Origin of the sequence: Variovorax sp. 350MFTsu5.1 (assembly GCF_048302515.1) — a bacterium.
GTDB lineage: Bacteria > Pseudomonadota > Gammaproteobacteria > Burkholderiales > Burkholderiaceae_C > Variovorax > Variovorax guangxiensis.
In genome coordinates, this window is sequence record NZ_CP157620.1 from 4060930 (window position 1) to 4116599 (window position 55670).

Here is a 55670-nt window from a genome sequence, read left to right on the forward strand (position 1 = left end):
AGCATCTGCGGCTCGCGCGCATGTTCTCGCCGCTGGCCGTCCTGATCCAGGCGCCGCAGTCGTTGGGCGCCGCTTTCACGCCGATATGTCCCACGGTGTGCTGCGAGTGCGGCGAGATCGGCAACGCGCAAGGCGTGGCGCAGGCTGCGAAGCTGATCGAGCGCTGTCTCGCGGATGATTTCGGCGAGGGCACGGCGCACGACGACGCCAAGGCGCTCGACATCTTCCAGGCCTTCGCGATGCTCAAGGTCGCCGAGGGCCTCACGCTGAGCTGCGACGGCGAGGCCGCCGACCTGCAGCTGCCGCCCGAGATCGAGTCCTTCAATTTCCAGGCGCTCGAGCCCGGGCACGTGATCGCCACCACGCTCTCGCACCCCGACGTCGAGCCGCTGCGCGCCTACCGGCTCGACGGCGAGGCGATGGCGGGCATGCTGGTGCGCAAGGGCGCCGACGTCTGTCTCTCGACCCAGGCCGTCGCCGCAATGTTCACCCGCGACCTGCGCGCCATCCGCCAGGACTGCCTCGGCTACCTGATGCAGCGCGTGCCCGCGCACGCGCTGTAGGCCGTGCGCGCATCCATCAGCACGGGACCATCATGCTGGCTTATGTGATCCGCCGCCTGGCGCAGAGCGTCGGCGTACTTCTGGCGATGTCGATGCTGGTGTTCGCCAGCGTCTACCTGATCGGCAATCCGGCCGACATCCTGATCAGCATGGACGCCGATCAGGCCGAGCGCGCGCGGCTGGTGCAGGCCATGGGCCTGGACCAGGCCCTGCCGCTGCAGTACTGGAACTTCCTGCGGCACGCGCTGCACGGGGACCTGGGCAACTCCTTCGTCCACGGCGTGCCCGCGATCGCGCTGGTGTTCGAACGGCTGCCCGCCACGCTGGAGCTCGCCTGTGTCGCGATGCTGATCGCGATCGCGCTCGGCGTGCCGCTGGGCCTCTGGGCGGGGCTTCGGCCTCAGTCGTGGATCGGCAGGAGCATCATGACCGGCTCGATCCTGGGCTTCTCGCTGCCGACTTTCTGGGTCGGGCTGATGCTCGTCGTCGTGTTCGCGGTGCAACTGGCCTGGCTGCCCGCGGGCGGACGCGGACCGACGCGCGAAGTGCTTGGTCTTTCGCTGTCGGTCTTCAGCCTGGAGGGCTGGAAGCACCTGCTTCTGCCTGCCGTGAACCTCGCGCTCTTCAAGCTCGCGCTGGTCACGCGGCTGACCCGGGCCAGCACGCACGAGGCACTGACGCAGGACTACGTCAAGTTCGCACGTGCCAAGGGCCTCGCTCCGGCGCGCGTGGTGGGCGTGCATGTGCTCAAGAACATCCTCGTGCCGATCGTGACGGTGGTGGCGCTGGAGTTCGGCGCGCTGGTGGCGTTCGCCGCGGTGACCGAAACCATCTTCGTCTGGCCTGGCGCGGGCAAGCTGATCATCGAATCGATCTCCTCGCTCGACCGCCCGGTGATCGTCGCCTACCTGCTGGTGGTGGTGTCGATGTTCACCCTGCTCAACCTGCTCGTGGACATCGCGTACTCGAGCCTCGACCCGCGCGTTCGCCTCGACGAACAAGGCGCATGAAGAAAACGACCATGACCGAAGACGACGAATCCCCGCTGCGCCGGCTGCTGCGCCAGTACGCCCACTCCAAGCTCGCAGTGCTCGGCGCAGCCGTGCTGCTCGCGCTGCTGCTCGCCGCCCTGCTCGCGCCCTTGCTCGCGCCGCAGAACCCGTACGACCTGGCCCAGCTCAACATCCTCGACTCGCGCCTGCCGCCCGGCTCGCACGGTGCCGACCATGCGTCCGGCCCCGGCAAGCTCTACCTGCTGGGCACCGACGACCAGGGCCGCGACATGCTCTCGGGCATGCTCTACGGGCTGCGCATCTCGCTGGGCATCGGCGTGGTGGCCACGATCGCGGCGCTGTCGCTCGGCACCGTGCTGGGCCTGCTCGCGGCCTACACCGGCGGGCGGCTCGATGCGCTGCTCATGCGCATCGTCGACATCCAGCTGTCGTTTCCCGCGATCCTGGTCGCGCTGGTGCTGATCACGCTGCTCAAGCCCGGCGTAGGCAACGTCGCGATCGCGCTGGTGGCGGTGCAATGGGCCTACTACGCGCGTACCGTTCGCGCCGCCGCGCTGGTCGAGCGCAGGAAGGAATACATCGAGGCGGCGCAGGGCCTGGCACTGGGCGACGCACGCATCGTGCTGCGGCACCTGCTGCCCAACTGCCTGCCGCCGGTGATCGTGGTGGCCGCGCTGCAGGTGGCCAACGCGATCTCGCTGGAGGCCACGCTGTCCTTCCTCGGCCTGGGCGTGCCGATCACCGAGCCCTCGCTAGGGCTGCTGATCGCCAACGGCCAGCAATACCTGCTCGCGGGCAAGTACTGGATGTCGCTCTATCCCGGCATCCTGCTGCTGCTCACGATCCTGGCGATCAACCTCGTGGCCGACCAGCTGCGGGACGTGTCGAACCCACGGCTGCAGAAGCAATGACGAACGCCTCCCAACCCGTCCTGCTCGTCGAGGGCCTGAAGACGCAGTTCGCCACGCGCGCGGGCATCGTGAAGGCCGTGGACGACGTGTCCTTTTCCATCGAACGCGGGCAGATCATGGGCCTGGTCGGCGAATCGGGTTCCGGCAAGTCGATGACGGGCTACTCGCTGATCGGCCTGATCGACCCGCCGGGCCGCGTGGTGGCGGGCCGCCTGCGCCTGGCGCTGCGCACCGGCGAGGTGCTCGACCTGCGGAGCCTGTCGCCGCGCGCGCTGCAGGGCGTGCGCGGCAACCGCGTCGCGATGATCTTCCAGGATCCGATGATGACGCTGAACCCGGTGCTTCGCATCGACACGCAGATGATCGAGGCGGTGCGCGCGCATCACAAGGTCAGCGAGCGCGTGGCGCGCGAACGCGCGGCCGCCGCGCTCGCGAAAGTCGGCATCGCGTCGCCGCACGAGCGTCTGCTGGCCTACCCGCACCAGTTCTCGGGCGGCATGCGCCAGCGCGTGGCGATTGCCATCGCGCTGCTCAACGAGCCCGACGTGATCATCGCGGACGAGCCAACCACCGCGCTCGATGTCACGGTGCAAGGCCAGATCCTCGCGGAGATGCAGGCCCTGTGCCGGGCGTCGGGCACCGCGCTGATCTGGATCTCGCACGACCTGTCGGTGGTGGCGGGCCTGGCCGACACGGTCAGCGTGATGTATGCCGGGCGCATCGTCGAACAGGGCCCCGTGGCCGAGGTGCTCGACCGGCCGCGCCACCCGTACACGCGAGGGCTGATCGCCAGCGCCCCGTCGCGCAACCCGCGCGGACGTCCGCTGCAGCAGATTCCCGGCATGACGCCTTCGCTGCTCGCGCTGCCCGAGGGCTGCGCATTCCAGGCGCGCTGCGCCAACGCCGATGTCGTCTGCCGCAACGAGCCGCCCTTAGTGGCGCTCGACGGCCGCCGGCTGCGCTGCTTCCATCCGACTCCCCTGCCCTCCTCCTCCGCCGCGATCGCGAACTGACACCATGGAATCCGTCACCCCGTTGCTCGAGCTGCGCGCCAGCTCCAAGCGTTTCGTCCGCAAGCCCGATGCCGCGGCGAAGATCGCGCGCCTCTTCGGCGCCCAGGCGCCCGCGCGCACCGTCCATGCCGTCGACGGCGTTTCGCTCGCGGTGCGTCCCGGCGAAGTCGTCGGGCTGGTGGGCGAGTCGGGCTGCGGCAAGTCCACGCTCGGACGCATGGCCGCGGGCCTGCAGGCGCTGAGCGAAGGCGAGCGCTGGTGGCTGGGAGAGGACGCCGAGCTGCGCAGGCGGCGGCTCTCGGCTGCCGAGCACCGGCGCGACATGCTCGGCGTGCAGATGATCTTCCAGGACCCCTATGCGAGCCTGAACCCGCGCATGCGCGTGCGCCAGATCATCGGCGAGGCACCCGTGGCGCACGGGCTGATCGACGCGAAGGATCAGGAAGAACTCGTGGCGGCGCTGATGCGCAAGGTCGGGCTCGACGCCGGCTTCATGCGGCGCTTCCCGCACCAGTTCTCGGGCGGCCAGCGCGCGCGCATCGGCATCGCCCGGGCGCTGGCCGTGCAGCCCCGGCTGCTGATCTGCGACGAGGCGGTGGCGGCGCTCGACGTTTCCATCCAGGCCCAGGTGATCAACCTGTTCATGGCGCTGCGCGAGGAACTCGCCCTCACCTACCTGTTCATCAGCCACGACCTCGGCGTGGTGCGGCACATCAGCGACCGGGTGGTCGTGATGTACCTCGGGCGGGTGGTCGAATCGGCCGGCGCGGACGCGCTGTTCGAGCAGCCGCTGCACCCCTACACCGAAGGCCTGCTGTCCGAGGCGCCGAAGCTGGAGGTGCGCAAGAAGACGTTCGTGGCGATCCGGGGAGAGATTCCCTCTCCCCTGAATCCGCCGCGCGGCTGCCATTTCCACCCGCGCTGCCCGCGCTCCACGCGCCGCTGCGCCGAGGAGGTGCCCGCGCTCGCGCGAGTCGCCGGCGACCGCTGGGTCGCGTGCCACCTGGTCGACCGGGCGGGTGGCGCATGAAGATCGTCGTCATGTGCTGGCTCGCGCGGGCATCGGCCGATGTCTTCGTGGCGCGCAACATCGTGCTGAGGCCCGACCTCGCGGCCAAGGCGCCGCACCAGGTCGCCGCGGAGCTCGCCGCACTCGCGCCCGACGTGGTGATCGCGCGCGAGGCGCAGTACGAGGCGGTCTCGGCCATCGCGGCCGGGCTCCCCGGCTGCCGCTTCATCTTCTGCGGCCTCTCGGCCTCGCGGGTCGCCATCGATCCGTCGACGCTCCAAGGGCGCTGCGCCTTCGTGACCGGATCGAACTGGGAGCGCGCCGAGTACGAAGCCTTCGTGCTTGCGGAATCCATGTGCCGGCCGAGGCATGGGCCGTCCGCCGAGGCGGTGGCCGGTGCGCCGGGCGAGGTGATGCTGGTCGGCGCGGGCGTCGTCAACCTGGTCACTGCGCTGACGCTGTGCCGGCGCGGCCATCGCGTGTCGGTGTACGACCGCATGGCCGATCCGCGCCGGGGCGACACGCCGCACGCCGAGCGCGCCGGCGCGACCTTCGGCGGCAGGGACGCGCGCATCTTCTCGTACAACGAGTCGCGCCATCACCTGGCCTGTTCGCCGCTCTACACGCCGCGGGACACGCCGCGCTTCCGCCTTGGAATTTCGCGGGACGGCTGGCTGTCGCGCGACTACCAGACGATGTCGGACGCCGACCGCCGCTGGATCGACCAGCTCGAACAGGTGCCGCCCTGGGCGGCGCTGCTCTATGGCAACGACATCGTCGGCTTCAACCGGCAGAGCCACCGGCTGTGGCGCGAGCTCTTCAGCCTCTATCCGGAGCTGCTGCGCGAGACGCACCACGTCGGCCGGCTGCTGCGCATCTACCCGAGCGAAGCGTCCCTGCGCGCGGCGCAGACGGCCGAGGCCGAGATCGGTGCGCTGATCGGCGCGGTCCCGCTCACGCGGTTGCGCGAGCGCGAGCCCGCGCTGGGCAGCGCGATCGACGAGGGAGCGATCGCGGGAGCGCTCGATGTGCAAGGGTTCTCGCTCAACATCGTCTCGTTCTGCCGCAACCTGATCGGGCTGCTCGAGCGCCTCGGCGCGCGCTTCCACTGGCAGCATGAGGCCAGCGAGGTGCGGCATGCCGGTTCGGGCGCGGTGACAGGCATCGTCGTCAACGATGCCTTGCGGCGGGCCGACCACTATGTACTCTCCCCCGGCGCGCAGGCGCACACCCTTGCCGCGAGGACGGCGGGGCTGCCCGCCATCGGCGCGATGGTCGGCATGTGGGTCACGCTGCCTAACGATGGCACGCCGCTGCAGACGCCGCTCAAGGTGCGCCGGCGCGCCTTCGGCAGCAGCGAGGCGGCCCAGGGCGCCAACGTCGTGCCCGGGCGCGATGCCGCCGGCCGGCCTGTGCTGCACTGCAGTTCGGGGCACGGCTTCGTCGGCGCCTCGGCCGAGGACGTGCGCCTGGCCGACCTGCCAGAACTCGCGCGCTGCGTGATGGAAACGGCGGAGGAACTCTTCGGCGACAAGTTCAGGCGTGCCAGGGAGTCCGGCATGCTCGGCGAGCGTCCGGGCTTCTGCGTGCGGCCCTGGACGCCCTCGGGCCTGGGAGTGCTCGAAGTTCAGGAAGCGGACGCAGGCGGCAAGATGGTGCTCAGCGGCGGCCACAACACCGGCGGCTTCGCGCAGTCGCCGGCCGTCGCGGAGGCCGTGGCCTGCGCGCTGGAGGCACGCCCCCATGCGATGCACACGCTCTACCACCCACGCCGCTTTGCCGACGTGTTCGAGGTGACACTGTGAACGCGCCGCAACCATCGCTCACCGCGCTGCTGCGCGACGGCCTGCGCACCGGTGCGGCGACGCTCTGGATCGACGACGAAGGCGCCATGAGGCGCGACGACTTCGCGGCGCTCGTGGTCGCGCAGGTGTCGCTGCTGCGCCGGCAAGGCGTGGAGGCTGGCGAGCGCGTGGTGCTGCATGGCATGGCTTCGCGCGGACTGGCGGCGATGCTCGTGGGCTGCCTGCTCGAGGGCGTGGTCGCCGTGCCGGTCGACGCGGCGCTGCCGCCGGCGCGCAAGCAGGCGATGCTGGACGCGGCGGCCGCCACGCTGGCCATCGAGTTCGCGATGCAGTCGCCGCTCGGGGCTGACGGCATCCGGCGCGTCGCGGGCGCCGCATCGCCGCAGGCCGGGTGGACGCTCGACGACCTGGGCCTGCCGGAGATCGCGCCCGATGCGGGCTGCTACATCTTCTTCACCTCCGGCACGACCGGGCGGCCCAAGGGCATCCTCGGGCGGCGCGGCGGCCTTGCGCATTTCCTGGCCTGGGAAGCCGGCATGCTCGGCCTCCAGCCCGGCGACCGCGTGGGTGTGCTCACCCGCCTGTCGTTCGACGTGGTGCTGCGCGACCTGCTGCTGCCGGTTGTCGCGGGCGTGACCGGCTGCCTGCCACCGGCAGACGCCCCGCCGACACCGGCTGAAGTGCCGGACTGGCTCGCCAGGATGGGCGTCAGCGTGCTCCACACGGTGCCGTCGCTGGCGCAGGCCTGCCTGGCGGCGCTGCCCGCGGGCGCGCGCAATGCCACGCTGCGCCACACGCTGTTCGCGGGCGAACCGCTGGGCAGTGCGCTGGTCGGGCGCTGGCGCGCGGCGTTTCCTTCGAGCGCGGTCTACAACCTGTATGGGCCGACCGAAACCACGCTCGCCAAGTTCTGCGCCCGCGTGCCCGACCCGGCGCCCGAGGGCATCCAGTGCTGCGGCCTGCCGCTGCCCGGGGTCGACGTGCGCATCCTCGACGAGGCGCTGCAGCCGTCAGGCCCGGGCGAGCCCGGCGAGGTCGCGATCCGCACGGTGCACCGCTCGCTGGGCTACCTGGACCCGGAGGAGCCCTCGGCCGCGCGCTTCATCGTGCTCGACGGGCAGCCGGCCTACCTGAGCGGCGACCTCGGCTTTCTTGACGCGCAGGGTGCGCTGCACCTGCGCGGACGCAAGGACCACCAGGTGAAGATCCTCGGCACCCGCATCGAGCCCACGGGCGTCGCGGCGGTGCTGCAGTCGCACGAATCGGTGACCGACGCGGCCGTGGTGTGCGTGACGAACGAGGAAGGCGGCGCGCAGCTCGTGGGCTACTTCAGCACGCAGGCCGATGCACAGGCCGTGCGCCGGAGCCTGCGCCCTTTCCTCGCGGAGCGGTTGCCTGCGGCGGCCATTCCGAGCCACCTGATCGCGCTCGATGCGCTGCCGCTCATGCCCAACGGCAAGCTGGATCGCGCACGCCTGCCCGCGCCTGCGCCGCGCGCGGACGCCGCCGCCGCCGCCTCCGACACGGATGCCGACGAGCTCGCGCTCGGCGTGGCCGACGCGATTGCACGGGTGCTGCGGCAGGCGCATGTCGGCGTCGACGAGGACTTCTTCGCGCTCGGCGGCGATTCGCTCGCGGCGATGCGGCTGTGCGCCGAGCTCGAAGCACGGCTCGGCGTGCATGCGCAGCCGCTGCTGCTGATGCACGCGCCCACCGCGCGCGAGCTGGCGCGGCAGCTGCAGGAGGCCGGTTCGGCCGCGCCGGCGCCGATCCCGCCCGCCCCGCGCACCCGCTGGTTCGCGCTGAGCCCGCAGCAGCGGCGCTACTTCCGCACCTTCTGCGCGGGCGGCAACCGCAACTGGTGCAACATGGTCGCGCTGTTCGAGCTGCCCGACGGCGTCGATGCCTACTCGGTGGGCCGCGCGCTGACCGAGATCGCGCTGCGCCACGACAGCCTGTGCCTGCGCTTCGGCCATGACGAAGAAGGCGCCGTGCGCCAGTCGATCGTGCCGACGGAAGACGTTCCTGTGGCTCTGTGCGACCTGAGCGCTCTCGACGCGGAAGCACTGGCGCGCCGCATCGACGCGCTGCGCGTGGCCGAAGGCGAGGCGGAGATCGCGCTGTTCTCCGACGCGCCGCTGTTCCGCGCGACCCTGCTCGTCCTGCCCGGCAGGCGGCGCCGGCTGCTGTGGACCGTCCACCACCTGGTCAGCGACGGCACGAGCCAGGGCCTGCTCGGGCGCGAGCTGGCCGCCCGGCTCGCGGGCCGACCCTGGACGACGCATGCCCCGCCGTCGATGCGCGACATCGCGGCCTGGGCCGGCGCGCGCAACGCCTCGGCACAGGCCGCGCGCTCGCATTTCCGCGAGCTGCTCGCCGCGCCCTACCGCCACCGCTACCTGCCCGACAGGCTGCGCTGCGACGATCCGCAACGCTGCCATGCCATCGAGGCCGCCGTGCGCGGCACGCTGCGCGATGCGGTCGTGGCGGCGGCGCGGCGCCTGAAGTGCACGCCCTATGTGCTGTACGTGGGCGCGTATTTCCGCTGGCTCGCGGCGCTGACCGAATGCGACGACCTCGTGGTCGTGACGCCGCTGGCCGGCCGTGCCCACCCGCAGGTCGCGCAGGCCATCGGCGATTTCATCAACCTGGTGCCGCTGCGCGTCACGGGGCTGGGTGCGCTGTCGCCGGGGCAGCTCGTCGAGCGCGTGCGCGACGGCATCGCGCGGGCCGCGCGCCACCAGGACTTCCAGTTCGACCAGGTGCTCGACGAACTCGGCCTGTCCCCCGGCGCGGACCGCAACCCTCTGACCGGCTTCTCGCTCAACTTCATGCCTCAGGCCGATGGCGACGCGCCCGGACTTGCGACGCCGCGGCACGCCGATCGCGGCTACCGGCTGAAGTACGACCTGCTCATGCTGATCCGCGGATGGCACGACGCGACGCACGTCGAGTTCCAGTACCGCGCCGGCCTGCTTTCGCCCTCGGAGATCGAGGAGTGCTTCACCGACTATTGCTCACACCTGGAGGCGCTGAGCCATGCCTGAGAAACAAGGGACAAGGGCGCCGGCGCCGCCGGGCGAATACATGCTGCTGGTGCTGCTCGCGATCCTCTGGGGCGGCTCCTTCACGCTGATCAAGGTGGCGGTGGCCGACTATCCGCCGGCCACGCTGGCTGCGGCGCGCATCCTGCTCGGCGGCGCGCTGTTGACGGCGCTGGCCCTGGCGAAGGGCTTCGCGCTCCCGACGCGCCCCGGCCGCTGGGGGGCGCTCTGGGTGCAGGGGCTGCTGCAGGGCGCGCTGCCGTTCACGCTGATCGGCTGGGGCGAGCAGCACATCGCAAGCGGGCTCGCGGGCGTGCTCAACGCCACGGTGCCGCTGTTCGCCTTCATGCTGTCGGTGTTCGTCGTCGGCTCGGCGCCGTTCGTGTTCACGAAGTTCGTGGGCGTGCTGCTCGGCCTTGCGGGCGTCGCCGGGATCGCCGGCCTCGGTTCCCACGCTGCGCTGGGCGGCAGCGACTTTCTCGCGGTCATGGCGGTCCTGGGGGCGAGCGCGTCGTATGCGTGCGGGGCTGTGTTCGGCCATCGCTTCGGCGACCAGCCCGCCGTGGTCACCGCGGCCGGCTCGCTGCTGTGCGGCGGGCTCACCATGCTGCCTTTCAGCCTGGCCATGGACCGGCCCTGGACGCTCACACCAAGCCTCGAGGCCACGCTGGCACTGCTGGCCCTCGCGGTGCTGTCGACCGCGCTGGCCAGTGTGATCTTCTTCAGGCTGATTCGCACGCTGGGCCCGGTCACCACCACCAGCAACGCATATCTGCGGGCACTGGTGAGCGTGGCGTTCGGCGTGGTCTTTCTCGCCGAGCCCCTGAGCTGGAGCCTGCTGGCCGCGAGCGCGCTGATCGTCGCCGGGGTGATGCTGGTCACGCTGCCGGGCAGGCCCGACAGGGAGCTGCGCCGTGCGGGTTGAGATCGCGATCGTCGGCGCCGGCCCCTGGGGCCTGGCGGTACTCGACCGGCTGGTCACCGCCTCGCGCCAGCAGCCACGGCTCGCGCTCACCGTGCACGTGATCGACCCCGACGAGCCGGGCCCAGGCCTGCACAAGCCGCAGCAGGAAGACTTCCTGCTGCTCAACACCGTCACCGGTCAGCTCGACAGCTTCAGCGCATGCCATTTCGGCGAAGCGCCGCTCACCGGCGCGATGTCGTTCATCGACTGGCTGCGCGAAGAGCGCGACATCGCAGCCGACCCCAACGGCTTCCTGCCGCGCGCGCTCTTCGGCGCCTACCTGCGGCACGTGTACGCGGTGCTGTGCGACAACGCGCCTTCGCATCTTCGAATCTCGGAGGTGCGCCATCGCGCGCTCGATGTCTCGCTCGTGGCCAACGAGCGGGTGCACGTGCGTCTGGGCGACGGTTCGGCACTCACGGTGGATCACGTCTTCCTCTGCACCGGCCATGGTCTGGCACGTTCCGGCGGCGAACGGCCGGCATCGCCTGCAAGGCCGATGGCCCCCTACCCGCCGGCACCGCTGCAGGCGCGCATCGAGGCCGGGTCTGCGGTGGGCATCTCGGGCACCGGTCTGGTGGCGGTGGACGTGGTGGCGGCGCTCACCACGGGCCGTGGCGGCCGCTTCGTGCGCGAGGACGACGGCGTGCTGCAGTACTTGCCGAGCGGCCGTGAGCCCGTCATGTTCGTGCACTCCCGCAGCGGCATGCCGTTCGCGTGCCGGCCGGCGCAATCGCTCGACCTGTCGGGCAGCTTCGCGCCGATCTTCTGCACCGATGCCTACCTGGCCTTGCGGCGCGCGGCGCGCGGGCCCGAAGGCTTGCTGCTCGAGGAAGACCTGTTGACCGTGCTCTCGGCCGAGATGCGCGCGGCCTACCTGATGCGAGCGATGGCGCTGTCGCAAGGCGCGGACGCGGCGGCGGCTTGCCGGGGCGTGCTCGGACTGCTAGCGCCTGCCGAAGTGAAGGCCTTGTGCGAGAAGACCCTGCCATCGATGGCCGGGTTCTCGCCTGAAACGCTTCTCGCATCGGAATCCGTCCCCAGGCCCGCGCCTTCGCCGCGCAGCGGCGCGGAATTCAGCGCAGCCTTTGCAGCGCGCCTGCGCTTCGACGTGGACGAGGCGCGCAAGGGCGAGGCGCACAGCCCGTACAAGTACGCGGTGGAAATGCTGCGCGTGCTGCGCGGCTTCATCCGCCAGGCGGTGGAGTTCGACACACTCGCGCCGGCGTCTCGCCGCCGTTTCTTCGACGTGGTGGCGCCGCGGATCTCGCAGCTGGTCGTGGGGCCGCCGATCTCGCGCGGGCTCGAATGGCTGGCGCTGATGCGTGCCGGCCTGCTGCGCGTCGACCTCGGCCCGGCCCCCGCGCTCGAGCGCGACGCCGCGCTCGGCGTCTGGCGGGCGCGATCGAGCGCCTTCGAGACGCCCTTCGTCGCTTGCCTCGACCATCTGGTGCACGGACGCGCGGGGTACGGCGCGATCGACACCACGGACGATTCACTGCTCGCCGCGCTGTGCCGCTCGGGCCTGTGCGCCGGCTCGTCGCCGACGCCTCCGGCGGACGAACGAATGACGGTTCCGCTCATCGACGCCCTCGGGCATCCGGTCGACGCGACAGGCCTGCCGGTGCGCCAGCTCACGCTGCTGGGCGTGCCGACCGAGGGCCGGCGCTACTTCAACCACTACCTGCCTTCGCCCAGGAGCCGGTCGCGGGCCTTCGACAGCATCCAGTCGGCGCTCGACGCGCTGTGGGAGCGGCCAGCACCCCAGATCGTGATGCGACAAGTGATCAATCCCGTGTGAGTTCACCTTTCCGGTACCGCTCACGCACCGTGATTGCCGTCTCGAAGCGTCGCGTGCGGATGCATCGGATGCGCCAGCGTGTCGGCGATCAGCCGCAGCGCCTGGTCGCACTGCTCGCGCGACATCGGCCCGCCCAGGCAGATGCGCACCGCGTCGGGCGGATCGCCGTCGGTGGAGAAAGCCGCGCTCGCCACCACGCCCACGTTCTGCGTGCGCAGGTACGAGGCGAACTCCACCGGACTCCAGCCTGGCGTGAGCGGCAGCCAGGCATGAAAGCCCTCCGGGTGCGCCTGCAGCCCGCTGTCGCCCAGGTAGCGCACCGCAAGCGCCTGCCGCGCCACCGATTCCGCGCGCACGGCCTGCAGCATCTCCTCGGCCGTGCCGTCTTCCACCCACAGCGTGGTCAGCGCATTGGTGATCGGCGAGGCCATCACGGTGGTCGCACGCATCGCGCCCGCCAGCCGCTGCGACTGCACCACCGTCGGCGAACACACGTAGGCGCTGCGCAGCCCCGCGCCGAAGCACTTGGAAAAGCCGCTTACGTAGTACGTGAGCCCCGGCGCCAGCGTGGCGAGCGACGCGGGCGTCTGGCGCGGCAGCATGCCGTAGGCGTCGTCCTCGATGATCGGCACCGCATAGCGCAGCGCCACGTCGGCCAGTGCCTCTCGCCGCGCGCGCGAGACGGTCGCGGCGGTCGGGTTCAGCAACGTGGGGTTGCAGTAGAGCGCCTTGGGCTTGAGCGTCTTGCAGGCGTGCTCGAAGGCGTCGGCGATGGGGCCGTCGTCGTCCATCTGCAGCGCATGCAACTGGACGCCGAGCTGCGCCGCGATGGCCTTCACGCCCGGATAGGTGAGCGACTCCACGCAGACCAGCTCGCCCGGTCGCGCGAGCTGGGAGAACAGCGCGGTCAGCACGCCATGGATGCCAGGACACACCAGGATGCGGTCGATGCCGGCATCGGGCACGAAGCGCCGCAGCCAGTGCATGCCCGCGGCGCGGTCGTGCGCGGTGCCGCCGAAATCCTGGTAGCGCAGCAGGTCGTGGAAGTCGATCTGCGCGAAGGCGCGGCTGGCGCTGTCGTGCAGCCGCGCCATCAGGTGTTCGTCGTCGGGCTCGGGCGGCATGTTCATCGTCATCTCGGCGCCGCTGCCGCCGCGCAGCCGCAGGCTGGGGCTGCCCGAGCGGATGAAGGTGCCGGTGCCGGCGCGCGAGTCGATCAGCCCGCGCTTGCGCGCCTCGGCGTAGCCGCGCGCCACGGTCGTGTAGTTCAGCTCGAGCTCGGTGGCCAGGTCGCGCAGCGTGGGCAGGCGGTCGCGCACGCCGAGGCGGCCGGTCTTGATGTCGTCCGCGATCAGGTCGGCCAGCAGCAGGTAGGCCGGGCGCGAGGTGTTGCGCAGCTGCTTGCGCCAGTGGGCGGTGATCGTGGTCATGGTGGGCGCTCCGGCGAAGTTGATCGCATTCATTGATTGCATCCGGCCACCGATCAACATGCATGAACCGCGCCCGCTCCTCGGGAGAGAAATGCTTCGATCAGGTGCGATCAACCCCATTGATCGGGTGCATTGATCGCATGGGATGCGCGTCGTCACGGTGCGCGACAGGCCTTCCGGGCTCGCCCCGTTCCCGCGTTCGAAGGCACCCAAAAGTTTTTTTCGCCCGCGCGGCCCGCGCCGCCGCGTGTTGATCGCGCATTGATCGCACGAGGCCGCCGGAGCGCTGGCACATCGCCTGCGAAGGAGAAGGCACGCAAGACCTGCGTACCCACCACCCAACCCGGAGTACCCCATGCCCAAAGTCACCCGCCCCCGCAACGAAAAAGGCGAGTTCCTCGTCGACTACGAAGAGAAGGTGTTCGAAGACGTCAAGGCAGAGCCCGGCGAGAAGGCACTCGTCACCTTCCACACCGTGGCCTTCGAAGGCTCGATCGGTTTCGTGAACCTGCTGCAGGCCACGCGGCTCAAGCGCAAGGGCTACGACACCTCCGTCCTGCTCTACGGCCCCGGCGTGACGCTGGGCGTGCAGCGCGGCTTTCCCACGCTGGGCGACGAGGCCTTTCCGGGCCACCAGAACTTCAACAAGCAGATAGCCAAGTTCATCGAGGAAGGCGGCAAGGTGTATGCCTGCCGCTTTGCGCTGCAGGCGCTGTACGGCCACGGGGAAGGCGCGCTGATCGAGGGCATCACGCCGATCAACCCGCTGGACGTGCTCGACCTCGTGCTGCTGCACAAGAAGGCGGGCGCGGTCGTCATCGACACCTGGACGCTGTAAATGTCCACCCCCAGTCTTCGCGCACTTCGTGTCGCTTCGCCAACCCCCTCGCCGGGGGCAACACCTGCAGCCCGGCAAAGCCGGTTCCGCGGTGTTCCCCGAATTGGCTTCGCTGCGCTCGCCGTCGTGGACAGGGGATGACCATGACCTCTTCTCACCGCATCGTGCGCGCCGCGGCGATCCAGATCGCGCCCGACTTCGAGCGGCCCGAAGGCACGCTCGAGCGGGTGTGCGGCGCCATCGACGAGGCCGCTGCCAAGGGCGCGCAGCTCGTGGTCTTTCCCGAGACCTTCGTGCCCTACTACCCCTACTTCAGCTTCGTGCTGCCGCCGGTGCTGCAGGGCGCGCCGCACCTGCGGCTGGCGGAGCGCGCGGTGGTCGTGCCCGGCCCCGTCACGCAGGCGGTGGCCGAACGGGCCCGCGCCCGGAGCATGGTCGTCGTGCTCGGCGTGAACGAGCGCGACCACGGCAGCCTCTACAACACGCAGCTGGTGTTCGATGCCGACGGGACGCTGGCGCTCAAGCGCCGCAAGATCACGCCCACGTACCACGAGCGCATGGTCTGGGGCATGGGCGACGGCGCCGGCCTCAAGGTGGTCGACACGGCCGTCGGCCGCGTGGGCGCGCTGGCCTGCTGGGAGCACTACAACCCACTCGCGCGCTACAGCCTGATGGCGCAGCACGAAGAGATCCATTGCGCGCAGTTTCCCGGCTCGCTGGTCGGGCCCATCTTCGCGGAGCAGATGGAAGTGACCATCCGCCATCACGCGCTCGAATCGGGCTGCTTCGTGGTCAACGCCACCGGCTGGCTCACCGACGAGCAGATCCGCGCCGTCACGCCCGATGCCGACCTGCAGAAGGCGCTGCGCGGCGGCTGCCACACGGCCATCGTCTCGCCCGAGGGCAAGCACCTCGCACCGCCGCTTACCGAAGGCGAAGGCATGGTGGTGGCCGACCTCGACATGGCGCTGATCGCCAAGCGCAAGCGAATGATGGATTCGGTCGGCCACTACTCGCGACCGGAGCTGCTGTCGCTCGCCATCAACGACCGGCCGGCGCAGACCACCGTGCCCATGCACCCCACGCAACCCCTCGTTCACCGGAGCCTCGACCATGACCACACCCTCGACGACGCAGCAGCCCGACAGCCGGCAGCTGATGACCGAACTCCAGTCCTTCGGGTTGCGGCTGGCTGACCCTTCGGCCGGCGTCGCGAGCCGGCGCGGCGGCGCGGGCCCCTCGGACCACAAGGCCGTGACGGTGGACGGCCACACGATCATGGTGCCGGTCCACACCTCCACCGCCTGGCACTCGCCATTCACGGCAGAGGCGCCCGACGCCACTGGCGTGAGCCGCGTGATGCGCGGCAGCATCCCCATCGCGAGCATCAGCTTTCCGAAGCAGCCGCGCTTCTATGCGATGCAGACTTTCGACGGCGTGCCCTATTCGCACATCGCCACGCTGCATGGCAGCGACGTACTGGCCACCACCGTGCTGCAGACCTGCATCCGCTACGAGAGCCGCAGGAAGAGCTGCAAGTTCTGCGCGATCGGCCAGTCGCTCGCGGCCGGCCGCACCGTGGCGCGCAAGACGCCCGAGCAGCTCGCGGAGGTGGCGCGCGCCGCCGTGCTGCTCGACGGCGTGAAGCACATGGTGATGACCACCGGCACGCCCAACGCCACCGACCGCGGCGCGGCCGTGCTGTGCGAGAGCGCGTTCGCCATCAAGGCGGCGGTCGACATCCCCATCCAGGGCCAGTGCGAGCCGCCGGACGACGACCAGTGGTTCCACCGCATGAAGGCCGCGGGCATCGACACGCTCGGCATGCACCTGGAAGTGGTCACGCCCGAGGTGCGCGAACGCATCATGCCGGGCAAGGCCAGCGTGCCGGTGTCGCGCTACATGAGCGCCTTCGAGGCGGCCGTGGGCGTGTTCGGCCGGGGGCAGGTCAGCACCTACATCCTGGCCGGGCTGGGCGACACGCGCGAAGCCATCCTCGACACCTGCGACCAGCTGCTGGCGCGCGGCGTGTACCCCTTCGTCGTGCCCTTCGTGCCCATCAGCGGCACGCCGCTGGAAGACCACCCGGCGCCCACGCCGGAATTCATGAAGTCGCTGCTCGCGCCGCTGGGCGAACGCGTGGTGGCGGCGGGCCTGCGCTCGGCAGACATCAAGGCCGGCTGCGGCAAGTGCGGCGCCTGTTCGTCGTTGTCGATCTACGAAAAAGAAAGCGAAATCTGACCATGCTGTGCATCGACGACCTCTGCGAGATGGCGGACCACTACGCACCCGTCGAGTACCTGGTGCGCGAGGCCGCCCAGCAATGGGAGCGCGACGAAGCCATGGCGCTGCGCCGCGCGGTGTTCTGCATCGAGCAGGGCATTTTTTCGCGCGACGACCGCGATGCCGTCGACGAGCATTCGCGGCTGCTGGTGGCGATGTCGTGCAACGGCGGCATGCCCGACCAGGTGGTGGGCACGGTGCGCATCCATCGCGGCCAAGCGGCCGGCGAATGGTGGGGCTCGCGCCTTGCGGTGCACCCCGCCTTCCGCAGCCAGGGGCACCTGGGCGCGACGCTGATCCGGCTCGCGGTGTCGCGCGCCCATGCGCTGGGCTGCAGGATCTTTCTCGCGCAGGTGCAGATGCAGAACGTGCCGCTGTTCGAGAAGCTGGGCTGGACCGCGCTCGAGGAAACCACGGTGCACGGCCGCCCGCACGCACGCATGCGGGCCGACCTCGGCCGGTATCCGCCCTGCCACGATCCGCTGAGCGGCTTCGTCACGCGCTCGAAGGTGCTGGCATGACGCAGCAGAACGTCCACGACATCGCCGAGGCTCTTCGCGCCACGCGCGGCTTCGCCCACAAGCGCGACATCAGCGACGTGGTATCGGCGCTGGGCCGTTCGCTGCCCGGCGGTCACGGCGCGCTCGCGCAAGCAGTGCCGATCGGCGACGACTGCGCCGCCATCCCCGACGGCCACGGCGGCTACCTGCTGTTCGCCATCGAGGGGCTGGTGGAAGACTTCATCGTGCGCATGCCGTGGTTCGCCGGCTACTGCGGCGTGATGGTCAACGTGAGCGACATCTACGCCATGGGCGGACGCCCGACGGCCGTGGTCGACGCGCTGTGGAGCACCGGCATGAACCCGGCCGACGACGTGCTGCGCGGTCTCGCCGAAGCGGCCGTGCGCTACGGCGTGCCCATCGTGGGCGGCCACAGCAACAACCGCAGCGAGAGGCCGCAGCTGGCGGTCGCGATCCTCGGGCATGCGCGCCGGCTGCTGACCAGCTTCGACGCGAAGCCGGGCGACCTGCTCGTGATGGCGGCCGACCTGCGCGGCGCCTACGAAGAGCCGTTTCCGTACTGGAACGCCTCGACGCGCGCGCCCGCCGCGCGGCTGCGCGCCGACCTGGAGCTGCTGCCGGCCATCGCCGAGGACGGGCTTTGCTGCGCCGCCAAGGACATCAGCATGGCCGGCGCGGTGGGCACGGCCATGATGCTGCTGGAATGCTCGGGCGTGGGCGCGCGCATCGACCTCGACGCGCTGCCCCGGCCGGATGGCGTGCCGCTGCTGCGGTGGCTGTCTTCGTTTCCGAGCTATGGCTTCGTGCTCAGCGTGGCACCCGCGCAGGTCGCGGCGGTGATGGCACGCTTCTCGGCCCGCGACATCGCCTGCGGCGTGATCGGCGAGGTCGACGCCACACGGCAGGTGCGTCTGCGCACGGAAGGTGAAGAAGCGCTGCTGTGGGACTTCGGCAGCGATGCTTTCATCCAGCCGTCCACCACGCTGCAGGAGCCCGCCGCATGCCAGTGACGCACTTCCGCGTGCGCTGGCCCGACGCCAGCGAAACCCGCTGCTACTCGCCTTCCAGCGTGGTGCGGGAACACCTCGCGCCCGGCCGGCGCTACGCCCTCGACGACTTTCTGCAACGCGCACGCGAAGCGCTGGGTATTGCCTCCGAGCGGGTGCGCGCGAAGTACGGCTTCGCCTGCTCGCAGGCGATGGACCAGTTGGCCGAGATCGAAGGCATCGCCGCGCGCTTTTCGGCGACAGCCGATGCGCAAGTCACCGTCGTCGCCTTCGACGATTGACCCGCCCACATCCAGAGACAGAGATAAGGAAAGAGCACCCATGTCACACCCCTACGGCGGACGCAGCCACTACAGCGTCGTCATCGTCGGCGGCGGCCAGGCCGGCCTGTCGCTGAGCCATTGCCTGCAGCAGCGCGGCATCGACCATCTGGTGATCGAGAAGCGCAGCCTGGTCCACACCTGGCGCACGCAGCGCTGGGACTCGTTCTGCCTCGTCACGCCCAACTGGCAGTGCCAGCTGCCGGGCTGGGGCTACATCGGCAGCGATCCGCACGGCTTCATGGTCAAGGACCAGATCAACGAATGGCTCGCGGGCTTCGTCGAGCATGTGAAAGCGCCCGCCATCGAGGGCGTGACCGTGGAGCGCGTGTTCCGCGTGCCGGGCGCCGGCGGGCGGGAAAACGAGCGCTTCACCGTGCAGACCGACGCGGGCCTCTACACCGCCGACCAGGTGGTGGTGGCCTCGGGCGGCTATCACAAGCCGATCGTGCCGCGCCTGGCGGAAAAACTGCCGACGGACGTCGCGCAGTTCCACTCGGCGCAGTACCGCAACCCCGCGCAGCTGCCGGAAGGCGCGGTGCTGGTGGTGGGCTGCGGCCAGTCGGGCGCGCAGATCGCGGAAGACCTGCACCTGGCCGGGCGAAAGGTTCACCTGGCAACGGGCAACGCGCCGCGCTGCGCGCGCTTCTACCGGGGCCGCGAGGTGGTCGACTGGCTCGCCGACATGAAGTACTACGACATGCCCGTCACCGAGCATCCGCTGCGCGAAGGCGTGCGCGACAACACCAACCATTACGTGACCGGCCGCGACGGCGGCCGCGACATCGACCTGCGCCGCTTCGCGCTCGAAGGCATGGAGCTGTACGGGCTGCTGGAAGGCTTCGATGGCGGCCGCTTCGAGTTCCAGCCCAACCTGCGGGACAACCTCGATCGGGCAGACGACACCTACAACCGCATCAACGCATCGATCGACAGGCACATCGCCGCGCAGGGCATCGATGCGCCGCCACCTTCGGTCTACACGCCGCTGTGGGAGCCGCCGGAAGAACGCACGCGGCTCGACCTCGCGGCGGCGGGCATCACCAGCGTGGTCTGGTGCATCGGCTTCTCACCCGATTTCGCGTGGGTCGATGCGCCCGTGTTCAACGGGCGCGGCGCGCCCGTGCACCTGCGCGGCGTGACGAACGAGCCGGGGCTCTATTTCCTCGGCCTGCCGTGGCTGCACACCTGGGGATCGGGGCGCTTCTCGGGCGTGGCGCGCGATGCGGAGTTCCTCGCGGAGGCGATCGAGCGGCGGAAGACGGAACGCCGCGATGCGCGCACAGAAGAGATGCCGCTGCGAGGACTTCATGCCGCCTAGCGAGTCGCGAAGACGCCTTCACCCTGCGTCCCCGATCACGTAGCATCCGGCTTCCCCACTCCCGGAGCCAGTTCATGAGACTGCTGATCGCCGCGTTTCTCTCCGCGCTTCTGTGCGCATGCGCCAGCGCTCCGGGCACGGCGCCGTCGGCCACGGAGCGGGCGACCGAATCCGCGCCAGCCCAGCCCACGGGTGTGCAGTGGCGGTACATCAATTCCAAGTCGTACGAAGCGGCGAACGCCGGCCTGGGCAACAGCCATCGCTTCGAGAGCAGCGTCGGCTGGATCGACGTCTACGTCTACGACATGAAGCGCAGCTGGCAGCCGGGCGTCGGCGATCCGCAGTTCGACGATCACTTCCGAAGCACCATCGCCGAAGTGCAGCGCGCCGCCGCGCAGGGCGTGTATGCCAGTGCGAAGATCGGCCCGACGAAGGACGTGCGCATCGAAGGGCTGACCTTCCGCACCGTCTCTTTCCGCCTCGTGCATTCGCGCGACGGCAAGGCCTATGACTCGTTCACCTACCTCGCGGTGCGCAACGGCAAGCTGCTGAAGTACCGCATGTCCTTCAACACGCCAGCGCCGGCGAACGTGGATGCGATCTCGCGCGAGTTCATCGAGCGCAACGTGCGCACCGGCCCCGACACGCCCGTCGGCACCCGACAGCTACGCAGCACCTGAGCCGGGGCGCCCACCCTCCGCGGCCAGCGCGCAGCCGATTCAATCCTTGAAAAACTCGCGCGACTCTGCGGGCGAATTACTGGCACAGAACACTAGATGTCGAATCCGTACAGGGCGCGTGGGTTGTCGACCAGGATTCTGGTGATTTCGTCTGCAGAGAACCATCGCGAGAGCAGCCCCATGAGCACAGCGTCGTCCGGCTTGTGCCCACCCTCGGTCACATGGGGCCAGTCCGTTCCCCACACCAGCCGGTCGGGGTACATGGCAGATAGCCTCTGCGCGAAACTCTCAAGATCTTCGTAGGCCGTCGACTGGGGCGACGCAATGTACGGCGCCGACAGCTTGAGCCACGCGCAGCCGGTGGAAAGGAGACGGAACACGCTGTCTTCCAGGCTTGGCCTCAGCTCCGGGGACACATTGAGGCGTGCATAGTGGTCAATCACGACCGGAACCGGCAGTCGAGCAAGGCGGTCAGCGAGGCCGATCAGCGTGGCTGCGTGGGCATGGATCTGGATGTGCCAACCAAGGGGTCGGATGAGTAGGGCGACGTCTTCGAGCATGCGCTCGTGCGTGGCACCCGCCTGTACCAGGTTGAACCGAACCCCGACGACGCCAGCGTCCTCGAGATCGCGCAACTGCGACGCAGTTGCCGTCGGGTCGACGACGGCAACTCCCCTGGCGCTGTCGCCCAACGCTTTCAGGCCTGCCACGAGGACGCGGTTGTCCAATCCGTAGCTGGAGGGCTGCACCACCACGTTGCGAGACGTGCCCAGGCGCCGCTGGAGCGCCCGGTAGTCTTGCGGCGTCGCATCCTGGTGCTTCAGGACATCGGGGCCGGCATACGGCAAGGCGCTGTCGAAAAGGTGCATATGGCAGTCGCAGGAGCCTTCCGGCACGGCAAATGCCGGAGCGTGCGTGCCGGTCGAGAAGGGTGCGTCCATGCTGCCATCACGCCCCGAAGCCGCCGAAGCGATGGACGTCATTTCTTCTGCTTCGCGGCATCGTTCCAGAACGCGTACGACCTGGCCAGCTCGGCTGCAGACTGGTTCAGGTCGGTGGGCGCCAGATCGAGCGACATCTCCTTGATGCGTGCCTGGACCTCGGTGTCCTTGAGCACGGCACGCAACGCAGTGTTGAACTTCTCGGCCAGCACCGGCGACAGGCCCTTGGGCGCGAAGAAAGCGTTGAAGCTGTTCACGTCGACACCGGTGAAGCCCAGCTCCTCGAAGGTCGGGACCTCCGGCAGAAGCGAGGAGCGCTTGCCGCCCGAGATGGCCAGTATGCGGACCTTGCCGCCACGCGCCATCTGGACGCCCTCCGGCTCCCCGGTCACCCCCGAGGCGAGCTGACCTCCGATGAGCTGGGGCATCAGCTGCGCCGAACCGCCGAAGGCGATCGACTCCATCTTCACATTCGCCTTGCGCGTGATGGCCGCACCGATGATGTCCGGCACACCGCCCTGGAGCGGTACACCATAGTTGCCGCTTTGCGGATCCTTGCGGACCATTTCCACGAACTCGGGAAGAGACTTGGCGGGACTGGTCAGCGGTACCGCGAACGTCCATTGGAAGCGGGCCACCTGGCCGACGGGCACGAAGTCGCGTACCGCGTCGTACCCCGCCGTGGGCGTGATCAGTGGAACCACGACCACCGAATGATCGAGCGCGAGCAGGAACGTGGAGCCGTCGGCGGGCGCAGCCTTGACGGCCGCAGTACCGATCTGGCCGCTGGCACCGGGACGGTTGTCCACGATGACAGCCTGGTTCAGTTCCTTGCTCAGCCTGGGCCCGAGCAGCCGGGCGAGTGCATCCGTGGCGCCACCGGGCGCGAACGGCACGACGATCTTGATGGGGTTCCTGAAGTCCTGGGCACCAGCGGCCAGGGCGGCGAGTGCTGCGACGGCACCCACGATCAGCGTTCTTTTGTTCAGCATGATTTTCGTCTCCTCTATGGTTGTCATTCGACCTTGGCGCCGGTCTCCTTGATGACCTTGGCCCAACGCTCGCCTTCGAGCTTCATGTAGTCCGAGTACGCCTTGGCGCTGCCGCCCAGGATCACCGAGCCCTGCCCCGTGAGTCGCTCCTGCGTGGGCTTGTCCGCGAGCGTCTTCTTCAACGCCAGGGCCACCTTGTCGACGACTTCCCTGGGGGCGTCCTTGGGGAGCATCAAGCCCTGCCAGGCGCCCATGTCCATGGTCGTCTTGCCCGTTGCCTCGCGGATCGTCGGCACTTCCGGCAGCAGCGCCGATCGCTTCTCGCTCGTGATGGCCAGGGCACGGAGGGCACCGCTCTTCACGTGCGCAATGGATTCGTTGATCGGCAGGAACATGAACTGGATGGTGCCGGCGAGCAGGTCGGCAACGGCAGGGGCGCTGCCCTTGTAGGCCACGTGCGTCGCCTGGATGCCCGCCTCCTTGGCGAACAAGGCGCCGCCCAGATGGAGCAATGCACCGGAGCCCGACGAGCCGTAGTTCATTTCCCCGGGCTTCGCCTTGGCAAGAGCAATGAATTCATCGACGGTCCTGGCAGGAACCTTGGGGTTCACCACCAGCAGCAACGGGATGGTCGCGGTGAGCGAAATGGGCGTGTAGTCCGCATACGGGTCGAAGCCCGGCTTGGCGTAGAGCGAAGGCGCAAGCACGACGGCAGATGTCGCGTAGAACATCGTGTAGCCGTCCGGCGCGGCCCGCTTGGCCTCGACCGCCCCGAGGTTGCCCCCTGCCCCGCCCTTGTTGTCGACGACGATGGTTCCGTTGAGCTCCTTGCCCAGTTCCTGGGCGACGATGCGCGCATTGATGTCGGCCGAGCCGCCGGCGGCGAAACCCACCACCATGCGGATGGGCTTCGACGGGTAGGCGTCTGCGGCATGAGCCTGCGACAGGGACGCCACAAGGGCGGCGCAGGAAAGCGCCATGGTCAAGAACTTGCGCATGCGATGTCTCCTTGTTTTATGAGGCGCTCAGACGAGGCCGAATCGCTTGAGGGTGTCGGTCAGGTTGAGCAGTTCGGCCGTCATCGCGCCCTGCTCGATCGCCTTGCGCTGGCCTGCTTCCTTCTCTTCCCTCGCCAGGCTGCTGGAGATGGCCGAGGCCACCTCATCCCTGGGGACGACGGCAACGCCGTCGCGGTCGCCCACGATGATGTCGCCGGGATGGATGAGGACATCGCCGAAGGTGATCGGCACATTGAGCCTGCCGGGCTGGTTCTTGCCTGTCCCCTTGATCGACAGGCCGCGGCAGAACACGGGGAACCCGAGGTCGATGATGAGGTTCGCGTCGCGCACGCAGCCGTTGATGACAAGGCCCGCGATGCCCACCTTCATGGCCTGGATGGTCAGCACGTCACCCCACGGGCCGGCCTCCATGAACCCCTTGGCGTCGACCACGAGCACGTCGCCGGGCGCGGCCTTCTGCACGGCGTAGTGGAGCATCAGGTTGTCGGCAGGACGGCAATCGACGGTGAGCGCGGGGCCCGCCAGCCGCAGCGTGGGGTCGATCGGCTTGATGCCCTGGTCGAGCGCACCTTTGGCGCCCTGGGCCTCGTAGACGGTTGCGGCTCCGAGGTCGCGAAGCTGTTTGATCTGGTCTTGTGTTGCCAATGTGTTCTCCAAAATAAAAACGAACGAGGACGAGCGCCGGGGGCGTTCGGCACCCGGAACAAGCAGGGGTTGAGGTCAGGCTAGGAGCCGGTAGGGGCGGTGGCGAGCAACCAGTCGATCGCCTGTTCGACGCTCGGTTCGTCGCAAGGCAGCGGTGTGTGTTCGAGCGCGGATGCGGTCGCCAGGAATCGCTGCGCCACGCCGGGCAGAACGACGGATGACAGGCCTTGAGCCGTCAGTTCGCCCTGGGCGTCATGGACCTCATGCGCTCGCCGCCTGGCATGCACCACATGCGTTCGGACCAGCATGTCCATGAAGGACCGCAGCGGCGTCTGATCGATGTCGGCGAGCTGGGCGTACAACTCGCTGCGCACGCCCTGCTTCTCGGCGCTCATGAGCAGTTCCACGCACAGCGCTTCCATGCCCTTGGTGAAGATGCTGCGCAGGATCTTCAGCGAGATGGCGTCGCCGGCCTTGGCGCCGTCGATCACCTGTACGCGCCCGCCGGCCTGCTCCATGAAGGCCTTGAAGTCGCCGGCACCTTCGCCGGACACCAGGAGCGGCGTGCGCACCAGATTCAACGAGATGGCACCCATCACGGCCGTGTCGACGTATCTGATGCCCGCGGCCGCCGCCTTGGCCGCAGCCTCGCGCTTGACTGCCGGACTGGCGGTCGTGAAGTCGGCGACCGATGCGCCGTTCGCGAGATGGGGCAGCACCGCTTCCAGCACCGGCAGCGCCGTCGTGCCAGTGACGCACGACAGCACCCACTGCGCCTCGGCCAGCCATGCTCCGGGGCCCGGATGGATGGGCACGCCCATGGAAGCGGCAAGCTCCTCGGCCGCGGCAGCCGGCCGAACCTCGCAGACGCTGACCTCGAAGCCAGCAGCGTGCAGCGGGGCAGCGAAGCAGCGCCCCACCTCACCCAGACCAATGATTGCTATGCGCATCGAATTCAATCCTTTAAAGTACAAAAATAATACAAACAAAGAACATTCGAATCAATGCCTCCAGGGGTTTTTACTTAGACATCAAAACAAGTGACATCAATAAAGAACAAACAAAGTACAAACACTTGAGCCCGCCCCTCGGGGCAGTGCGCGCTTGGTCCATGCCTAGAATCCAGGCGGGCCAACGAAGATCACGACATGCAAGGCAGAGACAAGGCATATGAAGTCCTGAGGCAGCGCCTGGTGGGGGGGCACTACAGCCCAGGCACCCAGCTCAAGGAGGAGCCGCTCGCGCGCGAGCTTGGCCTGAGCCGCACGCCGGTCCGCACGGCGCTCAGGCGCCTGGTGGCAGACGGCCTCGCCACCGACAGCGTGGGCCAGGGCATCCACGTGGCCGAGTGGTCGGAGTGGGACATCGAGGAGACGTTCCAGCTGCGCATGCTCCTCGAACCGTACGCTTCATCGCTGGCGGCGCAGCGTGGCGGCGAGCAACTGGTTTCCCAACTCACGGCCAGCAACGACCGGATGGCCGCCGCCATCACCGCTGGCGACGCGGGAAGCATCGCCATCATCCAGGACGCCAACCGCACGTTCCACCGGTCCTTGCTGGAGGCCTCGGGGTCGTCGCGGCTGAGGGCGATGCTGGAGACGATGATCGACATGCCCATCATCGTGCGCTCCTTCTACATCTACACGACGGCCGAGCTCGAGCAGAGCCTCCACCACCACCGCGATCTCACGCTCGCTGTCGAGGCAGGCGACGGCGAACTGGCGCGCCAGGTCATGCAGTTGCATCTGCGGATGTCCTACCACCGCTTCATGAAGCACCGCGACGAATTCGCCCGCGCACGAAACCGGGACGCGGCCTGATCGCCCGCCCCTGATGACGCCTGAGCCAGGCTCGGTGTTGGTCATCAGCCTGCCTCGCGGTGCGCACCGACCCGGAGACACCGGGCGTTGCGCCCGCTTCCCTTCGCCGGTGGGTGCGCTGCTGGCCTCGGCCTTGTCAGGCTGCCTGATGCGCCGACGCCCCCGGCAGCTTCGCCACGCGCTGCGCCAGAAAGTCCACCAGCACGCGCACCCGCTGCGGCTGGTGGCGACGCGGCGCATAGAGCAGGTGCATCTCCTGCGCGGGACCGGTGTGGCGGCCGAGCACGCGCACCAGCCGGCCCTGCGCGAGCAGCTCCGCCACCATCCAGGTCGGCTGCAGCGAGATGCCTGCGCCGCCCAGCACGGCATCGAGCATGGCCACCGCGTTGTTCACGCGGTAGCGGCTGCGCACCGGCACCGGGACGGGGCCTTCGGGGCCATCGAGCAGCACGCCGTCGTCGCCGGCCGCGTAGCGCAGGTAGTCGTGCGACAGCAGGTCCTGCGGCTTGCGCGGATTGCCGCGTGACGCGATGTAGTCCGGTGAAGCGACCAGCACGCGCGGCCACGAACCGAGCCGGCGCGCGACCAGGTCGGGCGGCAAAGTGCCGCCGACACGCAGCGAGACGTCGATGCGGCCCTCCAGCGGATCGACGAAGCGGTCGTCGAGCACCAGCTCCAGTTCGATGTCGGGGTACAGGCCCAGGAACTCCAGCGCCATCGCGTTGAGATGCCGCTGCCCCAGCGTCACCGGCGCGCTCACGCGCAACAGGCCGCGCGGCTGCCGGATGCCTTCGCGCGCGTCGGCCACCGCATCGCCGTAGTCCTCCAGCACGCGCCGGGAGCGCTCGTGGAAGCGCTGGCCCTCCTCGGTCAGGCTGAGGCCTGCGGCGGTGCGGCGCAGCAGGCGCACGCCCAGCGAGCGCTCCAGCCCTGCGACCAGCTTGCTGACCGTCGGCTGCGTGGTGCCGAGCGCGCGGGCCGCGCCCGAGAGGCTGCCCAGTTCGACGCTGTGCACGAAGGCTTCGAGGGCGCGCAGGGTGTCCATGGTGTATTCGAGTATGGAATGGTCTGGATGCAATTTTGCCTTCTACCCATCCAGACGAGCATGAATGAAAGTGAAGGCCTCGCTTCAACTTTCATCAGGAAAAACTCCATGACCACATCCGCTCTTGCCTCGGCCCTGCGCCACGGCGCTCTCGCGCTCGCCCTTGTCGGCTCGGCCGCGACTTCTGCCGCCGAACCCTCCCCGGCCAGCTACTGGAGCCCCAGCTGGATGGCCAGCACGCAGCCCGTCTGGAACGGCGATTTCGTGCTGCCTTCGGGCCTGCCCTTCCAGTTCAACCGCCAGACCGTGCGGCAGGTCGCGCGCCTGAGCATCGGCGGGTCGCGCCTGCGCGTGGTGATCAGCAACGAAGGCGGCACGGCGCCGCTGTACATCGGCGCCGCACGCGTGGCCCGCCATGGCGAGGGTTCGGCCATCGTCGAGGGCACGGACCGGCCGCTGCGTTTCGGCGGGCAGGCCGACGTGACCCTGCCGCCCGGTGCACGGCTCGTCAGCGACCCGGTGGACATCGCCCTGCCCGCGCTCGCCGAGCTTGCCGTGTCGCTCTACCTGCCGCGGCCCAGCCAGCCCGCGGGCTTCCACTTCGACGCGCGCCAGACCGCCTTCGTCGCCGATGGCGACCTGACCGGCGCGGCCCGCCTGCCGGCAGCAGCCACGCAATGGAGCACCCGCGTCTACTTCAGCGGCCTGATCGTCGAGACACCCCGGGCGCCGGCCACCGTCGTCGCGCTCGGCGACTCGATCACCGACGGCAACGGCTCCACGCCCGGCGCCAACACCCGCTGGCCCGACGCGCTGGCCGAGCGGCTGGCGGGGCGCAATGTGGCGGTCCTGAACGCCGGCATCTCCGGTGGCCGCCTGCTGAAGGACGGCATGGGCCGAGCCGGCCTGGAGCGTGCGGGCCGCGACGTGTTCGCCCAGCCGGGCGTGCGCGCCATGATCGTGCTGCTGGGCACCAACGACATCGGCTGGCCCGGCGGCCCCTTCGCGCCCGACGAGCCGGCCATGCGCGCCGAAGCCGTCATCCAGGGGTTGCGGCAGCTCGCCGAGATGGCCCGCGCCCACAACGTGCGCATCATGGCCGGCACCATCCCGCCGAACGAGCGGGCGCTGCAGGGCACGCCGCTCGAAGGTCACCATTCGCCGGCCAAGGACAAGGTGCGCCAGGCCGTGAACCGCTGGATCCGCGAAGCCGGCGCCTTCGACGCCGTGGTCGACTTCGACGCCCTGCTGCGCGACCCGGCGAACCCCTCCCGGCTCAAGGCCTCGATGGACTCCGGCGACCACCTGCATCCGGGCGATGCCGGTTACAGGGCGATGGCTGCGGCTGTCGATCTGGAGGCCCTTCTGGGCACATCCGCGCAGCCCTGAGGAACCTTTTTCTCAAGGGTTTGCGGACCCTCCGGATACTGTACATATATACAGTATTTCTCTAGAATTCGTCGTCTCCAAGAACAACATCGAGGCGACGCCCATGACCACCGCCAGTCCACCTGCGCCCACGGCGCAGGTTCTTTTCTTCTCCAGGCTGCAACGCTTGCAGCCATCCCGCACCCGCACAGGCCGCATCTCGACCTGGCCCTTCAAGGTGGGCCACAACAGCACGAACGACATCCGCGCCCAGGCGGCGCGCGTCATCCGCACGACGGCCGAAAGCTGGTGGCCGCCCGGCAGTTGAACCGCCTGCACTTTCACCCTTGACAGGAGAACGCCATGGACGACTTCATTCAAGAAAACGGCCTATCACCTGAAGGAGGAGACCCGCGCGGTTTACCACCTTCGCACGGGCATGCGCGTCTTCTTGTTGCCCTTTTCCCAGATCGCGAGGTGCAACGTGCGATCTCGGAGCACCGTCAAGACTGGTGGTGGACCAAGAACTGCTCCTTTCCACCCGCAGAGCGCCTGCATCTGACGCTCCAGTATCTCGACGATCAGCAAGGTGGCGACGAATGGCGCCTGCGCGCCGCGCTTGCCGGCGTGCCGATGCAGCCGCTGCAACTCACGCTTGACAGTTCGTGCACATGGACCAACGACGTCTCGGTAGTACAGCCGTCGGAGCACGAAGGACTTCGGCGTCTGCAGCTCGATATCACCCATGCGCTACGGCGGGCCCGCTTCCCCCTCTTGGTCCGGGAACGGAGCTGGGCGCCACACATCACCATCGCGCGCAATTCCAGGCGAGCCGCAAGCCCCAGGTCTTTCGAACCCATTCGCTGGACCGCAACGGAATTCCGCCTGGTCCGCTCCCACTTCACACACCCGTTCCGCCACGAAGCGCTCGCCTCCTACCCGCTGCACTGAGGCTGCCTTTCGTCCGGCGCTAAAGTCCCCGGATGCTCACGCCTCCCGACCTGCCGCACGAAGCCATCGCGCAATGCCTTGCCGGTGCCTACAAACTGCACGACATCCGCGCCGAGTTCCTGCCGCTGGGCGCCGATGTGAACTCCGCCGTCTTTCGCATCGACGCGAATGACGGCGCCACCTGCTTCCTGAAGCTGCGCCGCAATGGCTTTGACCGGAGCGTGGTCGCCGTGCCGGCTTTCCTGCACAACGAGAAGGGCATCGAAGCGGTGATGGCGCCTCTGCCGACAACCGGCGGCCAACTGAGCGTGCAAGGTCACGGCTTCGACTGGGCGCTCTATCCCTTCTTTGAAGGCAGAAACGGCTTCGAACGCGCGTTGACGAGCCGGCAGTGGGTTGCGCTCGGCGCTGCGGTAGGCGCGATCCATCGCACCGAGTTGCCTGAAGCATTGTCGGCTGCCCTGCCCCGCGAACGCTACGACCACCACTGGCGCGAAGGCGTGCGCCGCTACCAGCGTCGCTTCATCAACGACGTGAAGGGCGACGACATCGCCATGCGTTTCCTCGCCTTCTGGGAAGAGCACGCGGAAGAGATCGACAACATCGTCTACCGCAGCGAGCAGCTCGCATCCATCCTGCTCGAACGCCCGCCGCAGCTGGTGCCGTGCCACTCCGACCTGCACGCGGGCAACGTGCTCGTCGGCGACGACGACCGCCTGGCCATCGTCGACTGGGACACGCTCATCCTCGCGCCGAAGGAGCGCGACCTGATGTTCATCGGCGGTGGCGTCGGGCACGCATGGAACCGGCCGCACGAAGAAGCGCTGTTCCACGAAGGCTATGGCGCGAAGAAGGAAGACATCGACGCCGTGGCCCTCGCCTACTACCGCCACGAACGCATCGTGAAGGACCTGCTCGAGTTCTGCGACCAGATATTCGACGGCACTGCCAGCACGCAAGACCGCGAAGAGGTCCTGCGCCAGATGCAGAACCAGTTCCTGCCCGACGACGTGGTCGCCATAGCGCACCGGAGCTACGACGCCATCACCTGAGCTGGTTTCTTCAGGCCAGCATGTCCTGCGCGTCGTCCTCGAAGCCCGGAATCGGCTGGGCCTTGGCCAGCGCCAGCCATACCGCGAACGGAATGCGCTCGAAGGCGCGATGCACCGCCGCGCGCGCCACCACCAGGCAATCGCCCTCCAGCACCATCACGCCGCATTCGGCAGGTATCTCATCCGGCTTGGCGATGCAGCGGCCCTTCGCATCGTTGCCCAGCACGTACCAGCACTCGCCGCCCAGGTCGAGGTAGGCCGCGCGCTTGTCGGGCTTGCGCAGGTCGCCCAGCAGGTCGGCGCGGCTCACCTTCACCTCGTGAACGATGGGGTGCGCATAGGCCTCCACGCTGGTATTGCGGATCGAGAACACGTCGGGCCGCGCCATGCACCAGCGCGGCTTGCCGCCCTCTTCCAGCGGCGGCAGGCGCGCCCGCAGGCCCAGGCCGCGCCAGGCGATGCGGCCGCCGCGCGTCATCTCGCGCGCCACGCGTTCCACCAGCGCCTCGTGCGGCGACAGCGCAGCGCGGTTGATGGTGAGCGTGGCGGCGATGCGCGCGATGCCGGCATCGGTCACGCGCAGCGTCTCGTGGCCATGCGCCGTGCGCACGCGCTCCAGGTAGCCGCCCGCGAGCAGTTCGACCTCGATGGTGTCGCAGCACGGCCAGCCGGCCGAGCGGTAGATCTCGCGCAGGCGCCGCGCATGCAGCTTTCCGAAGGGCACTGCCGCCTCGGCATGCTGCATCGGCGGCGGCTCCGTCACCGGAGGCGGAAAGCCGGGGTCGGTCACCGGCGGCTCGGCCGGAGGCGGATCGCCCTCCGGCGGCGGAAAAGGCGGCTGGTGCGGCGGCGGCACGGGAATGGGCACGTCGGGCGCGGGAGGCGGCGGCCCGATGGGGCCGGCGGCGGGGGGTGCGAGAACGGCGGATTCGGACATGGCGGAAACAGGTTAGCGAAAAGAGCCGGAAGGCGCGAGGCGCAAAACGATCGGTTGCATTCGAGCCCTCCGCCGGATCTTTAGCCGCGTCAATGGAAATCCCGGCTCGTGTTGCTCTGCGCGAGCCGCCCCATGAGCGGCGTCAGGTCCTTGAAGCCGGTGGCGATCAGGTGCTGCACCTTGCCGCCGCTGTCGTCGTCGCGCTGCCAGGTGCCCTGCACCGCGAGCAGGTGCGACTTGAGCAGCGGCTCGCGCCAGGCCTCGATGACATGGCTCCAGACGATCACGTTGACATTGCCGGTCTCGTCCTCCAGCATGACGAAGATGGTGCCGTTGGCCGTCTGCGGGCGCTGCCGCCCCTTGACGATGCCGCAGGCGCGCGCGGTCTGCCCGCTGGAAAGCGAACGCAGCTCGGCCGCGCTCATCAGCTCCATGCGCGCCAGGCGCGGACGCAGCAGCGCGAGCGGATGGCGACGCAGCGTAAGCCGCAGCGCCGCGTAGTCGCCCACGATCTCCTCGCCCTCCGACGCGGCTGGCAGCAGCAGCGCCTGCTCGTTGATCGGCACACCTCGCAGCAGGGCCGGCGCGCGCCGCTGCGCGGTGGCGTCCCACACCTGCTGGCGCCGATGGCCCGAGAGCGAGATCAGCGCATCGGCCGCGGCCAGCGCGGCCATGTCCTTGCCGTCGAGTTCGGCACGCAGGGCGAGATCCTCGGTGCTCGTGAACTGCGCCTGCGCGCGTGCCTCCAGCAGGCGTTTGGCCCCGCCATCGCTGAGGCTCGCGATGCGGTTCAGGCCCAGCCGCACCGCGGGCTGGTTCTCTCTGCCGAGACGGTCGGCATAGCGCTCGTCGGTGCCGGGCGGCATGCGCGGCGCGCCGAGGTCGCGGGCTTCGAGCGTGGTGTCGATCCCGCTGCGCGTGACGTCGACCGGGCGCACCTCCACGCCATGGCGGCGCGCGTCCTGCACCAGCTGCGAGGGGCTGTAGAAGCCCATCGGCTGCGAATCGAGCAGTGCGGCGAGAAAACAGGCCGGCTCGTAGTTCTTGAGCCAGCTGCTCACCGTCACCAGCAGCGCGAAGCTGGCGGCGTGGCTCTCGGGGAAGCCGTAGTCGCCGAAACCCATGACCTGCTTGAAGATGGCTTCGGCGAAGCTGGCCTTGTAGCCGTTGAGAACCATGCCGTCCACCAGCTTGTCGTGGAACTTGCCGAGGCCACCCTTGCGCTTCCATGCGGCCATGGCACGGCGAAGCTGGTCGGCCTCGTCGGCAGTGAATTTGGCCGCGATCATCGCGATCTGCATCACCTGCTCCTGGAAGATCGGGATGCCCAGCGTGCGCTCCAGCGCTGGGCGCAGTTCGTCCTTCTCGTAGCGGATGGGCAATTTCTTGGCGACCCGCTCCCGCTGCTTGAGATACGGATGCACCATCCCGCCCTGTATGGGCCCCGGCCGCACGATGGCGACCTCGATCACCAGGTCTTCGTAGGTGCGCGGCTTCAGGCGCGGCAGCATCGACATCTGAGCGCGGCTCTCGATCTGGAACACGCCGATGGTGTCGGCGTCGCAGATCATGTCGAACACCTTCTGGTCGTCGGCCGGTATCTGATGCATCTCGATGGCCGAGTTGCGCCAGCTGTTCATGTGCGCAAGCCCCCGGCGGATCGCGCTGAGCATGCCGAGCGCCAGCACGTCGACCTTGAGCATGCCCATCGCCTCGAGGTCGTCCTTCTCCCACTGGATGACGGAGCGCTTCTCCATCGACGCCTTCTCCACCGGCACCAGCCGCGTGAGCTTGGTGTGCGTGAGCACGAAACCGCCCACGTGCTGGCTCAGGTGGCGCGGAAAGCCCTTGAGCCGCCGCGTCATCTCGATCCAGTGCACCAGCTTGAGCTCGTCTTCCTGCACGCCTGCGCGCGCCGACGCCCGCTGCAGCTGCTCGCCGAGCACAGCTTCGTCGAACCAGTAGTGGTCCTTCGCGAACTCGTCGATCAGCCGCTCGTCGATGCCGATGGCCTTGCCCACGTCGCGCAGTGCGCTGCGGGAGCGGTAGCAGATGACGACGGCAGCGATGGCTGCGCGCTCGCGGCCGTATTTTTCGTAGATGTACTGGATGACCTCTTCGCGCCGCTGGTGCTCGAAGTCGACGTCGATGTCGGGAGGCTCGCGGCGCTCGCGGCTCAGAAAGCGTTCGAACAGCAGCGTGGCCTTGTCTGGATTGATGGCGGTGATGCCGAGGCAAAAACAGACCGCCGAGTTGGCTGACGAGCCGCGCCCCTGGCAAAGAATGTCCTTCGAGCGGGCGAAGCGCACGATGTCTTCCACCGTGAGGAAGAACATCTCGTATTCGAGCTCGACGATGATGTCGAGCTCTTTCTGCACCTGTGCCTGTACCTTCTCGGGAATGCCGCCTGGATAGCGATTCCGCGCACCTTCCCACGTCTTGCGCACCAGCGTCTGCGCCGGCGTCTCATCGTTGCCCAGGTTTTCCAGCGGGTACTTGTAGTTCTCCCGGATCACCTTCGGATCGAACCTGCACCGCTCCATCACCACCAGCGTGTTCTCCAGCATCTGCGGCAGATAAATCTCCGCAAGCCGCACGCGCTGTCGCAGATGCCGCTCGGCATTCGACTGCAGCGCGAAGCCGCACTCGGCCACCGTCTTGCCTTCGCGAACGGCCGTCAGTATGTCGTGCAGCGGCTTGCATGAACGCGCATGCATGTGCACGTCGCCGGCAGCCACGAGCGGTACGCCCGCGTCCTCGCCTGCCTGCATCAGCGTGACGAGCCAGAGGTCGTCGTCGAGTTCATTGAACAGTTCAACCGCCAGCCAGAGGTTCCCGCCGTACAGCGCCTTGGCGGCCAGAAGGTCTTCGTGCAGCGTGGCCGTATCCATCGCGCCGCCGGGGTTTCGGTTGGGCACGAAAAGAATCTGACAATGCTGCAGCGAAGCCACGTCGCTTTCTTCCCAGCCCACGCGGTACTCGCCCTTGGGCAGCTCGGTGTTGCGCGCGGCGGTGATGAACTCGCAGAGGTTGCCCCAGCCCTCGGTGTCGTTCGCTATCACAACGAGCCTGAAGCGCTCGAAGCGGAACTCGCTGCCGAACAGCAGGCGGAAGCTCGGGTTGCGCGGGATCTTCGGCTCGTCGGGGTGCTCGCGCTCGTATTCGCAAAGCTTGTTCTCCATGTCGCGCAGGCACACGTGCGCCCGCACGATGCCGGCCACCGAGCACTCGTCGGTGATGGCCAGCGCCTTGTAGCCGAGCTGGTAGGCCCGGTCCACGATGTCCTCGGGCGTCGAGGCGCCGCGCTGGAAGCTGAAGTTGGTCAGGCAGTGCAGCTCTGCATAGTCGGGCAGCCTGGACTCAGGTGCCTTGCGCAGCGGCACCGGCAGCGCATGCACCTTGGCGGGCTGCCGCCTGCTTTCCTGCTTGCCGCTGAGCTCAGGCATAGAAGCCCTGCAGGTACCAGCGAACCTCGCCGGAAGAAAAGCGCGCGGCGGGCCGCTCGCGGAAGATCCACACCAGCCCGGCCTCGGGGCTTTCCGCGACGTAGTAGTCGCGCATCGCGGGCTGGCCGCCCTCTTCCTTGTCGCCCCACCAGCCGGTCTCGACGCGCTGCGGGCCGATCAGCCGGCTCAGCGGGCCGCGGTAGCACGGGCGCTCGCCATCCATTTCGAGCAGCAGCGGTTCGGGCAGCAGCCACGGCGGGTAGACGGCGTCGGGCTGCGAAGCCACTGCGGCAGCCTGCTTCCGGCTCCTGTCGTCGGCCGCTTTCTCTTTCCCCTTTTCCTTCTGCAATGCAGGCCGCCACGCCTGCTTGCGCTCGGGCCGGTGGTCGGCCTGCGCAGCCGGCACCACCACCTGCTGCGGACCGAGCCGCACGCTGAGCCGCTCGACCATCTCGTGCAGCCTGTCGCCCTTGCGGTTGTCCTCCGGCAGGAAGCTGGTGCTGGCGCCGGCCCACGGGTCGGTTTCGAGCGTGCGCAGCCTGATCCAGCTCGCGGGCGCTGCCAGCGTGGCGAGGGCCAGCTTTTCGGACAGCAGCCGGCGCAGGTGCGCCATGTCCTGCGTGGGCTCGGCCGTGCGCACGATGAGCTGCTCGTGCGGCGGCAGGTTCACGCCGTTGAGGCGCCGCAGGTCGAGCGTCCATTGCAGCTCCAGCGCGCGCGCACCGCGCTGGCGGGCGCGCAGCCAGATCTGCAGCGCCGCCAGCAGCCGGTTGGCCGACCACATGAGCTCGGGCGCGGTCTCGGCCAGCGCGGGCAGCTCCAGCTTCTGCTCGAACACGTCGGGCAGCGTGAGCCAGCAATGGCTTTCGGGGCGCAGGCCCCAGGCGATGTCGAGCGCCTCGCGCAGCCCGGCGCCGAAGCGCCGCGTGAGTCCGCCGCGCGGCAGCGCCGCCACCTCGCCCCAGGTGCGGCAGCCCAGGCGCGCGAGCAGGTCGAGGTGCTCGCGCGCGGCGGTCAGCGTGTCGAGCGGAAGGCCGGCGGGCACGTCCTTCGGGCGCTTCTCCTCGCGCGCGAACAGGCGCAGCCGCGCCAATGCGATCAGGCTGGTGGCGCCCTGCGTGCCCAGCATGCGCGCGTCGGGCACGGGGTTGTCGGCCACCAGCAGGCGCATCAGCTGCATGCGCCCGCCCCAGAGGCGCTCGCAGGCGGAGACTTCGAGCATCAGGGCTTCGTCGAGCCAGGCGACGTGGGGCGTGTACTTCAGGGCCCACCAGCCCAGGGCTTCGAGCGTGGGAAGCGTCGGGGTGTCGGACGCGTCGGCTTCAGGCAACCACCGCAAGGCGATCCAGTGCATCCGGGCCTCCTTTCCATGCGTCGATGCGCACCACCGTGGCCGACGCCGCACCGGCCGGCACCGTGCCCCGCTGCTGCAGGCGCAGCTTGCGCCGCAGCCGGGCGGCGGCAAGCAGTGCCGCCATGCGCTCGTTGCGCGCCGGCAGCATCACCGGTGCGGCCAGCGGCGGGCCGCGTCGCTTGAGGATGTTCAGTTCGATCTGCGAGACATCGGCCTGGCTGCGGTCGGCCCTGATGCGCAGCCGCGCAGGCGATGCCGACAGCGCCACCGACTCGGGCCGGCACACGAAGAGCAGCACCTCGTGCTGTGCGGCCGCCAGCTGCAGCCGCCGCAGCTCGCCCACCCGCGCCTGCGGCAGCCAGGCCACGACGGCGGACACGTCGGCGCAGCGCAGCGCCTGCTCGCAGGCCCACAGCCGCGCAGCCGGGGCCTCGCTGCGCACCCACATCAGCGCCTCCACCGGCACCCCCTGCGCCGCGAGGGAGGCGCCGCAGGGCTCGTAGGGCGCGCCGATCAGCACCACCGGCCCGCCACGCGTGGCTACCGCCTGCGCCAGCGCCGGCAGCAGCAGCCGCCAGACATGGGCCTCGGGCGCGGGCAGCAGCAGTTCCGTCATCGCGCCGACCGGCCAGCCGCCGCCCGGCAGTTCCGCGTCGAGCGCGGCATGGCCGGTGGCGACGACCTGCGCGTCGGCAAGGCCGAGTTCGTCGGCATGCCAGACGCCACGGCCCGCGGCAGCGGAGAAGGAATCGAGGAAAGGGAGGCCCATGGCGATGACTGTTAACTGTATTTTCATACAGTATTTCATGAGCCACAACCCGAAGCCCGGAAAAGCCGTTTCTTCTTCACAGAGCGTTTCACATTGCGGCGAGCTGCGCCTTTCCCATCGTCGGATACTGGCCACGGATGCAGCCCCCGACGATTCCTTTCCACCTCACCCGCGCCGAACTGCTGCGTATGGGCGCCGCGCTGTGCGCCGGCGCCGCGCTCCCCGCCTTCGCCCAACCCCAGTCCAAGCCAGCCATGAACACCCGCCCCATCCCCTCCACCCGCGAGGCGCTGCCCGTGATCGGCTGCGGCACCTGGATCGGCTTCGACCAGCGCCCCGGCACCGAGGAATACGCGCGCCTGCCCGGCGTGCTCGATGCCCTGTTCGCGGCCGGCGGCACGGTGATCGACAGTTCGCCGATGTACGGCCGCTCCGAGGAAACCACCGGCGAGCTGCTGGCAGCATCGAAGCAGCAGGTCAGGCCCTTCCTCGCCACCAAGGTCTGGACCTCGGGCCGCGAAGCCGGCATCGCGCAGATGGAGCAGTCCTTCGCGCGGCTGCGCACGCAGCACATGGACCTGATGCAGGTGCACAACCTCGTCGACTGGCGCACGCATCTCGCCACGCTGCGCGGCTGGAAGGAAAAGGGCCGCGTGCGCTACATCGGCGTCACGCACTACACGGCCTCGGCCTACGGCGAGGTCGAGGCGGTGCTGAAGGCCGAGAAGCTCGATTTCCTGCAGATCAACTACTCGCTCGACGCGCGCGAGGCCGAGCAGCGCCTGCTGCCGCTGGCCGCCGAGCGCGGCGTGGCGGTGATCGTCAACATGCCCTTCGGCGGCGGCGGACTGCTGCGCCGGCTGCGCGACAAGCCGCTGCCGCCCTGGGCCGGCGAGATCGGCTGCAACAGCTGGGCGCAGGTGCTGCTGAAGTTCGTGCTGAGCCACCCGGCGGTGACATGCACGATTCCAGGCACCAGCCGCCGCGAGCACATGGCCGACAACGCGGCCGCCGGCGCGGGCAGCTTTCCCGACGCGGCCTTCTGGCGCCGCGAGGCCGCTGCTATTCGAACTTGACGTTGTGCTCGCGCACGGTGGCGCCAAAGGCGTCGTACTGCGTGCGGAAGAACTCGGTGAACTTCGCGGGGCTCATACCGTAGCCCTCGAAGCCCTGCTGCACCAGCTGCGCGTGCACCTCGGGGCGCTTGAGCGTGTTCTGCAGTTCCTGCGAGAGCCTGTCGGTGATCGCCTGCGGCAGCCCCGGCGGCCCGAAGAAGCCGGCCCACGGCGTGATGGTGAGCTTGCCCAGCCCCAGCTCGCCGCCCGTGGGCACGTCGGGCAACAGGGCGCTGCGCTGCGGCAGCAGCGTCACCAGCGCGCGGATGCGCCCTTCCTTCACGAAGCCCGGCGCCAGCGTGCCGGTGGTGAACATCATCTGGATCTGCCCGCCCAGCAGGTCGGTCATGGCCTGCATGTCGCCCTTGTAGCGCGCGTTGACCACCTTGCGGTCGCCCAGCAGCTGCAGCATCGCGAGCTCCGAGGCGCTGTTGCTCGACGCCGAATTGAGCGCGCCGGGCTTCGACGCCACCAGCGCGAGCAACTCGTTCACGCTCTTCACCGGCAGGCTCGCAGGCACCACCAGGAACATCGAGAACTGCCCGGCCGAGCTGATCGGCGTGAAGGCCTTGAAGGGGTCGTAGGGCGGCGTCGGCCGCAGCGTGGGCGCGGCCACCATCGCGGTGTTGGTGCCCATCAGCAGCGTGTAGCCGTCGGGCCTGGCCGACGAGGTGGCCTGCGCGGCCAGCACGCCGTCGGCGCCGGGGCGGTTCTCCACGATCACCTGCTGGCCGAGCTGCTTGGCCAGGCCCTCCGCGATGATGCGCGTGAGCACGTCGGCGCCGCCGCCGGCCGCGAAGCCGACGATCAGCTTCAGCGGCTTGTTGGGGAACGCATCGGCGCTCCACGCCGCCGCACCGGGCAGCGCCGCGGCCGCGAGGGCCGCCAGGGTCAGGGTTCTGCGTCGCATGGGATGCCTCCGCTTCAGAAGAGATGGCGCACGCCGAATTCCCAGCCGGTCGAGCGATGCCCGGCCGCCGGCGCCACGCCGCCGCTGACCACGTAGCGCGCCTGCCCGCTGTTCATCAGCCGTGCGTAGGTGCCGTAGAGCGCGGTGCGCTTCGACAGGTTGTGCACGTAGCCGATGCCGAACTGCCGCGCGTCGTCGCGGTTGCGCGGCATGCCGTTGGCGTTGCGCAGGCTTTCGTCGCTGCGGTCGTCGAGGTAGGCGTAGCTGATGCGGATGCGCCCGACTTCGAAAGCCGGGATGTGCGCGCCGATCTCGGCCGTGTTCTTGCGCACCGTGCCGGCCGCCAGCTTCACCGTCACCTTGTTGTAGAGCGCGAAGAACTTGGCGAAGCCCGCGTCCCACGAGCCGCCGATGTTGGCGTGCGTGTAGTTGCCGACGGTGGCGGTGGCATTGAATTTCGAGCGCGTGACGGCCGCCGCCACGTCGAAGGCGCCCGATGCGAAGCCGAAGCGCGCGCCCGCGAAGTTGCCGTCGTGGCGGTTCGCCAGGGTCGAGTCGTTCTCGCCGGTGCCCACCATCGCCATGCCGTAGAAGCCGCCGAGGTTGGGCGGCAGCCAGTAGCTCACCGTGTTGCTGCCGGTGATGGTGGTGGGCAGCGGCCCGGTGCCCACGGCCGCGAAGGTGAGGTTGCCCGCGCGCGCCACGCCGTTGGCGTTGAACGGGTCGAAGTAGATGCTGTTGTAGTGAGTGGGAATGAAGTCGTGGCCCAGCCGCACTTCGCCCAGCGTGTCCGACGACAGGCTCACGAAGGACATGCGGTCGAAGGTGATCGGCCCCGCGGTGCCCGCGCCGCTCGTCTGGTTGTTGGTGTTGCTCGGGCGGCCGGTGCCGGTGTCGGGATTCAGGCTGCCTTCGAGCCAGAAACCCGCGCGCAGGCCGCCGCCCAGGTCCTCGGTGCCGCGAAAGCCCAGCCGACTGGTGGAAAGCCCGCCGTTGGACAGCGCCTTCACCGAGCCGCCGCCCGGACCCGCCCCGCTGGTGTACTGGATGCCGAGGTCCATCACGCCGAACACGGTCACGCTGGATTGCGCCTGTGCGACGCCGCTGCTGGCGAGCCCCAGCGCTGACCACATCAAGATTCTCTTCATGGTTTCTTGTCTCCTGCTTCTTTTCTTGGTTGAAAAACTCGGAACGACCGCGCAGGGCTGCGCCACCGGATGCGGACGGGGGTCCGCACCGGTTGGCAAAAGCCGTGATCGGAAGAGGTCTAGCCCGGGGGCGCGGTGCGCTCGACGCGCACGAGGACGGCGCCCTTCGAAAGCGGCCCCACGTTGCGCCGGTACTGCTGCAGCCAGCCGGTGTCGTGCACCGGCGGCGGCGCCTGCCAGTCGTCGCGGCGCGCCTGCAGTTCGGCGTCTGTCAGGTCGATGTCGAGGCGGCGCGCGTCGAGATCGATGGTGATGGTGTCGCCGTCGCGCACCAGCCCGAGCGGGCCGCCCAGCGCGGCCTCGGGCGACACCTCGGCCACCACCAGCCCCTTGCAGACCAGGCCCGAGAGATGCCCGTCGGTCAGCAGCGCCACCTGGTCGCCCAGCCCCGCGCCGTCGACGGCGAAGACCACGCGCGACGCCCCGCCGCCCATGGCCGGGCCGCCGCAGGCACCGGCGCCGCGCATCACGACGACCTGGCCGGGCACGATCTCGCCCTTCTTCAGCGCGGCGATGGCGGCGTCCGAAGTCCAGAAGCACACGGCCGGGCCGGTGAAGCGCCGCACCTTGCGCTCGGCGATGCCCGTCTTGATGAGGCCCGACTCCGGCGCGAGGTTGCCGCGCAGCAGCACGATGGCCGGCAGCGGCGCCACAGGCCGGCCGATGGGGCGGATCACCTCGGCATTGGCCACCTCGGCATCGCGCAGGTTGTCGGCGACAGTGCCGCCGGTGACGGTGCGCACGCCGGTGTCGAGCAGCGGCTCGAGCTGCTTCATCAGCGCGCGGCAGCCGCCGGCCGCTTCGAAGGCTTCGATGGAGTCGTTGCCGATGGGCCGCACGCCGGCCAGCACCGGCGTCTCGGGGCCGAGGCGCTCGAACATGCCGTACACGTCGACACCGGTCTCGCCCTCGGTCGCAACCGCCTGCAGGTGCTTGGCGGTGTTGAGCGAGCCGCCGATGGACAGCACCGCGCGCACCGCGTTGGCGAAGGCGCCGGGCGTGAGGATGTCGCGGGGCTTCAGGTCGTCCCACACCATCTGCACGATGCGCGTGCCGGCCGCGCGCACGTCGGCCATCATCTTCGGGCTCAGCGCCGCGACCGGCGCGCTGCCCGGCAGCGCCATGCCGAGCGCCTCGCAGACGATGTGCATCGAGTTCGCCGTGCCCAGGCCCGAGCACACGCCGGGGCCGCGGATGGCCTCCCGGCTCATGCCCACCAGTTCTTCCACCGGCAGGTTGCCCGTGACGGCATGCATCGCACCGATGAACACCTCCTCGATGTCCATGTGGTGGCCCTTGTACTCGCCGCTGGGCTGGTAGCCGCAGGGCACGAGCAGCGTCGGGATGTTCAGCCGCGCGGCCGCCATGAGCTGGCCCGGCACGGTCTTGTCGCAGGAGGTGAGGCAGACCATGCCGTCGAGTTGCGCGCCTTCGACGGCCACCTCGATGTCGTTGGTGACGAGGTCACGCGCCGCCAGCATGTAGGCGCCGCGCGCGCCGGCGCCGGTGATGAAGTCGCTGGGCGCGGCCGTGCGGATCTCGAAGGGCACGCCGCCCGCCGCGCGGATGGCCTCCTTGATCTCCGCCGCCACGCGGTCGAGGTGGCTGAAGCAGGCGGCCAGCTCGGAGGAGCTGTTGACGATCGCGATCTTGGGCTTCTCGCAGTCCTCCTCCGGAATGCCGAGCGCGCGCCAGTGCGCGTTGCGCACCGACCAGAGGTAGGAGCCGCGCGGGAAGTTGCTGCGCAGGGGGCGGGTCATGGCTGGGCTCCCTTGTTGTTCTTCTTGGTGATCTCGACCACGCCACGGTCGGCGTCCACGCGCACCCAGTCGCCGGTCGCTATGCATTCGAGCGGGTCGCGCTCGAAGTCGGTCATCGAAGGCGCGTGCGTGACCACCGCGCCCAGCGCCATCTTGGTCGTCATCTCGTTGAACAGGAAAGCGGCCGGCGCCGATTTCATGAGCCGCGTCATGTGGAACATGGCCGACCAGCCCGAGGAGCCCTTGGCGCCCGGAAACACCAGCACCTTGCCCGCGAAGCTCTGGCCGCGCAGTTCGTGCCGCGTCTCGACGACGGTGCCGGTGCGCGGGTCGATGCCGCCCCAGCCCGAGATGCGGTCGCGCGTGACCAGCGCTTCGCCTTCGGCCACGCCGCCCACCACCTTGCGGCCGCGAATCACGATGTTCGTTTCGGTCATGACTTCTGCGCTCATGCGTAGGCTCCATTCCAGCGGCCCGTGCAGGCCGCATCGATGCATTCAGCCGTGCTGCCGAACCAGGCCTGCACACCGAGGATGGCGGGCAGGTAGTGGGCCTGCTTGGCCGAGTCGAGCGCGACGGTCTTCGTGCCCTTGGGCACGGCGCGGCTCATGGCGGAGCAGCTGTCGCCCATGATGATGCCGCCCGCGTCCTCGATGATCTTCGTGTAGCCGTTGCGGTCGGCCAGCGCCTTGATGGCGCGGGGCGTGAAGATCCACAGCTCGCAGTCGGGGTGCACCTTGCGCCCTTCGATGAGCTGCGCGGCCTCCCAGATCTGCTCGATGGTGTAGTGCGGGCAGCCCAGCATCACGTACTGCACCTCGGCGTCCTTCGCCGTGATGTTGATCTTCTCGTAGGTGGCGCGGCGCTCGGCCTCGCCGTAGCGCAGCACCTGCACCGGGGCGCGCCCGCCCAGTGCCTGTTCGAGCGTGAGCGCCTCGGGCGTGACGCCGGCGATGTGATACATCTCCACGCCGCCCGAAGACGACGCCGCCGCGCCGAAGTGCTTGAGCCTCGGCAGGTTCGGCACCCGCGAGATGCCGCGCCGGCTGTGCACCACCGGCACGCGCTCCTGCACGTGCTCGCCGATGTAGTAGCCCAGCAGGCCCCAGTCCTGCACCGACTCGACATCGATGTCGAGCTCGACCACGTGCGTGGCGTGGCGGTTCTGGTCGAGGTGGTAGCCCCAGTAGGGAATGCGGCCGGTGAGCATGGCCGCGCCGGTGCTCTCGCGGCCTTCGGTGTTGGTGCGCGCGCCCAGCACCGAATTGCAGTACACGACCGCCGACGACTCCATCCATGCGCAGTGCTCGCCGCGCGTCGGGATGTTGCCGACCTGGTAGGGCGTGCAGGTGTTCATGATCTGCGCGCCGAGGCCGGCGGCGTGGCGCTCGCTCTTCTCGTAGAAGCGCACGATCTCCTCGCTCACGCCCATGCGCTCGGGCTGGCCGGGGTCGAAGCCCAGCTGCAGGTGGCTGGTGAAGACCTTGAACTTCGGGATCTCGACGGTCTCCTGGCTGTCGAGGCTGAATTCGGAGAACACCGCGTCCATGCCACCACCCTTGGCGAGCGCAAAGTCGCGCTGGAAGGGCGTGGTCGAGGTGATGGACGCGCAGACGTTGCGCGTCTCGACCAGTCGCTCGGCGCCCAATGCTTCGCCGTAGCGCACCAGCAGGTCCATCGCCTTCTGCACCGCCGGGCCGTCGCGCCCGTCGTACATGGCCTTTTCTTCATCGCTCAGGTGCATGACCTGTGTCTCCGTTCTTTCTTGTGTCGTGGGGATCGGGCCCCGGCCGGGCCTGCTAGCCCGGCGAGGGTGTGGGTGTGGGCGTCGGCACGTGGCCGCCGATGTCTCGCGCGATGCTCAGCGCGATGTCGTGCAGGCGCGGCGCGAGTTCGTTGCGCAGGCGCTCCTCGGTGAAGACGAAGGCGGCGCCGCCGCCGTTGAGCGCCATCACCTCGCCGTCGGGCCCGATGAGCGGCACCGACACCGAATTGATCTCGCGGTGGAACTCGCCCAGCGAGAGGCAGTAGCCCAGCCGCTTCGATTCGCCGATGGCGCGGTTCATGCCGGGCGCGATGCTGTCCCACTCGGGGCCGCGCAGCAGGCGCATCGAATCGATGAGCTGGTTGCGCTGCGCCTCCGGCAGCGCCGAGAGGTACGCGCGGCCGAGCGCCGAGTTGGCCAGCGGCGCGCGCGAGCCGACGTCCAGCCGCGCAGAAAGCATCGACGAGCGCGGGCGGCAGGCTTCGATCAGCACCATCTCCATGCCGTCGCGCACGGCCAGGTAGACGGAGGCGCCGACCTCTTCCGCCATCGCCTGCATGCTGCTCCGCGCGGCGGCGCGCACGTCGAGGCTGCCGAGGAACACACGCGAGAGCGACACCACGCCCGGCCCGAGCATGAAGCGGTCGGCCGCCTGCGCCGGCTTGAGCATGCCCAGCGAGAGCAGCGTGGCGACGAGCCGGTTGACGGTGGCGCGCGGAATGCCGGTCATGCGCGCCAGGTCGGCATGGCCGAGCACCGGGCGGTCTTCGCTGAAGCAGCGCAGCACGGAGATGCCGCGCTCCAGCGCGCTCACGGTGTCGGAGCGCTCGCCGCGCGCGTCGGCCTGCTGTTCGGCCTGGGGGAAAGAGGTGTCGTTCTTTTCGGTGGACATGGAGGAACCCTTCGCAAGACTCTCAGGATCGGGACTCCCGAATGTAGAGGCTCGCGGACGGAGGGTTGCCGGGTTCATGGCCGCGCGAGTTCCAGTGCAGGCCCATCAGGCGCCGGCCTCGGCCGTGGCCAGCGGAGCGCTGTCGCCCTGCCCGGCACCGGCACGCAGGTGCACGCCCTGCTCAAGCAGCGCGGACTGCAGCGCGCCCACGTCGACGAAGCGCGGCGCGATGTCGCCGCGCGAGGCCAGCGCCGCAGCCACGCCTGCCGCCTGGCCGGTGATCCAGCACTGCGGGATCTCGCGCATGAAGCCGTGCGAGTTGCGGTCGCAGGAGATGTGGCGTCCGCAGGCCAGCAGGCCGTCGAGTTGCCTGGGCACCAGCGCGCCGTAGGGAATGGAGATGTTCGGGAACTTGGGCGAGACGGCGGGCGACACGCCGATCTCGTCGGCCAGCGGCACGCCATCGGGCCACTGGCTGCGCAGCACCGAGCCCACGCCGACGAGGCGCCGCGCGTGGCGCACGCCGATCTGCGGCGCGCTCAGCATCAGGTAGGCGTTCTCGAAGCCCGGCGCATGGGCGCGGAAGTAGTCGAGGTGCGCGGCCATGGCGCGGTGCGAGCGCACCTCCACGGCGGTGAGGTCATCCACGTCGAGCGCCGAGTAGCCCGACTGGCGCGGCCCCATGAACAGCGCCACGTCGTTGCGCCACGAGACGAAGGGCCGCTCGAACAGGCCGCACTGTTCGCGCCCGCCGGCCATGAAGGCGGTGAAGGCCTCGGGCTGGCCGGCCTTGAACTCGATCCAGCGGTTCATGTCCACGCCGCCGAAGAGCCACGAGGTGTTCATGCAGTGATGCACGTCGGCCTCCTCGATGTCGTTCACGTACTCCGCGCCGGCGCGGGCGAACAGGTCGCCGTCGCCGGTGGCGTCTACCACCACGTCGGCCATGATGGCCATGCGGCCTTCCTTGCTCTCGAACACCACGCCCTTGACCGCGCCGTCCTGCACGATGGGAATGGCGGCCCACGAGTGGTAGATGAGCTTGACCTTGCGCTCGAGCACGATCTCCTGCGAGAGCAGCTTGAGCCGCTCGGGGTCGATGGTGGGCGACCAGGTGACGACGCCGTGGTAGGCGGCGGTGCGCTGCGACCAGTGGGCGGCCTTGGCCGCGTCCTGCGAGCCCCAGTCCTCGCGCGCCGGGCCAGCGATGGCCTCGGCCGGCAGGCGGTCGAACAGCTCCTCGGCGAAGCCGCGGATGACCAGCTTGCCTTCCCAGTCGGTCATGCGGTCGATCCAGATGACGAGCCCGCCGGTTGAAAGACCACCCAGGTGGTTGTAGCGCTCCAGCAGCGCCACGTCGGCGCCCGCGCGGGCCGCGGCGGCGGCGGCCGCGGTGCCCGAGGGGCCGCCGCCCACCACCAGCACGCCGCAGCGGTGATAGACCGGGATGCTCTTGCCGGGCTCGGCCCAGCTGCCGTGGTCAGGCCGCTTGACGCGGCTGTCGCGGTCGAAGATGTCGGAGGACAGGATGCGCTCGTCGGTACGGACGACAGTTTTCATGAATGAGTTCTCGGCTTGGCTTGTTTCGTCGTATTTTGATTTCACTTTCCATTTTTTGAAAGTTAAAAGTCCAATATTTGGGGTATTCCCTAGTAAATATGGATTTTTATGGATTTCGAGATCAATATTGAAGAAGCATTCCAACGGAGACATCGATGAAGAAACCCCACGGCACCCGCCGTGCCTTCGGCTCGGCCATCGGCGCCGCAGTCCTTCTGGGCCTCGCGCCCCTGGCCATGGCGCAGGACTTCCCGGCGCGCGGCAAGCCCATCCGCATCGTCGTGGGCTTTACGCCCGGCGGCGGCACCGACGCGCAGGCGCGCATTGTTGCGCAGAAGCTCGGCGAGGTTCTGAACACCAGCGTGATCGTCGACAACAAGCCTGGTGCCAGCACCATGCTGGCGGCCAACGAGGTGTCGCGCGCCCAGCCCGACGGCTACACGCTGCTGTACGCGCCCTCGTCCACCATGGCGCAGAACCCGCACACCTTCGCGCAGGTGCCCTACGACCCGTTCAAGGACTTCACCGCCATCTCGATGGGCGGGCGCGGGCCGCTGGTGCTCTCGCTGAGCACCAGCGTGCCGGTGAACAACGTGAAGGAGCTGGTGGCCTACGTGAAGGCACACCCGGGCAAAGTGAGCTATGCCTCCTTCGGCGCGGGAACCTCTTCGCACATCTACGGCGAGGCCTTCGTGAAGAAGACCGGCATCGACGCGGTGCACATTCCGTACAAGGGCGGCTCCGACGCGGCGAAGGACCTGATCGGCGGGCGCGTGCAATACATGTTCGACTCGGCCTCCTCGGCCATCATCACGGCCTCCAGCGGTAAGGTGAAGATCCTCGCGGTGGCCTCCAATGCGCGCATCGCGGCGCTGCCCGACGTGCCCACGTTCGCCGAGCAGGGCTATGCCGGGCTCGACCTGCCGAGCTGGCTGGGCTTCTACGGTCCGGCGCGCATGCCGGCGCCGGTGGTCGCGAAGCTCAACACGGCACTCACGAAGGTGCTGGCGATGCCGCAGGTGCAGGAGTTCTATCGCAGCGGCGGTTACGAGGCGGGAGCGACCACGCCGGAGGAGTTCGCCGGCATCACGCGCTCCACCTACGACAGCTGGGGCGCGATGGTGCAGCAGGTGGGGCTGGTCAAGCAATGAACGACAAGCCCCTTTCGCGCCGCCGGATTGCCGCGTGCCTCGCGCTCGGTGCCGCCATGCCTGCGCTGCTTGCGCATGCCGCCGCGCCCTTTCCGGACAAGGGCCGCACCATCCGCATCGTGCTGGGCCTGGCGGCCGGCGGCGCCTCGGACGCGCAGGCGCGCTTCGTCGCCAACAAGCTCGGCGAGGTGCTGCAGACGCCGGTGATCGTGGAGAACCGGCCGGGCGCGAGCTTCATCCTCGCGACCGAGGAGGTGATCCGCGCCGCGCCCGACGGCTACACATTCATGTACGCGCCCTCCTCCGTGGTGGCGCAGAACCCGCAGACGCTGGCGCAGGTGCGCTACGACCCCTTCAAGGACCTCACGCCGATCTCGCTCGGCGCGCGCGGCCCGCTGGTGCTGACCGTGCATGCGAGCGTGCCGGCGCGCACGGTGCAGGAGCTGGTGGCGTACATCAAGGCCAATCCGGGCAAGATGAGCTATGCCTCCTTCGGCACCGGCACCTCCTCGCACATCTACGGCGAGGCCTTCGCGCGGCAGGCGGGGCTGGACGTGGTGCATGTGCCGTACAAGGGCGGCGCCGACGCGGCCAAGGACTTTCTCGCGGGCCGTGTGCAGTACTACTTCGACGCGGCGCCCAACGCCATCCAGAACACGGCCACCGGCAAGGTGCGCATGCTGGCTGTGGCCGCACCGAAGCGCAGCCCGATGCTGCCCGACGTGCCCACCATGGGCGAACAGGGCGTGAGCGGCGTCGACATGCCGAGCTGGCTGGGCTTCTACGGCCCGGCGCGCATGCCGGCACCGGTGGTCGAAAAGCTCAATGCCGCGCTGGCCCAGGTGCTGGCGATGCCCGCCACGCGCGACTTCTTCCGCCAGGGCGCGTACGAGGCCGAGTCGTCGAGCCCGAAGCAGCTGGCCGACCTGACACGCTCGACCTACGACCAGTGGGGCGACATCATCCGCAAGCTGGGGCTGGTGAAGCAGCAGCAATAACAGCTGCAGCGAGGCTCAGCGGAAGAACTCCACGAGCCGCGCGTTGACCTCGTCGGCGCGCTCGTACTGCGCCCAGTGCCCGGCGCCGTCGATCACCACGCCCTCGCGCCCCGGGCCCTCGGCGGCGAGCTGCGCCACCAGCGGGCGCGGGTCGGCCGTGACGTCGAACTCGCCCCACAGCAGCAGCGTCGGCACACCCATCGTGGCCAGCGCCTGCTGCAGCCCACCCGACTGCGACACCTCCTTGCTGCGAAAGCGCGTGCCGTGGCAGGAGACGTCGTGGATGGCGAACGCCAGCTCGTCGATGGCGGCGGCGTCGTGCAGCATCAGCGCCGCCAGGTTGTGCAGCAGCGCCGCGCGCTCGGCCTCGCGGTCAGGGGCGGCGCGCCAGTTGATCATCTGCGCCGTCATGCGCCGCAGCGTTCCGTGGCCGCCGCTGCCGATCAGCGCGAGGCGGCGGACCGCACCGCGTCCGGCACCGAAGCGCGCGGCCGTGAGCCCGCCGAAGGAGAAGCCACCGAGGTCGATGGTGGTGCCTGCGCCGATGAGCTGGTCGAGCGTGCCGCCGAGCGCGGCGAGCAGCGGCTGCAGCGGGTCTTCGCCGGCGGCCACGCGCGGCGGTGCGTCCGATTCGTTGAAGCCCGGCATGTCGGGCAGCCACAGCGTGCGGCCGGCCGAGAGCGCTTCGGCATTGAGCAGCCAGTGCATCCAGCTGCCGTGGCCGCCGTGCAGCAGCACCATCGGCGGGCGGCTGGTGTCCGAGCCGAAGCGGCGCCAGCGCACGCGCACGCCCTCGTGCACCGCGTCGTGATGGGACGAGAGCGCGTCGATGCGCGCGATGAGGTCGGCGTTCATGGCCACATCCTCTGCAGTTCGCGTTCGCCGTCGAGGAACTGGTGCTTCAGCGCGGCCAGCACGTGCAGCCCGACGAGCACATAAAGCACGTAGCCGGCCCATTCGTGCACGCCGCCCAGCACGGTGTGCCAGGTCTCCTTCACCGTCGGCTCGATGGCCATGATCCAGCCGATGCGCGGCCATTCGAAGAGGCCGAAGAGCTGCATCGGGTGCGTGGCGGCATCCTTCCAGGCCGAGTCGTGCATCCAGCCCGACAGCGGCAGCAGGATCATCAGCGCGTACAGCGCGCCGTGCGCCAGGTGGGCGGCGAAGCGCTCGAAGGCGCCGTAGGAGCCCGGCATGGCCGGCGGCCGGTGCGTGGCGCGCCAGAGGATGCGCATGATGACCAGGCCCAGCACCGTGATGCCTATGGACTTGTGGGTGTCGACGGCCGGGCGCACCCAGTCGTCGGGATAGCGGTCGACCAGCAGGATCAGCGCGATGTTGACGATCATGAGCACCGCGATCAGCCAGTGCAGCGCGATCGCGGTTCGGGTGTAGCGGGTTTGTGCGAGCATGCGGGGAATTTTCGGGCGGGGGCCGACTCAGTCGGGAGCGCGTGCGATTGTCCGGGCATTCCCCGGGCTTTTCGAAACCGCAGGCCGAGTATTTGCGTATCACCAACCTCCGACCGACCGACCGATCGACAGCCGCCCGGGCCCACTTCCCTTGAACGATCCTCTACAAAGCGCCTTCCTGGCCGCGTCGCCGCGCCTGTCTCCCCCCGCCACGCCGCTGCGCAGCTGGCTCATCCACGGGAGCGTGCTCGTGCTGTGGGTGCTGCTCTTCGCCATGGCGTTCAAGGCGGTCGATGTCGGGGCGTGGTCGGTGGGCGTGGCCTACGTGCTCTACGACACGGTGCTGCTGCTGTTCGTCGCGTGGATGACGCTGCCGATCCTGCGCCCCCGGCCGGCGCCTTCACCCGCTGCGGCCGCCCGGCGCAACACCCTGGGCGTGATCGTCGCCTCGCACAACGAAGCCGCCGTGCTGCCCGTGACGCTGGCCGCCCTGCTCGGCCAGACCGACCTGCCCGAGCGCATCGTGATCGCGGACGACGGCTCGAGCGACGGCACGGCCGAGCTGCTCACCACGCGCTACGGGCTCGTCGCTCCCGAACTCGGCGAGCTGAGCGCGCCCAGCACGCTGCATCCGTCGCTGCGCTGGCTGCGGCTGCCGCACGGCGGCAAGGCGGTGGCGCTGAACGCGGGCATCCTGCGCATCGACACCGACATCGTGCTCACGGTCGACGGCGACACCCTGCTCGACAGCCGCGCCATCGGTGCGGTGCGCCGCGCCTTCTCGGAGGAGCCGGAACTGGTCGCCGCCACCGGCGTCATCACGCCCGTGTGCAGCCGCACGCTGGCCGGCCGCTGTTTCCAGTGGTTCCAGACCTACGAGTACATCCGCAACTTCCTCTCGCGCTATGCATGGATGCGCGTCAACGGCCTGCTGCTGATCTCGGGCGCCTTCGCGGGCTTTCGCACCGAGGCGGTGCGCGCGGTCGGCGGCTTCGACACCGATTGCCTGGTCGAGGACTACGAACTCATCCACCGCCTGCACCGCCACGCCCAGGCCCACGGCCTGCCGTGGACGGTGCGCGTGCTCGGCGACGCGCAGGCGCACACCGACGCGCCGAGCAGCACCGGCGCCTTCCTGCGCCAGCGCCGCCGCTGGTTCGGCGGCTTCCTGCAGACGCAGTTCTGGTACCGCGCGATGGTCGGCGACCGGCGCTACGGCTGGCTCGGCGTCGCGATGCTGCCGGTGAAGGCCGTCGACACGCTGCAGCCGCTTTATGGCCTGGCGGCCTTCGGGCTGCTGCTGGTGTACCTGGCGCGCGGCAACCTCGGCGTGCTGGCGCCGGTGGCCGGCGTGATCGGCGCGAAGATCGTGCTCGACCTCGTCTTTCACCTGTGGTCGGTGCACCTGTACCGGCGCTGGGTCGGCAACGGCAGCGAAGCCAACTTCGTGCAGGCCTTCGCAGCCGCGCTGATCGAGCCCTTCACCTTCCAGATCCTGCGGCACACGGGTGCGGCATGGGGCTGGTGGATGTTCCTGACGGGGCGCGGAACCTGGGGCCGGCAGACGCGGGTGGGGCTGGTCGATGCCGATGGCGTTCGGCGCGGCTGAAGCTTCAGCCGCCGAACCGAAAGCTCGACACCACCAGCCCGCCCATGAACGCATCCTCGTGATACACGCGTTCGCCGGCTTCGCCTTCTGCCGCGCCAACGGCCACCATCAGCGGAATCAGATGCTCCTCGCGCGGATGCGCCATGCGCGCCGCCGGGGCTGAATCCCACTGCAGCAGCTGCGCGCTGCGCTCGCCGGCCGTGCTCTTCACGACGGCAGCGTCGAGCCAGTCATCGAAAGCCTTCGACACACCGTGCGCCTGCGGACCGAAGTTGCGCAGGTTGTGGTAGCTCAGCCCGCTGCCGACGATCAGCACGTTCTCGTCGCGCAGCGGTGCGATAGCGCGGCCCAGCGCGAGGTGCTCGGCGGGGTCGAGCCCTCGGCGCAGCGACAGCTGCACCACCGGCACGTCGGCCTTGGGGTAGATGGCGGCCATTGGCGAGAACATGCCGTGGTCGTAGCCGCGCTGCGGGTCGATCTGCACCGGCAGGCCGGCGGCGGCGATGAGCGACTGCACGCGCTGCGCCAGCTCGGGCGAGCCGGGCGAGTCGTAGTGCACCTCGTAGGTATGCGGGGGAAAGCCGCCGTAGTCGTAGATCATCGGCGGCCTGGCGCTGCCCTGCACCGTGAAGGCGGGCGCCTCCCAGTGGGCCGACACCATCAGGATGGCGGCGGGGGTGCGGCCGATCTGGCGGGGCATGTCGGCCAGCGAGGCCTCGAGCCGGTCGTAGGTCGGGCCCATCTCCTTCTTCATCCAGGGCCAGGGGCCGCCGCCGTGCGAGATGAAGTAGGTGGGCAGGCGGGGCGAAGCGGAAGTGTTGTCGTGGGTCAAGTCGATGCTCCTCGATGAAAGCGTTGGATCGACTGTAGACATTTCCTCCGAGGAAATCGACAGGCTACGATGCATCGGATCAGTTCCTGCCAGGAAATCTTCGACAAGGATGCGCACATGGACCGGATGACCAGCCTGCGGGTGTTCCGCGAAGTCGTGGAAGCGGGCAGCTTCGTGGCGGCGGCCGAGCGGCTGGGCATGTCTCCGCCGATGGCGAGCAAGCACGTGGCGCAGCTGGAGAAGTCGCTGGGCGCGCGGCTGCTGCACCGCTCCAGCCGCCACCTGAGCCTGACCGAGGCCGGCACCGCCTGGTACGAGCAGAGCCGCCGCGCGCTCGACCTGCTCGACGAGGCCGAGGCCGCCATCGGCCAGACCAGCGACGTGCCGCGCGGCCTGCTCAAGGTGAGCGCGCCCGTGTGGTGCGCCACGCCGCGCTTCGCCCGGGTGCTGGCCGACTACCGCGAGAAGTACCCGGAAGTGCTGGTCGACATGCACCTGGAGAACCGCAAGGTCGACCTCGCGGCCGACGGCTACGACCTCGCGCTGCGCGCCACGCAGGAGCCCTCGCCTGCGCTGATCGCCCGGCCGCTGTGCCGGGTGCCCTTCTTCCTCGCCGGCACGCCCGCCTACCTGGAGCGCATGGGCGGCGTGCCCGCCGTGCCGGCCGACCTCGCGAAGCTGGGCGCCATCGTGCCGAGCTACGTGAACCTGGACAACCTTGCGCTCAAGGGCCCGGGCGGGCGGATGTTTCCGCTGCGCCTGGCGCCGGCCATGCGCTCGGACGACACCACGCTCACGCTGCACGCGGTGCGCGCGGACATGGGCATCGCCTACATGCCCACCTGGCTGATCGACGACGACATCGCGCAGGGCCGGCTGCTGCGGCTGCTGCCGGACTTCGAGGCCACGCCCGTGACGCTCTTCGCGGTCTACACGAGCCGGCAGTACATGGCGCCCAAACTGCGTACTTTCATCGACTTCCTGGGCGAGCGGCTGGGCCCGCCTGCAGCGAGCCAGGGCAAGCCGCGCGGCACGCTGAACGCTTCCTGAAGAACGCACCTTTTCGGGGCAAGGTCATGCATGCACGGCTAAAGTCCTGAGCTCTCCGGGAGACCTCGCCCTTGTTCCGCTTCTTCGAAAAACTCCTTCATCCCTACCCTGCCGCCGAGCCTCCGATGCCGCCGCAGGGCTTCTTCGCCTTTCTCTGGGCCTGCACGCACGGCGTGCGCGGCAAGATCGCGGTGATGGCGGTGCTCACCGCCGCCATGTCGATCTTCGAGGCAGCGCTGTTCGCCATCCTCGGGCGCATCGTCGACTGGCTCGCGGGCCAGGAGCCCTCGCGCCTGTGGCAGGAGCGCGGCGGCACGCTCATGTGGCTGGCGGCCTTCCTCGTCATCAGCATCGTGGTGGTGGCGCTGCAGACCATCGTGAAGCACCAGACGCTCGCGGTGAACCTGCCGATGCGCCTGCGCTGGAACTTCCACCGGCTGATGCTGGGCCAGAGCATGGCCTTCTACCAGGACGAGTTCGCCGGCCGCATCACGGCCAAGGTCATGCAGACCGCGCTGGCGGTGCGCGACACGGTGTTCGTGCTGGCCGACGTGCTGGTGGCCATGGGCGTGTACGTGGCCACCATGATCATTCTTGTGGGCGTGCTCGACGCGCAGCTGGTCTGGCCCTTCCTGATCTGGCTGGCGCTTTACATCGGTTCGCTGGTGTACTTCGTGCCGCGCCTGGGCAAGGTCGGCAAGGAGCAGGCCGACGCCCGCGCGCTGATGACCGGCCGGGTGACCGACGCCTACACCAACATCGCGACCGTCAAGCTGTTCTCGCACACGCAGCGCGAGGCCGGCTTCGCGCGCGACGCGATGCGCGAGTTCATGAAGACGGGCTACGGCCAGATGCGCCTGGTGAGCGCCTTCGAGATCGTCAACCACACGCTGAGCATGGGCCTCACGGCCGGCATGGCGGGCGTGGCACTGTGGCTGTGGTCGCACGGCGCGGTCGGCATCGGCGCCGTGGCGGCGGCCACCGCGATGGCGCTGCGGCTGCAGGGCATGTCGCACTGGATCATGTGGGAGATGACCAGCCTGTTCGAGAACATCGGCACGGTGCAGGACGGCATGAAAACGCTGTCGCGCCCGCGCACCGTGCTCGACGCGGCCGATGCCAGGATGCTGGAGGTGCCGCGCGGCGAGGTGCGCTTCGAGCATGCGAGCTTCCGCTACGGCGACGCGGGCCGCCGCGTGATCGACGACCTCACGCTGACCGTGAAGCCCGGCGAGAAAATCGGCTTGGTCGGCCGCTCGGGCGCGGGCAAGTCGACGCTGGTGAACCTGCTGCTGCGCTTCCACGACCTGGAAAGCGGCCGCATCCTCATCGACGGACAAGATATAGCGCACGTCACTCAGGACTCGCTGCGCGGCCATATCGGCATGGTGACGCAGGACACCTCGCTGATGCACCGCTCGGTCGCCGACAACGTCGCCTACGGCCGGCCCGACGCGACGAAGGAGCAGATCGAGGCGGCAGCCAAACGCGCCGAGGCGCACGACTTCATCCAGACGCTGGGCGACGCCACAGGCCGGCGCGGCTACGAGGCCCACGTGGGCGAGCGCGGCGTGAAGCTCTCCGGCGGCCAGCGCCAGCGCGTGGCCATCGCGCGCGTGATGCTGAAGGACGCGCCGATCCTGCTGCTCGACGAAGCCACCAGCGCGCTCGACTCCGAGGTGGAGGCCGCCATCCAGCAGAGCCTCTACACGCTGATGGAAGGCAAGACCGTGATCGCCATCGCCCACCGGCTCTCGACCATCGCCGCGATGGACCGGCTCATCGTGCTCGACGAAGGCCGCGTGGTGGAAGAAGGCGACCACCGCACGCTGATGGCCCAGGGCGGGCTGTACGCGCGGCTGTGGGCGCACCAGAGCGGCGGCTTCCTGGGCGACAGCCTGGAAGAGGACGAGGCGCTGCGCGCCTGAGCGGCATCAGGTCGGTAGTGCGCCGGCCTCGTACTGCGCGACGAACTCCCCGCTCGGCGGGATCGGCTTGATGATGTCGATCAGCACCCCGTTCGGGTCGCGCGTGATGAAGTGGCGCTGGCCGAAGGCCTCGTCGCGCAACGGCAGCAGGATCGGCAGGCCGGCGGCCTTCAGCCGGTCGTGCACCGCATCGGGATCGTCCACCTCGAAGTTCAGCAGCGTGCCGCCCGCCACCTGACCGCGCGCCGCGGCCGGGATGGTCTCGTGCCGGCCGTCGAGCACGGCCAGGTTCACCGAGGGCTCGTCAGCCAGCTGCAGGTGCACGTACCAGTCGCTCGTGAAGAGCGGCGTGAAGCCGAAGTGCGTCTTGTAGAAGTCCGCCGTTCCGGCGACGTCGTGGGTCATGAGAACGGGGTAGTAGCTCGTCACTTTCACGGTGGGTCCTTTCATTTAACATACAGGCTGCATGTAAATTGAATATAACTTACAGACAGACTGCATGTAAATGAGCAAGACCACATCGGCAACGGTCATAACCAACCGCGAGCGCACCGAAACAACCCGCCTCGCGCTGCTGGACGCGGCACGTGCCCTCTTCGTCGGCAAGGGCTACGGCGA

Annotated in this window: 51 protein-coding genes (2 of these 51 only partly in view); 29 read left to right on the top strand and 22 right to left on the bottom strand. The window is 69.2% G+C overall.

The genetic code is table 11. The annotated features are described in order from the left end of the window. The 9 genes in view from ABL843_RS18460 to ABL843_RS18500 are tightly spaced (at most 32 nt apart) and all read left to right on the top strand, a layout consistent with a single transcriptional unit that may run on beyond the window. Positions 1 to 563, top strand: the 3' portion of a protein-coding gene (locus ABL843_RS18460; protein ID WP_418116786.1) for a M14 family metallopeptidase. Its footprint begins 466 nt before the window's first position; the window shows 563 of its 1029 coding nt (coding positions 467-1029); the start codon falls outside the window, past its left edge; it ends in the stop codon at positions 561 to 563. 32 nt (positions 564 to 595) lie between these two features. Then, positions 596 to 1573, top strand: a complete 978-nt coding sequence (locus ABL843_RS18465; protein ID WP_418116787.1) for an ABC transporter permease — start codon at positions 596 to 598, stop codon at positions 1571 to 1573. Then, on the top strand, positions 1570 to 2487 hold the full coding sequence (locus tag ABL843_RS18470) for an ABC transporter permease (protein ID WP_369661858.1): 918 nt from the start codon (positions 1570 to 1572) through the stop codon (positions 2485 to 2487). Before ABL843_RS18465 ends, ABL843_RS18470 begins: the two co-directional genes overlap by 4 nt. Further along, entirely contained in the window at positions 2484 to 3500 is a 1017-nt protein-coding gene (locus tag ABL843_RS18475; RefSeq protein WP_418116788.1) for an ABC transporter ATP-binding protein, read from the top strand. The genes ABL843_RS18470 and ABL843_RS18475 overlap by 4 nt, the downstream gene beginning before the upstream one ends. Before the next feature lie 4 nt (positions 3501 to 3504). Then, a complete protein-coding gene (locus ABL843_RS18480; RefSeq protein ID WP_418116789.1) occupies positions 3505 to 4530 on the top strand; it encodes an ABC transporter ATP-binding protein in 1026 nt (341 codons plus the stop codon). Continuing rightward, the gene (locus ABL843_RS18485; protein WP_418116790.1) at positions 4527 to 6314 is read left to right on the top strand and encodes an NAD(P)/FAD-dependent oxidoreductase; all 1788 of its coding nucleotides are present in this window, start codon (positions 4527 to 4529) and stop codon (positions 6312 to 6314) included. Before ABL843_RS18480 ends, ABL843_RS18485 begins: the two co-directional genes overlap by 4 nt. After that, on the top strand, positions 6311 to 9361 hold the full coding sequence (locus tag ABL843_RS18490; RefSeq protein ID WP_418116791.1) for an AMP-binding protein: 3051 nt from the start codon (positions 6311 to 6313) through the stop codon (positions 9359 to 9361). Before ABL843_RS18485 ends, ABL843_RS18490 begins: the two co-directional genes overlap by 4 nt. After that, a complete protein-coding gene (locus ABL843_RS18495; protein WP_418116792.1) occupies positions 9354 to 10283 on the top strand; it encodes a DMT family transporter in 930 nt (309 codons plus the stop codon). Before ABL843_RS18490 ends, ABL843_RS18495 begins: the two co-directional genes overlap by 8 nt. Next, positions 10273 to 12123 carry an FAD/NAD(P)-binding protein gene (locus ABL843_RS18500; RefSeq protein WP_418116794.1) on the top strand — a complete coding sequence of 617 codons (1851 nt, stop codon included), beginning with the start codon at positions 10273 to 10275 and terminating at the stop codon, positions 12121 to 12123. The genes ABL843_RS18495 and ABL843_RS18500 overlap by 11 nt, the downstream gene beginning before the upstream one ends. A 20-nt stretch (positions 12124 to 12143) precedes the next feature. On the opposite strand, the gene ABL843_RS18505 is transcribed toward ABL843_RS18500, so the two are convergent. After that, positions 12144 to 13553 carry a PLP-dependent aminotransferase family protein gene (locus tag ABL843_RS18505; RefSeq protein WP_126022041.1) on the bottom strand — a complete coding sequence of 470 codons (1410 nt, stop codon included), beginning with the start codon at positions 13551 to 13553 and terminating at the stop codon, positions 12144 to 12146. 355 nt (positions 13554 to 13908) lie between these two features. On the opposite strand from ABL843_RS18505, the gene ABL843_RS18510 reads away from it, so the two are divergent. The 8 genes from ABL843_RS18510 (at position 13909) to ABL843_RS18545 (ending at position 20523) form a co-directional block, all read left to right on the top strand. Next, positions 13909 to 14391, top strand: coding sequence for an MSMEG_0572/Sll0783 family nitrogen starvation response protein (locus ABL843_RS18510; RefSeq protein ID WP_126022040.1), 483 nt, complete (start codon positions 13909 to 13911; stop codon positions 14389 to 14391). Positions 14392 to 14534: 143 nt separating this feature from the next. After that, complete coding sequence (locus tag ABL843_RS18515; protein WP_418116796.1) at positions 14535 to 15587, top strand: Nit6803 family nitrilase; 1053 nt, start codon at positions 14535 to 14537, stop codon at positions 15585 to 15587. After that, the gene (locus tag ABL843_RS18520) at positions 15550 to 16632 is read left to right on the top strand and encodes an MSMEG_0568 family radical SAM protein (protein ID WP_418120489.1); all 1083 of its coding nucleotides are present in this window, start codon (positions 15550 to 15552) and stop codon (positions 16630 to 16632) included. Before ABL843_RS18515 ends, ABL843_RS18520 begins: the two co-directional genes overlap by 38 nt. 2 nt (positions 16633 to 16634) lie before the next feature. After that, positions 16635 to 17195 (top strand): MSMEG_0567/Sll0786 family nitrogen starvation N-acetyltransferase, encoded by a 561-nt coding sequence (locus ABL843_RS18525; protein ID WP_418116797.1) that lies wholly within the window; start codon positions 16635 to 16637, stop codon positions 17193 to 17195. Then, positions 17192 to 18205 carry a sll0787 family AIR synthase-like protein gene (locus ABL843_RS18530; RefSeq protein WP_418116798.1) on the top strand — a complete coding sequence of 338 codons (1014 nt, stop codon included), beginning with the start codon at positions 17192 to 17194 and terminating at the stop codon, positions 18203 to 18205. Before ABL843_RS18525 ends, ABL843_RS18530 begins: the two co-directional genes overlap by 4 nt. Continuing rightward, the gene (locus ABL843_RS18535) at positions 18196 to 18483 is read left to right on the top strand and encodes an MSMEG_0570 family nitrogen starvation response protein (RefSeq protein ID WP_126022036.1); all 288 of its coding nucleotides are present in this window, start codon (positions 18196 to 18198) and stop codon (positions 18481 to 18483) included. Before ABL843_RS18530 ends, ABL843_RS18535 begins: the two co-directional genes overlap by 10 nt. A gap of 40 nt (positions 18484 to 18523) precedes the next feature. After that, complete coding sequence (locus ABL843_RS18540; protein WP_418116799.1) at positions 18524 to 19843, top strand: MSMEG_0569 family flavin-dependent oxidoreductase; 1320 nt, start codon at positions 18524 to 18526, stop codon at positions 19841 to 19843. Positions 19844 to 19917: 74 nt separating this feature from the next. Further along, the gene (locus ABL843_RS18545; protein ID WP_418116800.1) at positions 19918 to 20523 is read left to right on the top strand and encodes a hypothetical protein; all 606 of its coding nucleotides are present in this window, start codon (positions 19918 to 19920) and stop codon (positions 20521 to 20523) included. Positions 20524 to 20615: 92 nt separating this feature from the next. Here the strand turns inward: ABL843_RS18545 and ABL843_RS18550 are convergent, their stop codons facing one another. From ABL843_RS18550 to ABL843_RS18570, 5 genes are all read right to left on the bottom strand, one after another. Beyond that, positions 20616 to 21506: an amidohydrolase family protein gene (locus ABL843_RS18550; protein ID WP_418116801.1), complete on the bottom strand. Its 891-nt coding sequence runs from the start codon at positions 21504 to 21506 to the stop codon at positions 20616 to 20618. Next, positions 21503 to 22483 (bottom strand): tripartite tricarboxylate transporter substrate-binding protein, encoded by a 981-nt coding sequence (locus ABL843_RS18555; protein ID WP_418116802.1) that lies wholly within the window; start codon positions 22481 to 22483, stop codon positions 21503 to 21505. The genes ABL843_RS18550 and ABL843_RS18555 overlap by 4 nt, the downstream gene beginning before the upstream one ends. Next, complete coding sequence (locus tag ABL843_RS18560) at positions 22480 to 23454, bottom strand: Bug family tripartite tricarboxylate transporter substrate binding protein (protein WP_418116803.1); 975 nt, start codon at positions 23452 to 23454, stop codon at positions 22480 to 22482. Before ABL843_RS18560 ends, ABL843_RS18555 begins: the two co-directional genes overlap by 4 nt. Positions 23455 to 23481: 27 nt before the next feature. Further along, complete coding sequence (locus tag ABL843_RS18565) at positions 23482 to 24120, bottom strand: 4-carboxy-4-hydroxy-2-oxoadipate aldolase/oxaloacetate decarboxylase (protein ID WP_418116804.1); 639 nt, start codon at positions 24118 to 24120, stop codon at positions 23482 to 23484. Positions 24121 to 24200: 80 nt separating this feature from the next. Continuing rightward, a complete protein-coding gene (locus tag ABL843_RS18570; protein ID WP_418116805.1) occupies positions 24201 to 25070 on the bottom strand; it encodes an NAD(P)-binding domain-containing protein in 870 nt (289 codons plus the stop codon). A 198-nt stretch (positions 25071 to 25268) separates the two neighbouring features. Between ABL843_RS18570 and ABL843_RS18575 the strand changes: the two genes are divergently transcribed. Beyond that, positions 25269 to 25940, top strand: coding sequence for a GntR family transcriptional regulator (locus ABL843_RS18575; protein ID WP_418116806.1), 672 nt, complete (start codon positions 25269 to 25271; stop codon positions 25938 to 25940). Between the two features lie 136 nt (positions 25941 to 26076). Here ABL843_RS18575 and ABL843_RS18580 read toward each other — a convergent pair whose 3' ends face one another. Continuing rightward, positions 26077 to 26985, bottom strand: coding sequence for a LysR substrate-binding domain-containing protein (locus tag ABL843_RS18580; RefSeq protein WP_418116807.1), 909 nt, complete (start codon positions 26983 to 26985; stop codon positions 26077 to 26079). A 108-nt stretch (positions 26986 to 27093) separates the two neighbouring features. Between ABL843_RS18580 and ABL843_RS18585 the strand changes: the two genes are divergently transcribed. The 4 genes from ABL843_RS18585 (at position 27094) to ABL843_RS18600 (ending at position 30356) form a co-directional block, all read left to right on the top strand. Then, positions 27094 to 28374, top strand: coding sequence for an SGNH/GDSL hydrolase family protein (locus ABL843_RS18585; RefSeq protein WP_418116808.1), 1281 nt, complete (start codon positions 27094 to 27096; stop codon positions 28372 to 28374). A gap of 103 nt (positions 28375 to 28477) precedes the next feature. Continuing rightward, positions 28478 to 28681 (top strand): hypothetical protein, encoded by a 204-nt coding sequence (locus ABL843_RS18590; protein ID WP_418116809.1) that lies wholly within the window; start codon positions 28478 to 28480, stop codon positions 28679 to 28681. Positions 28682 to 28716: 35 nt separating this feature from the next. After that, entirely contained in the window at positions 28717 to 29304 is a 588-nt protein-coding gene (locus tag ABL843_RS18595) for a 2'-5' RNA ligase family protein (protein ID WP_418116810.1), read from the top strand. A 32-nt stretch (positions 29305 to 29336) separates the two neighbouring features. Then, positions 29337 to 30356: a phosphotransferase enzyme family protein gene (locus ABL843_RS18600; protein WP_418116811.1), complete on the top strand. Its 1020-nt coding sequence runs from the start codon at positions 29337 to 29339 to the stop codon at positions 30354 to 30356. A 10-nt stretch (positions 30357 to 30366) separates the two neighbouring features. Here ABL843_RS18600 and ABL843_RS18605 read toward each other — a convergent pair whose 3' ends face one another. From ABL843_RS18605 to imuA, 4 genes are all read right to left on the bottom strand, one after another. After that, entirely contained in the window at positions 30367 to 31293 is a 927-nt protein-coding gene (locus ABL843_RS18605; protein ID WP_418116812.1) for a hypothetical protein, read from the bottom strand. 89 nt (positions 31294 to 31382) lie between these two features. Then, positions 31383 to 34739 (bottom strand): error-prone DNA polymerase, encoded by a 3357-nt coding sequence (locus tag ABL843_RS18610; RefSeq protein ID WP_418116813.1) that lies wholly within the window; start codon positions 34737 to 34739, stop codon positions 31383 to 31385. Continuing rightward, the gene (locus tag ABL843_RS18615) at positions 34732 to 36093 is read right to left on the bottom strand and encodes a Y-family DNA polymerase (RefSeq protein WP_418116814.1); all 1362 of its coding nucleotides are present in this window, start codon (positions 36091 to 36093) and stop codon (positions 34732 to 34734) included. Before ABL843_RS18615 ends, ABL843_RS18610 begins: the two co-directional genes overlap by 8 nt. Next, on the bottom strand, positions 36062 to 36862 hold the full coding sequence (imuA, locus tag ABL843_RS18620) for a translesion DNA synthesis-associated protein ImuA (protein ID WP_418116815.1): 801 nt from the start codon (positions 36860 to 36862) through the stop codon (positions 36062 to 36064). The genes ABL843_RS18615 and imuA overlap by 32 nt, the downstream gene beginning before the upstream one ends. Positions 36863 to 36999: 137 nt before the next feature. Between imuA and ABL843_RS18625 the strand changes: the two genes are divergently transcribed. Beyond that, complete coding sequence (locus ABL843_RS18625; protein ID WP_418116816.1) at positions 37000 to 37938, top strand: aldo/keto reductase; 939 nt, start codon at positions 37000 to 37002, stop codon at positions 37936 to 37938. Here the strand turns inward: ABL843_RS18625 and ABL843_RS18630 are convergent. From ABL843_RS18630 to ABL843_RS18660, 7 genes are all read right to left on the bottom strand, one after another. Further along, positions 37925 to 38887 carry a Bug family tripartite tricarboxylate transporter substrate binding protein gene (locus tag ABL843_RS18630; protein ID WP_418116817.1) on the bottom strand — a complete coding sequence of 321 codons (963 nt, stop codon included), beginning with the start codon at positions 38885 to 38887 and terminating at the stop codon, positions 37925 to 37927. The genes ABL843_RS18625 and ABL843_RS18630 overlap by 14 nt on opposite strands. Before the next feature lie 14 nt (positions 38888 to 38901). Beyond that, positions 38902 to 40035: a porin gene (locus ABL843_RS18635; RefSeq protein WP_418116818.1), complete on the bottom strand. Its 1134-nt coding sequence runs from the start codon at positions 40033 to 40035 to the stop codon at positions 38902 to 38904. 119 nt (positions 40036 to 40154) lie between these two features. Continuing rightward, positions 40155 to 41855: a dihydroxy-acid dehydratase gene (locus tag ABL843_RS18640; RefSeq protein ID WP_369661834.1), complete on the bottom strand. Its 1701-nt coding sequence runs from the start codon at positions 41853 to 41855 to the stop codon at positions 40155 to 40157. Then, complete coding sequence (locus tag ABL843_RS18645) at positions 41852 to 42307, bottom strand: aconitase X swivel domain-containing protein (protein WP_418116819.1); 456 nt, start codon at positions 42305 to 42307, stop codon at positions 41852 to 41854. The genes ABL843_RS18640 and ABL843_RS18645 overlap by 4 nt, the downstream gene beginning before the upstream one ends. Continuing rightward, on the bottom strand, positions 42304 to 43599 hold the full coding sequence (locus ABL843_RS18650; protein WP_126022014.1) for an aconitase X: 1296 nt from the start codon (positions 43597 to 43599) through the stop codon (positions 42304 to 42306). Before ABL843_RS18650 ends, ABL843_RS18645 begins: the two co-directional genes overlap by 4 nt. A gap of 55 nt (positions 43600 to 43654) precedes the next feature. Then, entirely contained in the window at positions 43655 to 44512 is an 858-nt protein-coding gene (locus ABL843_RS18655) for an IclR family transcriptional regulator (RefSeq protein WP_418116820.1), read from the bottom strand. A gap of 105 nt (positions 44513 to 44617) precedes the next feature. After that, the gene (locus tag ABL843_RS18660) at positions 44618 to 46072 is read right to left on the bottom strand and encodes an FAD-dependent oxidoreductase (RefSeq protein WP_418116821.1); all 1455 of its coding nucleotides are present in this window, start codon (positions 46070 to 46072) and stop codon (positions 44618 to 44620) included. A 155-nt stretch (positions 46073 to 46227) separates the two neighbouring features. On the opposite strand from ABL843_RS18660, the gene ABL843_RS18665 reads away from it, so the two are divergent. After that, positions 46228 to 47223 (top strand): Bug family tripartite tricarboxylate transporter substrate binding protein, encoded by a 996-nt coding sequence (locus ABL843_RS18665; protein ID WP_418116822.1) that lies wholly within the window; start codon positions 46228 to 46230, stop codon positions 47221 to 47223. Then, positions 47220 to 48221 (top strand): Bug family tripartite tricarboxylate transporter substrate binding protein, encoded by a 1002-nt coding sequence (locus ABL843_RS18670; protein ID WP_418116824.1) that lies wholly within the window; start codon positions 47220 to 47222, stop codon positions 48219 to 48221. Before ABL843_RS18665 ends, ABL843_RS18670 begins: the two co-directional genes overlap by 4 nt. A gap of 15 nt (positions 48222 to 48236) precedes the next feature. Here the strand turns inward: ABL843_RS18670 and ABL843_RS18675 are convergent, their stop codons facing one another. Continuing rightward, complete coding sequence (locus ABL843_RS18675; RefSeq protein WP_418116826.1) at positions 48237 to 49076, bottom strand: alpha/beta fold hydrolase; 840 nt, start codon at positions 49074 to 49076, stop codon at positions 48237 to 48239. Continuing rightward, positions 49073 to 49633 carry a cytochrome b gene (locus ABL843_RS18680; protein WP_418116827.1) on the bottom strand — a complete coding sequence of 187 codons (561 nt, stop codon included), beginning with the start codon at positions 49631 to 49633 and terminating at the stop codon, positions 49073 to 49075. The genes ABL843_RS18675 and ABL843_RS18680 overlap by 4 nt, the downstream gene beginning before the upstream one ends. A gap of 151 nt (positions 49634 to 49784) precedes the next feature. Here ABL843_RS18680 and ABL843_RS18685 point away from each other — a divergent pair, with 151 nt between their 5' ends. Next, positions 49785 to 51242, top strand: coding sequence for a glycosyltransferase family 2 protein (locus ABL843_RS18685; protein ID WP_418116828.1), 1458 nt, complete (start codon positions 49785 to 49787; stop codon positions 51240 to 51242). A gap of 4 nt (positions 51243 to 51246) precedes the next feature. Here the strand turns inward: ABL843_RS18685 and ABL843_RS18690 are convergent, their stop codons facing one another. After that, positions 51247 to 52074: a DODA-type extradiol aromatic ring-opening family dioxygenase gene (locus ABL843_RS18690; RefSeq protein ID WP_418116829.1), complete on the bottom strand. Its 828-nt coding sequence runs from the start codon at positions 52072 to 52074 to the stop codon at positions 51247 to 51249. Between the two features lie 117 nt (positions 52075 to 52191). On the opposite strand from ABL843_RS18690, the gene ABL843_RS18695 reads away from it, so the two are divergent. Together ABL843_RS18695 and ABL843_RS18700 are read left to right on the top strand one after the other, a co-directional pair. After that, positions 52192 to 53124 (top strand): LysR family transcriptional regulator, encoded by a 933-nt coding sequence (locus tag ABL843_RS18695; protein WP_418116830.1) that lies wholly within the window; start codon positions 52192 to 52194, stop codon positions 53122 to 53124. A gap of 125 nt (positions 53125 to 53249) precedes the next feature. Beyond that, positions 53250 to 55052, top strand: coding sequence for an ABC transporter ATP-binding protein (locus ABL843_RS18700; RefSeq protein WP_418116831.1), 1803 nt, complete (start codon positions 53250 to 53252; stop codon positions 55050 to 55052). 6 nt (positions 55053 to 55058) lie between these two features. Here ABL843_RS18700 and ABL843_RS18705 read toward each other — a convergent pair whose 3' ends face one another. Next, entirely contained in the window at positions 55059 to 55487 is a 429-nt protein-coding gene (locus tag ABL843_RS18705; protein ID WP_418116832.1) for a VOC family protein, read from the bottom strand. 70 nt (positions 55488 to 55557) lie between these two features. Here ABL843_RS18705 and ABL843_RS18710 point away from each other — a divergent pair, with 70 nt between their 5' ends. Next, positions 55558 to 55670 carry the start of a TetR/AcrR family transcriptional regulator gene (locus tag ABL843_RS18710; RefSeq protein WP_126022003.1) on the top strand. The gene runs 493 nt beyond the window's last position, so the window shows 113 of its 606 coding nt (coding positions 1-113); the start codon lies at positions 55558 to 55560; its stop codon lies beyond the right edge, outside the window.

What these genes read in the sequence shown, in the direction of transcription:
- ABL843_RS18465 (WP_418116787.1), top strand. Translation starts at nt 596, where the DNA reads ATGCTGGCTTATGTGATCCGCCGCCTGGCGCAGAGCGTCGGCGTACTT.
- ABL843_RS18470 (WP_369661858.1), top strand. Translation starts at nt 1,570, where the DNA reads ATGAAGAAAACGACCATGACCGAAGACGACGAATCCCCGCTGCGCCGG.
- ABL843_RS18475 (WP_418116788.1), top strand. Translation starts at nt 2,484, where the DNA reads ATGACGAACGCCTCCCAACCCGTCCTGCTCGTCGAGGGCCTGAAGACG.
- ABL843_RS18480 (WP_418116789.1), top strand. Translation starts at nt 3,505, where the DNA reads ATGGAATCCGTCACCCCGTTGCTCGAGCTGCGCGCCAGCTCCAAGCGT.
- ABL843_RS18485 (WP_418116790.1), top strand. Translation starts at nt 4,527, where the DNA reads ATGAAGATCGTCGTCATGTGCTGGCTCGCGCGGGCATCGGCCGATGTC.
- ABL843_RS18495 (WP_418116792.1), top strand. Translation starts at nt 9,354, where the DNA reads ATGCCTGAGAAACAAGGGACAAGGGCGCCGGCGCCGCCGGGCGAATAC.
- ABL843_RS18505 (WP_126022041.1), bottom strand. Translation starts at nt 13,553, where the DNA reads ATGACCACGATCACCGCCCACTGGCGCAAGCAGCTGCGCAACACCTCG.
- ABL843_RS18510 (WP_126022040.1), top strand. Translation starts at nt 13,909, where the DNA reads ATGCCCAAAGTCACCCGCCCCCGCAACGAAAAAGGCGAGTTCCTCGTC.
- ABL843_RS18515 (WP_418116796.1), top strand. Translation starts at nt 14,535, where the DNA reads ATGACCTCTTCTCACCGCATCGTGCGCGCCGCGGCGATCCAGATCGCG.
- ABL843_RS18520 (WP_418120489.1), top strand. Translation starts at nt 15,550, where the DNA reads ATGACCGAACTCCAGTCCTTCGGGTTGCGGCTGGCTGACCCTTCGGCC.
- ABL843_RS18525 (WP_418116797.1), top strand. Translation starts at nt 16,635, where the DNA reads ATGCTGTGCATCGACGACCTCTGCGAGATGGCGGACCACTACGCACCC.
- ABL843_RS18530 (WP_418116798.1), top strand. Translation starts at nt 17,192, where the DNA reads ATGACGCAGCAGAACGTCCACGACATCGCCGAGGCTCTTCGCGCCACG.
- ABL843_RS18535 (WP_126022036.1), top strand. Translation starts at nt 18,196, where the DNA reads ATGCCAGTGACGCACTTCCGCGTGCGCTGGCCCGACGCCAGCGAAACC.
- ABL843_RS18540 (WP_418116799.1), top strand. Translation starts at nt 18,524, where the DNA reads ATGTCACACCCCTACGGCGGACGCAGCCACTACAGCGTCGTCATCGTC.
- ABL843_RS18545 (WP_418116800.1), top strand. Translation starts at nt 19,918, where the DNA reads ATGAGACTGCTGATCGCCGCGTTTCTCTCCGCGCTTCTGTGCGCATGC.
- ABL843_RS18550 (WP_418116801.1), bottom strand. Translation starts at nt 21,506, where the DNA reads ATGACGTCCATCGCTTCGGCGGCTTCGGGGCGTGATGGCAGCATGGAC.
- ABL843_RS18555 (WP_418116802.1), bottom strand. Translation starts at nt 22,483, where the DNA reads ATGACAACCATAGAGGAGACGAAAATCATGCTGAACAAAAGAACGCTG.
- ABL843_RS18560 (WP_418116803.1), bottom strand. Translation starts at nt 23,454, where the DNA reads ATGCGCAAGTTCTTGACCATGGCGCTTTCCTGCGCCGCCCTTGTGGCG.
- ABL843_RS18570 (WP_418116805.1), bottom strand. Translation starts at nt 25,070, where the DNA reads ATGCGCATAGCAATCATTGGTCTGGGTGAGGTGGGGCGCTGCTTCGCT.
- ABL843_RS18575 (WP_418116806.1), top strand. Translation starts at nt 25,269, where the DNA reads ATGCAAGGCAGAGACAAGGCATATGAAGTCCTGAGGCAGCGCCTGGTG.
- ABL843_RS18580 (WP_418116807.1), bottom strand. Translation starts at nt 26,985, where the DNA reads ATGGACACCCTGCGCGCCCTCGAAGCCTTCGTGCACAGCGTCGAACTG.
- ABL843_RS18585 (WP_418116808.1), top strand. Translation starts at nt 27,094, where the DNA reads ATGACCACATCCGCTCTTGCCTCGGCCCTGCGCCACGGCGCTCTCGCG.
- ABL843_RS18590 (WP_418116809.1), top strand. Translation starts at nt 28,478, where the DNA reads ATGACCACCGCCAGTCCACCTGCGCCCACGGCGCAGGTTCTTTTCTTC.
- ABL843_RS18595 (WP_418116810.1), top strand. Translation starts at nt 28,717, where the DNA reads ATGGACGACTTCATTCAAGAAAACGGCCTATCACCTGAAGGAGGAGAC.
- ABL843_RS18600 (WP_418116811.1), top strand. Translation starts at nt 29,337, where the DNA reads ATGCTCACGCCTCCCGACCTGCCGCACGAAGCCATCGCGCAATGCCTT.
- ABL843_RS18605 (WP_418116812.1), bottom strand. Translation starts at nt 31,293, where the DNA reads ATGTCCGAATCCGCCGTTCTCGCACCCCCCGCCGCCGGCCCCATCGGG.
- ABL843_RS18610 (WP_418116813.1), bottom strand. Translation starts at nt 34,739, where the DNA reads ATGCCTGAGCTCAGCGGCAAGCAGGAAAGCAGGCGGCAGCCCGCCAAG.
- ABL843_RS18615 (WP_418116814.1), bottom strand. Translation starts at nt 36,093, where the DNA reads ATGCACTGGATCGCCTTGCGGTGGTTGCCTGAAGCCGACGCGTCCGAC.
- imuA (WP_418116815.1), bottom strand. Translation starts at nt 36,862, where the DNA reads ATGGGCCTCCCTTTCCTCGATTCCTTCTCCGCTGCCGCGGGCCGTGGC.
- ABL843_RS18625 (WP_418116816.1), top strand. Translation starts at nt 37,000, where the DNA reads ATGCAGCCCCCGACGATTCCTTTCCACCTCACCCGCGCCGAACTGCTG.
- ABL843_RS18630 (WP_418116817.1), bottom strand. Translation starts at nt 38,887, where the DNA reads ATGCGACGCAGAACCCTGACCCTGGCGGCCCTCGCGGCCGCGGCGCTG.
- ABL843_RS18635 (WP_418116818.1), bottom strand. Translation starts at nt 40,035, where the DNA reads ATGAAGAGAATCTTGATGTGGTCAGCGCTGGGGCTCGCCAGCAGCGGC.
- ABL843_RS18640 (WP_369661834.1), bottom strand. Translation starts at nt 41,855, where the DNA reads ATGACCCGCCCCCTGCGCAGCAACTTCCCGCGCGGCTCCTACCTCTGG.
- ABL843_RS18645 (WP_418116819.1), bottom strand. Translation starts at nt 42,307, where the DNA reads ATGAGCGCAGAAGTCATGACCGAAACGAACATCGTGATTCGCGGCCGC.
- ABL843_RS18650 (WP_126022014.1), bottom strand. Translation starts at nt 43,599, where the DNA reads ATGCACCTGAGCGATGAAGAAAAGGCCATGTACGACGGGCGCGACGGC.
- ABL843_RS18655 (WP_418116820.1), bottom strand. Translation starts at nt 44,512, where the DNA reads ATGTCCACCGAAAAGAACGACACCTCTTTCCCCCAGGCCGAACAGCAG.
- ABL843_RS18660 (WP_418116821.1), bottom strand. Translation starts at nt 46,072, where the DNA reads ATGAAAACTGTCGTCCGTACCGACGAGCGCATCCTGTCCTCCGACATC.
- ABL843_RS18665 (WP_418116822.1), top strand. Translation starts at nt 46,228, where the DNA reads ATGAAGAAACCCCACGGCACCCGCCGTGCCTTCGGCTCGGCCATCGGC.
- ABL843_RS18670 (WP_418116824.1), top strand. Translation starts at nt 47,220, where the DNA reads ATGAACGACAAGCCCCTTTCGCGCCGCCGGATTGCCGCGTGCCTCGCG.
- ABL843_RS18675 (WP_418116826.1), bottom strand. Translation starts at nt 49,076, where the DNA reads ATGAACGCCGACCTCATCGCGCGCATCGACGCGCTCTCGTCCCATCAC.
- ABL843_RS18680 (WP_418116827.1), bottom strand. Translation starts at nt 49,633, where the DNA reads ATGCTCGCACAAACCCGCTACACCCGAACCGCGATCGCGCTGCACTGG.
- ABL843_RS18695 (WP_418116830.1), top strand. Translation starts at nt 52,192, where the DNA reads ATGGACCGGATGACCAGCCTGCGGGTGTTCCGCGAAGTCGTGGAAGCG.
- ABL843_RS18700 (WP_418116831.1), top strand. Translation starts at nt 53,250, where the DNA reads ATGCCGCCGCAGGGCTTCTTCGCCTTTCTCTGGGCCTGCACGCACGGC.